Origin of the sequence: Demequina sp. (assembly GCF_047975725.1) — a bacterium.
GTDB lineage: Bacteria > Actinomycetota > Actinomycetes > Actinomycetales > Demequinaceae > Demequina.
Window position 1 is genome coordinate 1 of record NZ_JBKEED010000034.1, and the last position, 51,885, is coordinate 51,885.

Genomic DNA, 51,885 nt, shown 5'->3' on the forward strand with positions numbered 1-51,885 from the left:
ACGCGGCGTGGACGGCAACGAGCCCCCCAACAACTGGGAATCGGTCTTTGGCGGCCCGGCCTGGACCCGCCTGACCGACCGCGACGGCACGCCCGGCCAGTGGTACCTGCACCTGTTCGATTCCTCCCAGCCCGACCTGGACTGGACCAACGAAGAGGTCCGCACCGAGTTCGACCGGATCCTGCGGTTCTGGCTCGACCGCGGAGTCGACGGCTTCCGCGTCGACGTCGCCCACGGGCTCATCAAGGCCGATGGCCTGCCGGACTTCATCATCGCTGAGGACGCGGACTCCATGGGCGGCGGGGCCGGTCCCATGGCGCCCTGGTGGGGCCAGGACGGCGTGCACGAGATCTGGCGGCGCTGGCGCTCGGTGGTCGACGAGTACGACGGCCAGCGCATTCTCGCGGCCGAGGCCTGGGTTCACCCCCTGTCTCTCATGGCGGACTGGGTGCGCCCCGACGAGATGCACCAGGCGTTCAACTTCGCCTACCTCTCGACCGACTGGCACGCGGAAAGCCTGCGCGCCGTGATCGACGAGTCGCTCCACGAGTTCTCCGCCGTGGGCGCTCCGTCGACATGGGTGCTGTCCAACCACGACGTGGTGCGCCACGCGAGCCGCATGGCATTGTCGGCCGAGAATCCCCAGGGCCACGGGATCGGCCCCAAGTCCGTTGGATTGCCCGACGAGGTGGTGGGCCTGCGCCGGGGACGCGCAGCCACCATGCTGATGCTCGCCCTGCCCGGCTCGGCCTATCTTTACCAAGGTGAGGAGCTCGGCCTGCCCGAGGCCATCCACATTCCCGACGAGGCGCGCCAAGACCCGACGTGGCACCGCACGGCCGGCGAGCGGTACGGCCGCGACGGCTGCCGGGTACCCCTTCCCTGGGAGGCCGATGCGCCCGCCTTCGGCTTCTCGCCCACCGGCGACGCGTGGCTCCCGCAACCTGCGCAGTGGGCCTCGCTCGCACGCGACACTCAGGTGAGCGACCCCTCGTCGACCCTCGCCATGTACACCCGCGCGCTCAAGGCGCGGCGTACGTGGGGCCTCGCGACAGCGGACCTCACCTGGCTGGAGACGCCTCCCGGCGTCCTGGGCCTGCAGGTGGGTGCGCTGACCGTCTACGCCAACGTTGACGGCGAGCCCTATGTGCTTCCTGACGGCGAGGTCGTCGAGTCCTCTGCCCCGGTGGGCGCTAGCATTCCCGCAGACACCTGCGTCTGGATGGTGCGCTAACCACCGACGCACGAGGAGGCGCTCATGGCCAAGATCCAGAAGGTGGCGGAGCTCGCAGGAGTGTCCACCGCCACCGTCTCGCGCGCGCTGTCGGGCAAGTCCTCGGTGTCCCCCGCCACTCGCGCACGAGTGGAGAAGGCCGCCAAGGAACTCGGCTATGTCGTCTCCGCCAACGCCTCAAGCCTCGCCTCGGGACGCACCCGCAACGTGGGCGTCGTCACGCCGTTCCTGACCTCGTGGTTCTACATGCAGGTGCTCCAAGGCATCCAGCACGCACTGTCCGACGGCGGCTACGACCTCACCCTCTATCACTTGGACCCGCGGACCGGCGGCGGCCACGAACCGGGGGGCGATGAGCGTCGCCGACGCCTGTTCGCGGAGTTCTTGCGCCGCAAGCGCGTGGATGGGCTCATCGCCGTCAGCCTCGAGTTGGACGACGACGAGCTCGCCACCATACGAGGGCTCGGCAAGCCCGTGGTGGGCATCGGCGGCCCACTGCAGGGAGTGCCGACGCTGTCGATTGACGACGAGGCGATCGCACGGCTCGCGACCGACCACCTGATCGCGCTCGGGCACCGCCAGATCGCGCATATCGCGGGCCACCCAGACTTCGAGCTCGATTTCCGCCTGCCGGCCGCCAGGCGCGGAGGCTACGAGCAGGGCCTGCAGGCTGCGGGTATCGCGGCCGATCCGCTACTGGTCAGGACCGCGGACTTCACGATCGCGGGCGGCTACGACGCGACCTTGCAACTGCTCGGCGACCCACGAGTTCAACCGACCGCAGTGTTCGCGGCGTCCGACGAGATGGCCGTGGGCGCCATCCTCGCGGCACGGCACCTGGGCAAGGAGGTCCCCGGAGACCTCTCCGTCGTGGGCATTGACGGACACGATCTCGCCTCGTTCTTTAGCCTGACCACCGTTGACCAGTTCCCGCAGACTCAGGGCCGCCTGGCAGTGGAGAGACTCCTACACGTTCTCGACGGCACCCCCACCGAGCCCGCTCACACTGCATTGCCCTTTGACCTCGTGGTCCGCGGCTCGACGTCGCGACCGCGTGCGGCAGGCAACTCCTCGCGCTAGGTCTCCTGCGAGGGACCCTCGTGCCCCAGCGCGGGAAGGATCTTGGTCTCCAGCAGGGGCGCAAGGTCGTCGGGTAGCGCCGTCCCGTCGAGCACGAGCCACCGCAACTCAGCGATCTCGGCCGCAGCGCTCACGCGCGGGGGCGCCGGGTGGGAGTACACGTGCGCCTGCACCTGCCAGCCCGGCTCGTTCGCTGCAGGCGCGCTGAACTCGCCGACAACGCTCAGCGCCTCGGGGGCCACGACAAAGCCGATCTCCTCGGCACACTCGCGGGCGGCCGCCGCACGCGGACCCTCGCCAGGCTCAGGCTTGCCACCGGGGAGCATGAAGCGTTGCGTTCCGCGTTTGCGCACCGTGAGAATGGCCCCGCGCTCGTCACGGAGTACCACGGCGCTGACGTGGATGACTCCTGTCATGCGACGGCACCTTCGACCGGATCCGCGGTCTGATCCGCAGCCCCCTGCGATGGTCTTGTTCGCTCGCTGTCCGCCTGCCCAGGCAGGAACCGCAGGGCGAGCCAGAACACCCCGGCAAGCACCAAGGCAACCAACCCGAGCCGCATGAGCACATCCACGATGGGCTGTAGCGCAGTCGTGGCCACCACGTCTTCGACCAGGATGCCCGCCCCACCGTCACGGCCACCGGGCATGAACGATGCGAGGGTGCGGGGACCGATGGACCCCAATGCAAAAGAGATGGCCACGCCCAGCGTGCCCGCTCCGATGAGCGCGCGCGGCAGGAACCGCCGCCACCGAGGAGCGAGAGCGATCCCGCCTGCGATGGACACCAAGCCCAACCACACGAACCAGGTGGCCGCAAACTTGAGAGCGGAGAACCCGGTGCGGACGTCCTCAAACGTCTGCGCATCGATCACGTCCGCGGAGAACACAGGGATATCCAACTCCGGCACCAGTGCGCCAACGACGGGGATCTCATCGAGACGGCTGTTGATCCTCTGACCGACATCGATCGACAGGGTGAAGGGCGCCATCTCCCTGTCAGGGTCCGAGACCTCGTCGAGCAAACGGTTCTGCACCCGGTTGGCTCCGCTGAGAGCCGCCTCAGTGACAAAGTCCGAGCCCACCACGTCGACGATCAGGCCGTGAATCTGCGCGTCGAGGAGCACGAGCGCGAGGTTTCCCACCCGCCCCTCGACCTGTTCCACGAGCGCGGCCTGTACTTGATCGGCGATCAAGTTGGCCGTCTCCGGTGCCTCAAGTACCCGCGTCGCCAGCTGATCGGCGGCCGTGCCGTCCTCAATGCTGTGGACCGTCTTCACACTCAGTGCCCACACGACCATGAGCATCGAGCCCAACAGCACCAAGAAGGCGGAACCTATGACTCTCAGGGCCCTCATCACGCTCTCCCCCTCATGCCTCAATCAACGGCGCCTGCCACCCAGAATCGAACCCACAAGCGTGACGACGATGGCGGCCACAAAGGCGACGCCCGCGGTCCACAGCGCGCGTTCCATCACCAGCGGCGCAGCCTCTTCCGTCAGGACATCACGCCATAGCGTCGCCCCCGGACCGTCACTACCGCCCGGGATAAAGGTGACGATGGTCTCCGGGCCCAACAAGCCGATCATTCCGCCGAACAACAGGCAGATCACAGCCACAGCGAAAAACACCTTGGCAAGGAACCAGCGCTTGCGCTGGGACACGAGGATGCCGACGACGAGCAGCGCGAGGCCAGCCCAGAGGCCCCACTGCTGGGCCCACTCGACCTCGCCGTAGGCATCTCTGGTGGTCTCGAACTTGTCAGCACTCATGACCTCGACGTCGACGGCAGGCACGGTGACGTCCGGGATTGCGGAACCCACCGCACCGACCTCGTCGATCCGAGCGTTGACCGCGTCAGAGACGTCGACGCTCAAGACCAGTGGAGCGGGCGCACGAAGCGAGTCGGTCAGCGCCGCCGCGAACTGCTCGTGCGCGTCGTCGACCTCCGCGAGCACCGCGGTCCGGAACACCTCGGTCCCGATGGCGGCCTCGAGGGACGACTCGATCGCGCTACGCACCAGTTGCTGGTCGATGTCGATGCCCTGGTCAGCGAGCGCTGCAAGCGTCTGGTCCGTGATCTGCGTCGCCATCACCGAGCGCACCGCAGGGTTGTCCAGCGCCCGCTCGGCCATGCCCCGCACGGCTGTGCCATCCTCGACGGCACCAACGATCACCGAACTGACCGCCCACGCGGCGATCAACACGGCACCGCCGACGATGCACAACGCCGAGATCAGCGTCCTCAGCACACTCACGCGCCACTCTCCCATCCAAAGAACACTCGCTCCGTGACAGCACGGGCATGACGCGTGGTCCTGCCGTGCCTGTCGAGGAGTTCCGCGCCAGTGTCCCGAACATTCATGATCCCTGCCAGAACCCGCAGTTCCCGCGTGTCGGCCGGCAACACATCGGGAGTGCGCGAACGGCCTCTCAGCGCGAGCGCACCGCGCAGTTCAGTGGCGAGCACCCACGCGTCCTCCAGGAGCTGCGCGTCAGAGCGCGACAGCAAATCGAGGTCGACCGCGGCATGCAGCGCCTCAAGCGTGCGTGTGGTTCTGAGACTCTCGTGCCGGTGAGCATGCTGAAGCTGCAACAACTGGACCGTCCACTCGACGTCGGCCAGCCCGCCAGGACCGAGCTTGAGGTGGCGACGAGGCTCCACCCCTCGCGGCAGCCGCTCCGATTCCATGCGCGCCTTGAGGGTGCGCATCTGCTTGAGCGCAGAACCTGGCAATTCCGTCGGGTAGCGCACCTGATCGATCATCCCGGTGAAGCGCTCGAGCAGGTCGGGATCGCCGGCACAGGGTCGCGCGCGCAGCAACGCCTGCGCCTCCCACGGGTCTGACCAACGCCCGTAGTACTCGGTGCACGAGGCAAGCGACCTCGCGAGCGGACCATTGCGACCCTCGGGCCTGAGGTCAGCGTCGATCTCCAACACGGGCTGCGGCCCAGGGGTCTTGAGCAATCGCTGCACCGTCTGTGCGACCTTGACGGCCAGCGCCGAGGCGCGCGGCCCCTCGCCGTCGTACACAAACTGCACGTCTGCGTCAGAGGTGTAGGACATTTCTGAGCCGCCGTAACGACCCATCGCCACCACGATCATCGTCAGGGGAAGCTCCTCGAGCCCCTCGTCCGCCGCGACAACCTTGGTGGCAATCTGGAGCGCACTGGACATGAGTACATCGGCCGCGATGCTCACCGAGTCGGCGGCCTGCACCGAGTCGATGAGGCCCAGCACGTCTGCGGCAGCAGCCCGCGCAAGCTCCCGCCGCCGCAGCCCCCTCAGCGCGACAATGCACTGCTCGGGATCGGCCGCGCGGCTCAGAATTGCCGCCGCTTCGCGCTCCAGTCGCTCGCGACTGCGCGGAGCGAGCTCGGCTGGATCGGCGAGCCAGGTGACGTCCTCTGCGGAAGCCAAGAGCGCATCGGTCACGTAAACGGAAGTCGACAGCAGGCGCGCGAGGCTCTCGGCCGCAAACCCTGAGTCACGCAGAAGCTTGAGGTACCACTGGGCGTCCTTCAACTGCTCGGACAAACGTCGGAACGCGAGCAGGCCGGCGTCGGGATCCGCCCCCTGGGCGAACCATCCGATCATCGCTGGCAGGAGTTGACGCTGAATGGCGGCGCGGCGCGAGACGCCCTCCGTGAGCGCGATGATGTGCCTGAGCGCGGCCTGCGAGTCATCAAAGCCGACCGCTGCCAAGCGCGCGTGTGCCGCGGCATCGTCGAGCCTGGCCTCGTCAGCGCTGAGCGAGGCCACTACCGGCAAGATGGGCCGGTAGAACATCTCCAGGTGCATCGCACGGACATCGCGCCTGGTGTCGTGCCACACCTCGTCCATGTACTCGACAGTGGCGAAGCCCGAGGCCCGCGCGAGCACGCGCCTGGCGCCCTCTTCCTTGGGCATCAGGTGAGTGCGTTGAAGCTTGCGCAACTGGAGGCGGTGCTCCCACACCCGCAACTGACGGTACGAGCGGTCCATCTTGGCCGCATCGGGCCTGCCCACGTAGCCGCCCCGCCGCAGTGCCGCGAGGGCATCGAGCGTGGTGCGCGAGCGCAACGACTCGTCGTGCCTGCCGTGAACGAGCTGGAGCAACTGAATGGTGAACTCGACGTCCCGCAGGCCTCCGGGCCCGAGTTTGATCTGGCGATCCGCCTCCGCCGCCGGCACGTGCTCCTCGACCCTGCGGCGCATCGCCTGGGCACTCTCAACGAACCCGTCGCGCTCCACGGCCTTCCACACCAGCGGCCCCATCGCCGCGATGTAGGCCTGCCCCACCTCGGGATCACCCGCGATCGGGCGCGCCTTTAGCAAGGCCTGGAACTCCCAGGTCTGCGCCCACCGGTCGTAGTAGGCCCGATGCGAGGCCACGCCGCGTACGAGGGCCCCGTCCTTGCCCTCGGGACGCAGGTTGGCGTCCACCTGCCACAGCCCCGGCTCGGCTCCGGCCTTGTCGCACGCCCGTGAGGCGGCGTTGGCCAGGCGGGTCGCGATCTTGAGCGAGGCCGTGTCGTCGGCGCCCTCGGCAGGCTCCGCGACAAAGATGACGTCGACGTCGGAGACGTAATTCAGTTCCCGTCCGCCGCACTTGCCCATGCCGATGATGGCAAGCCTGGTCAGGGCGTGGTCAGGCTCTCCCGCGCGCGCGATCGCGAGGCCCGCCTCGAGGGCCGCCCCCGCGAGGTCAGCGAGTGCTGCCGCCACCTCTGGCAGAAGCGCGACCGGCTGGGCGGCGAACAGGTCCTCTGCCGCAACGCGCATGAGTTGGCGGCGGTAGGCGATCCGCATCGCGGCAATGCCTTCGTCTCCACGCAGGGAGGCCACAGGCGCGCTCGCGTGGGGGTCTGCCCCCACGGCCTCGAGCAGCGCGCGACGATGGTCCACCTGAGTGAACGACTCCGACTCTGGCCAGGCCGCGAAGTCCGCCACCAACTGCGGATGACGCACCAGAAAGTCGCCGAGCGCCACCGACGCCCCCAGCAGCACGCCGAGCTTGGCACCCGCGCGCGAGTCCCTGAGCGCAATCAGGTCGTCGAGGCAGCCTGCATCCCGAGCCGCCTCGGCGACACGGAGCAACTGCAACAGCCCCATGTCGGGGTCGGCAAGGTACGACACCGCAGTAGCGGGATCGACCAGCGTCGCTCCGGTGACGTCGTACAGCCTGTCGATGAGCATCTCGGCACGCGAGACGTCCGCGACGCCCGCGCGCCTGAGTTGAGTGGCGAACGAGACCTCGCGAGAGCTCACGGCGTTTAGAGAACGGGCAGGTACTGCTCGAGTTCGAAGGGGGTGACCTGTGCTCGGTAGGCCTCCCACTCGGCACGCTTGTTGCGCAGCACAAAGTTGAACACCCGCTCGCCAAGAGTCTCGGCCACGAGTTCGGAGCGCTCCATCACCGCGACGGCCTCGGCAAGAGACGACGGCAGCGCCTGGTACCCCATGGCCTTGCGCTCGGCGGCGCTGAGTTCCCAGACGTCGTCCTCTGCACCCTCGGGCAACACCAGCCCCTCCTCGATGCCCTTGAGACCGGCCGCGAGCAGCACGGAGAAGGCGAGGTACGGGTTCACGGCCGAGTCGAGCGCGCGGTACTCGATGCGGGTGGACTGCCCCTTGCCCGGCTTGTGCACGGGAATGCGCACCAACGCAGAGCGGTTGTTCGAGCCCCAGCACACGTACGACGGCGCCTCGGCGCCACCCCACAGCCGCTTGTACGAGTTGACGTACTGGTTGGTGATGGCGGAGATCTCCGGTGCGTACTTCAGAAGACCAGCGATGAACTGGCGGGCCACCTGCGACAGCCCATAGTCCGCGCCCGCCTCGTAGAAGGCGTTGCGGTCGCCTTCGAACAGGCTCATGTGGGTGTGCATGCCGGAACCCGGGCCGTTCGCAAGAGGCTTGGGCATGAAGGAGGCGAACACGCCCTGCTCGAGGGCGACCTCCTTGATGACCGTACGGAACGTCATGATGTTGTCGGCCATGGTCAGCGCATCGGCGTACCGCAGGTCGATTTCGTTCTGGCCCGGCCCAGCCTCGTGGTGCGAGAACTCGACCGAGATGCCCATGGACTCGAGCATCGTGATGGCTTCGCGGCGGAAGTTGTGGGCGGTGCCACGCGGGACATTGTCGAAGTAGCCTGCCTGGTCGACGGGCTTGGGTAGCTGTCCCGGCTCGGGCTTCTCGAACAGGTAGAACTCGATCTCGGGGTGCGTGTAGAACGCGAAACCCAGTTCAGAGGCCTTGTCGAGCGTGCGCTTGAGCACCTGGCGGGGGTCAGACAACGCGGGCTCGCCGTCAGGCGTGGAGATGTCGCAGAACATGCGCGCGACACCCTGGCTCGCACCGCGCCACGGCAGGATCTGGAAGGTCGACGGGTCGGGCTTGGCCAGCATGTCGGCTTCGTAGACGCGCGTGAGGCCTTCCACCGCCGACCCGTCAAAGCCGATTCCCTCGGAAAACGCGTTCTCGAGTTCCGCCGGCGCGATGGCTACCGACTTGAGTACGCCCAGCACGTCCGTGAACCACAGACGGATGAACCGAATGTCCCGCTCCTCGACGCTGCGAAGCACGTATTCCTGCTGCTTGTCCATGCGCCCATCCTGCCCTATGTGTGTGACAACCACGTAACACTTGGACCGTGCGACACGCCCGATAGGCTGACCGAATGCCCGCCCTCCGCATTGCGCTTGCCCAAGTCAACCCCTGCGTGGGCGACATCGCTGGTAACGCCGCTCTTGTTCGCGACCACGCACATGCCGCCGCAGCCGCTGGCGCCGCGCTCGTGGTGTTCCCCGAGATGGTCATCACCGGCTACCCCATTGAGGACCTTGCCCTGCGGGCCAGCTTCCAGCGCGCCGCTGCCCGCGCGGTGGACACGCTCGCGAGCGACCTGGAGGCCGATGGCCTGGGCGACCTCACCGTCATGGTCGGCACGCTCGGTGTCGCGCAGTCCGGGCGCCCCTTCAATCAGGCCGCGGCGCTGCGCGGCGGCCAGGTCATCGCCCACTACAACAAGCACCACCTGCCCAACTACGGCGTCTTCGACGAGCGTCGCATCTTTGCCTCAGGCGAGGACCCGTGCGTGGTCGAGGTCGGCGGCAGGCGCATCGGCGTCGTGATCTGCGAGGACATCTGGGTCGACGGCGGCCCTGTTGAGCAGGTCGCCTCGGCCAATCTCGACCTGCTCGCCGTGCTCAACGGCTCGCCCTTCGAGGAAGGCAAGGGCCGCGTGCGCACCGACCTCGCGCGCCGCCGTGCCTCCGAGGTGGGCGCTCCCCTGGCCTACGTCAACCTGTGGGGCGGCCAGGACGATCTGGTTTTCGACGGCCACTCCTTCATCGTGGGGGCCGACGGCGCCTGGCTCGCCAACGCTCCTGGCTTCGACGACGCCCTCCTCGTGTGGGATCTGCCCGAGGCCGATGCGCCCGCCACCCAGGGTGAGGTGGTCGACTTCGCCTCCGATGACCAGCAGGTCTACCTCGCATGCGTCACGGGCCTGCGCGACTACGTCCTCAAGAACGGCTTCTCGTCCGTCATCTTGGGGCTCTCGGGCGGCATCGACTCGGCCCTGACCGCTGCCATCGCGGCCGATGCTCTCGGTGGCGCCAACGTCGTCGGCGTCTCGATGCCCTCCTCCTTCTCTTCCGAGCATTCCAAGGACGATGCCGCGGATCTCGCCAAGCGCATCGGCGCCGACTACCGGGTCGAGCCCATCGCTGCCATCGTGGACGCTTTCCAGGGTCAGCTCGCGCTTGAGGGTGTCGCGGAGGAGAACCTTCAGGCCCGTGTGCGCGGGGTGATCCTCATGGGCATCTCCAACCGCGAGGGCCACCTGGTGATCGCGCCGGGCAACAAGTCCGAGCTCGCGACCGGCTACGCGACCATCTACGACGCGGGCTCCATTGGGGGCTACGCACCCCTCAAGGACCTCGACAAGACCCGTGTGTGGGACCTGGCGCGCTGGCGCAACGCCTACGCCACGACCCACGGCGAGGTCGAGCCCATCCCCGTGAACTCGATCGAGAAGCCCCCGAGCGCGGAACTGCGACCCGGCCAGGTCGACCAGGACTCGCTACCGCCGTACGACCTCCTCGACGAGGTGCTCGACGCCTACGTCGAGCACGCCGAGGGCAGGGCCGAGCTCCTCGCGCGCGGCTTCGACGAGGCCGTCGTGGATCGCGTGCTGCAACTCGTGGACCGCGCCGAGTGGAAACGTCGCCAGTACCCGCCGGGCCCCAAGGTCACCGCGCTGGCCTTTGGCCGCGACCGCCGCCTGCCCATCACGAGCCGGTGGCGAGAGCTCTCCTGAGCCGGCAACCGCATCGGCCCTCCCCCTCTTCACGAGTCAAATGGATCCATTTGGCGGGAAAGAGGCGCGGGGAGACGATGAAAATGGATCCATTTGATGGGAAGGGGGCGGGGGGAGCGACGGCCGCGCGCCTACAGTGGTGGTCATGAAGAAGGTTCGCATCCACCACTTTGCCGAGATGAAGGCGCGTGGCGAGAAGATCACCATGCTCACCGCCTACGACTACCCCACCGCGAGGGCGTTCGACGCCGCAGGCGTGGACATGCTGCTCGTGGGCGACTCGATGGGCGACAACATGCTCGGCATGGACTCCACCGTCCCGCTCGAACTCGACGAGATGATCCCCTTCGCCCGCGCCGTCGCACGCGGCGCCGAGCGCGCCTTCGTGGTCGCCGACCTGCCCTTTGGAGCGTACGAAATCTCGGCTGAGCAGGCCGTGGCCTCCTCGATTCGCATGATGAAGCTGTCCGGCGCGCAGGCGATCAAGTTCGAGGGCGGGCGCCGGATCGCGGCCCAGGTCAAGGCCGTGACCGATGCGGGTATCCCGTTCTGCGGCCACCTTGGCTTCACGCCCCAGTCCGAGAACGCCCTGGGAGGGCGCCGCATCCAGGGCCGCGGCGATGGCGCCTACGACGAGATGCTGGCCGATGCGCTGGCGCTCCAGGAGGCGGGAGCCTTCGCCGTCGTGCTCGAGATGGTCATCGCCCCGGTTGCGGAGAAGATCACGGCCGCGCTCGACATCCCCACCATCGGTATTGGCGCGGGGTCGCGCACTGATGGCCAGGTCCTCGTGTGGCTCGACGCGATGGGCGTGGGCGACTGGCACCCGTCCTTCTCACGTCAGTTCGCCGCAGTGGGCCAGGCGATGACCGACGGCGCGGCTGCCTACGTCAAGGCCGTGAAGGATGTCGAGTTCCCCGCCGCTCAGCACACGTTTGACGAGTAGGACTGGCACACGAGGCTAGGAGTCGCCCCTCCACTGCGCGTCTTCCTCGTCCCAGTCCTCGGTGCGCTGCTGGGCCTTCTCGAGGGCCTCGGTGGCTTCCTGCGCTGTCGCGTACGGGCCCATCAGGTGCTCCCACGAGCTCTGACGCCCCTTCTCGACCATGCGCGTACGGGTGTTGAACCAGAACTCGGCCTCGGCGGGCGTCTCGGATGCCATGCCAACTAGACTGCCAGGCATGAGCCCGGTCCGCGAGAGCATCACCAAGGGCGTCGTCTCACCTTGGCGTGATGTGCCGTCCTCCATCGTCCGTCCCGACTACGTAGGCCGCAAGCGTGCCGCCAGGTGGGAAGGCGGCGACGTCCACACCCCCGAGGTCGTCGAACGCATTCGCGTCTCCGCACGCATTGCCGCGCAGGCCCTCGCGGAGGTGGGGCGTCACGTGCAGCCGGGCGTCACAACGGACGAACTCGACCGCATAGGCCACGAGTTTGTCCTCGACCACGGCGCCTATCCGTCGACCCTGGGTTACCCGGGTGCCGCAGGCCGCCCGCCCTTTCCCAAGGCCATGTGCACCTCCGTCAATGAGGTCATCTGCCACGGCATCCCCGACTCGACCGTGATCGAAGAGGGCGACATCGTGAAGGTGGACATCACCGCCTACAAGGATGGCGTCCACGGAGACAACTGCGGCTCGTTCATCGCGGGCGAGGGTTCTGATCGTGCCAAGCAACTGGTCGAGGTCACTCACGAGGCGATGATGCGCGGCATCAAGGCAGCGCGCCCCGGACGCGAGGTCAACGTCATTGGCCGCGTGATCGAGAAGTACGCCGCGCGCCACGGCTTCGAGTCCGTCCGCAGTTACACCGGGCATGGCGTGGGCCCCGCCTTCCACACCGGGCTCGTCATCCCCCACTACGACGCCGCGCCGCACCACTCCGACATCATCGAGCCTGGCATGGTCTTCACCGTCGAGCCGATGCTATGCATGGGTTCCGAGGACAACCACGAGTGGGACGACGGCTGGACCGTTGTCACCAGCGACGGTTCGTGGGTGGCCCAGTTTGAGCACACGATCCTCATCACCGACGATGCCGCGGAGGTTCTGACACTGCCATGAGCAAGCACATCGCGATCGGCGTCGACATTGGCGGCACGGGCATCAAGGCCGCGCCCGTCAATCTGAAATCCGGCAAGTTCACCGAGGACCGATACCGGATCCCCACTCCGGATCCCTCGACGCCCGATGCGGTGGCGCGCACCGTCGCCAAGTGCATCTCTCGCTTCTGTCCCCAAGCCGACACGCCTATCGGCGTGGCGTTCCCCGGTGTGGTGCAGCACGGTGTGGTCAAGACCGCCGCGAACGTCGACGACGCCTGGATCGGTGCGGACCTGCGCCAGATCATCCGGGACCAAGCCGGGCACGACGTCCATGTCATGAACGATGCGGACGCGGCTGGCTACGGCGAGTACAAGCACGGCGCCGCACACGGACAGGACGGCGTCATCCTGATGACCACCCTGGGAACCGGGATTGGCACCGCGATGATCGTGGACGGCCAACTGGTCCCCAACCTTGAGATGGGCCACATCGAGATCGACGGCCAGGACGCGGAGACCTTCGCTGCCGAGTCCGCGCGGGACCGCCTTGGTTTGGACTGGGACGGCTGGATCGCCAACCTGCAGAAGTACTACTCCCGCATGGAGGACCTGCTGTGGCCCGACCTCATCATCGTGGGCGGCGGGGTCTCCAAGTCGCACCACATGTTCCTGCCTCACCTCAAGCTGCGCGCACCGATCATCCCTGCTGAGTTACGCAACGGCGCCGGGATCGTAGGCGCCGCCGGTTGGGCGCAGGCCGAGGCCAAGCGCGAGACCAAGCGTGGAGACAAGCAGCGCAAGGCCGACGACAAGAAGGCCCGCAAGGCCGCCGCGAAGGCGTAGCGCGCGCTAGACCTGCTGGAACTCGAGCCGGTTGCCGAACGCGTCGAAGGTGTGCAGGCGCCGGACCCCCGGTAACTCCCCATTGGCATAGGTGTAGGCGCAATCGAGGCTGTCCAGGCGCTCGGCCAGGGCATCAAGGTTCTCGACAACGAAGGCGGGGTGCGCCTTGCGTGCGGGGGCAAAGCCCTCTTCGACGCCCAGGTGGATCGCAATGTCCCCCGCCTCGAACCAGCAGCCGCCGCGCCCGCGTAGCGCTTCAGGCTTGGCGATCTCGATCATGCCGAGCACGCCCGTATAGAACTCGCGCGCGACGTCCTCCTCGCCCTTGGGCATGGCGAGTTGCACGTGATCGATGCGCACATACCCGGGTGCCCCCGCACGAGCGAACCGGGTTCGGGTGCCGTAATGCACCAGTTGCGGGTCGACGATGGTGAGCCTAAACACGGGCGGCCCAATGCAGAACAGCGCCACGAGTAGATACCAGCCGCCCTCGACGAGCAGGCGCGACTCCGTGAGCGCCTGCATGGCAAGCGCGACCGTCAGCAGCGCCCACCCCAGGGGGATGAACGTGTCTCCCCTGTCGGCGCGCTCGACCAGACGCCACGCGCTACCGAACAGCAGCACGACGATGCCGAACAGCAACACCACGCCGATGAGTCCCAGTTGGAGCCATGCGTCGAGGAAGGCGTTATGCGCGTGGGTGGGACGCACGTACTCCAGATCGGCACCGATCTCCGAGTAGGGGTAGTGCCAGATGGGCCAGTAGCCCACGTAGCCCCAGCCATCGGGGCGCTCCATGGCGTAGCGCACCACGTCCACCCAGATGTCGGCGCGGCTCGTGAAGTCGGAGCGCCGGTCGAGCATCGCGAAGATCTCGTCGCGGTACTTCAGTACCAAGACGGAGGCGATCGCGGCGCACGCGACGATGCTGAAGGACAGGACGCGCTTGGTGCGGGGCGAGACCCGACGGATCACCACGGCGCCGGCCGACAGGGCGAGCAACACGACCAGCGAGCCCGTGACCGTCGCGGACATGGTCAAGAAGTGGACGGCGACGGCGACGCCCACCGTGAACCAGCCATCGAGGCGTCGAATGCGGCCGTCGAGCACCAACACCACGGCGAGGATTCCAGCGAACAGCGCGATCGCCCCGAAGGGGTTGCGGTTGCCGACAAAGCCCTGAATGGGTCCGCCCTCGAGCAACGCGTTTTCCGACCACGCATTCTGGATGGGGTCCCCACCCTGGTTCGACGCGAGCGACTCGAGGTCGCGGACGAAAGGCTGCAGCGGCCCGTCGACCAGCAGCGCGACGAGGATCTCGAAGATCACGCCCAGGAACAGGCTGATCTGGAAGCCGCGATACAGGCGCACCATGAAGGCGGTGTTGCGCGTTCCCCGTGCCGTGATGATCGCGATCAACGTGGTCAGGACGAGCGCGGCCACGGCAAGCACCGTGACGACCTTCGTGACCGACCACAGGATCGACAGCGCGGCGAGGCCGACGAAGGCTCCGATGAGCAGCGGCGGCTTGAGCGATCGCAGCGTCGGGCGGAAGCTCACGATGACGAGCGCGACGCTCACCAGGCATAGCGCGATGTACCCGGGCGTGCCGATCATGTAGCGGAAGCCCTGACCGCACGTCAGGAGCACCACCACCCAGATGGTGACGATGCCTTGCGCCCTGACGGTCGCCGCAGCGTCGAGCGCGGTGTGGAGCGCAGTCTTGGTCATGTGCGGGCGTTCTCCTGGTGCTGGGCAAGGTGGTTCCGGCGTGCCGAAGCCCGTGGCTTCGACCGGATGCAGCACCGCGGGGCCGGCGCCGCGAGTCTATCGCGGGAGCGCACCCGTGACCTGTTTGCCTCGCAGGAAGCACAACACGCGCTGAAACCGACCGCCACGTCCTTCCAGGACGCTCAGACGGGCCGATGCGCGGGTGACGTGGCATTCGCCACTCCAGTTTGGCCCGCCCCGGCTCGCACCCGTACGGTGCCATTCTCAGAACTGAGGGGGGCACCGTGGCTGCGCGTCAGAGCAAGTGGACATCATGGCCTGCGATCATCGCGGGCCTCATCCTCGGCATCGTGCCGGGCATCATCCTGTTGTGGATGCGCGCGGGCACCAAGGCGTGGGTGAAGATGGTCGTCACGGTGGTGGCGCTCCCCGTTCTTGCTACCGCGTTCGCCAACAACGATCCTGCGGATGTCGACGATGCCCTCGCAGCCGCCAGCGTCACCCCGGCTGCTACGGCAGAGCCCAGTCCATCACCCACGCAGACGTCGGCCTCGCCAGTGCCCAGCGCATCACCATCCCCGACCATCGCGCCCAGCGCCCAGCCGAGCCCCACTCCGACGGCAAGCGCGACGGCAGAGCGCGTCGAGTACGGCACCGCCTACGCCGCGGCACTTGACCTCACCGTCAAGGGGCGCGCCGCCAAGACCGGGTACGACCGCGACCTGTTTGGCTCGGGATGGGTCGATGTGGACCGCAACGGCTGCGACACCCGCAACGACATGCTGAAGTTGCGCCTGACCAACCGCGACATGTCCGGCAGCTGCAAGGTTATGTCGGGAGACCTCGCCGACCCCTTCACGGGGACGTCGATCCACTTTGAACGCGGCGGGGCAAGCGAGGTCGACATCGACCACTTGGTCGCGCTGTCCGACGCGTGGCAAAAGGGCGCTGCATCGTGGGAGTTCGCCAAGCGCGTGGCCTTCGCGAACGACCCGCTCAACCTCGAGCCGGTGGACGCCGGTGCCAACCGTGCCAAGGGCGATTCGGACGCGGCGACCTGGCTGCCGTCGAACCGCTCCTACCGGTGCGAGTACGTGGCGCGCCAGGTCGCGGTGAAGGCCAAGTACTCGGTGTGGGTCACCCAGGCCGAACTCGACGCCATGCTCGACGTGCTCGACACGTGCCCCGAGCAGGCACTGCCCGCGCCCGGAGACCAGCCGATCATTGCGAGCAACGTGGGCAGCGCACCGAAGGAGACGACCAAGCCCGCCGAGACGTCCAAGCCTGCTGAGACGTCGAAGCCTGTAGAGACGTCCAAGCCTGCCACTGAGGCGGTCGACGAGCGCTACCCCTACTGCAAGGACCTGCCGTCAGGCCTGGGGCCGTACTACGAAGGCGTCGACCCCGAATACGACTGGTACCGCGACGGCGACGGCGACGGAGTGGTCTGCGAGTAAGCCACTCGGCCAGCGCGGTGATTACTCGACTCCGCCGACGCTCTCGCCAGGCTCGAAAGCACCGGCCTCAATGTCGTCCCAGAACTGGTCGATGAGGTCGGGGTCGAGCAACACGGTCGACCCCACTCCCTCCACGTCGTAGCCCATGTCGGCGATCGGAGGTGTGCCAGAGACGGCTTGGTCCCCCAGGCCCGAGCGCAGTGCAAGGGCCATCCTGGCCAGATCGAACGCGCCGGTGCCCTCCGAGAACGTGAAGGCGTCAAAGCCCGCGTTGGCTACGGCCGACGCCTTTCCGGGATTGAGCAGCGTCGAGGGCTTGAGGGCGTCCTGGGCCACAGCGGCCACCACCTGCCGCTGGCGCTCGGCGCGACCGATGTCGCCCTTGGGGTCGCTATAGCGCATGCGGGAGAAGGCGAGAGCGTCTTCGCCACCCACCACATGGCAGCCCGCCGTCCACTCCATGCGGCTACGCCAGTCGGACACGTCGGCGTCGTAGCAAAGCTCCACGCCGCCGAGGGCATCGACGATCCCACTCACACCGCCCAGGCCAATTTCCATGTAGCCGTCGATGGTGAGGCCAGACAGCCCTTCGACCGTCTCGACGAGCAAGGGCGCTCCGCCCCAGCTGAAGGCAGCGTTGATCTTGTTCTGACCGTGCCCGGGAATCGCGACATAGGAGTCACGAGGGATGGAAATCAGGGCCGTCGGGCCGGACTCGGGCTGGTGCAACACCATGATCGTGTCGGTGCGGTTGCCTTCGACGGAATCCGCCTCGGCCCACCCCTCTCGCGAGTCTGAGCCCACGATCAAGTAGGTGTTGCCTGGGGTGTTGGCGGCGCCGCTGAGCGCATCGACCGTCTGCAGGTTCGACTGCACCCACATGACCAGCGCAATGAGGACGGCCACGAACAACAACGCGATCACCAGCAGCGCTGTGAGGCAGCGGCGCCCGCGGCGACGCTTGCGGCGCCGCGGTGGGGCAACCGGCGCCTCGTCATACGAGTCTTCGGTAGGTGCGAAGGCGGGGCGGGCAGCCGTGCGCTGGGTCGGTGCTATCGAGCGCGGGCGGGAGGTGGCCTGCGCCGGCTGGTCCGAGCGCTGAGGCGCCGGCGGACGGGCCGATGCGGGGGCCGAGCCACTGGCTCGTGCTGGCGTCGAGCGCGGCTCGGCAGGCGGGACTACGCTGCGGCGCTGGGGAGCGCCGCTCGCCTCACGTGCACCGGAGCGCTGGTCGCGAGGAGCTGAGGGCCGCTGGCCGGGCTGAATGGACGGCGGCATCGGCCGCCGCGCGCCCGGGGTACCGGAGGAACCCTGCCCCGACCTGTCCTGACTGTCGCTCACCGTGCGAGGGTACCCCCGCATCGGCCCTGAGACGCGGAAGCGGCGCTCAGGCGCGCAACACCTTTTCCATGGCCTTGCCCTTGGCAAGCTCGTCGACAAGCTTGTCGAGGTAGCGCACCTTCTGCACCAGCGGGTCCTCGATATCTTCCACCCGGTAGCCGCAGATCACGCCCTTGATGAGGCCAGCGTTGGGGTGCAGCGTGGCCGCATCGAAGAACTCGGGGAAGGTGCTCTCGTCGTTCGCATAGGCATGGATCTGTGCGGTATCAAAGCCGGTGAGCCAGCCGATGACCTGATCCAGCTCCGCTTGAGTGCGACCCTTGCGCTCGACCTTGGTCACGTAGTGCGGGTAGACCGAAGAGAAGGTCATCGTGTACATGCGCTGGCTCATGCAGTCAGGGTAACCCCGCTTACGAGGCGGGCCCCTGGTCGAAGACGATGGTCCCCTGCTGCTGCTCGCCTGACGTCGTGATCCATGTCAGCTCGGCCGAGTCGCCGGGCTCGTAGCCGCCGATGAGGTCCGTCAGTTCGCTCGCGCTGCTCACCGAGGCGCCGTCGAGAGCCGTGATGGTGTCGCCTGCCACCAGACCGACCTCCTCGGCCGGGGTGCCCTCGTAGACGTACTGCACCTGCGCACCGGCGGTGGTGGTCGCATCGGACCAGCCGCTGGGCAGTCCGGTCGTGTCGGCCCCCACGGCGATACCCAGCATCGCCTTGTAGCCAATGCTCACCGTGCCCGACTCGTCGCCGGCGTTGATCTGTTGCGCAATCACCATGGCGTCCTCGATGGGGACCGCGAAAGCGATCGTCGTCGACAGCCCCGTCGAGGCGGCGGTCGTCATGCCGATGACCTCGCCCTCGTCGTCCATGAGCGCACCACCCGAGTCGCCAGAGACGACGTCTGCGGAGAACTGGATCATGCCGCCGAGCGTCTCCCCGCTCGCCGTCAGCTCGTCGGAGGTGGTCACGGACGAGTCGAGTTCGGTCACGGTACCTTCGGCCGCCATGAGTACCCCGCCGCCCTCGGCGTTGCCCACCGCGGTGATCTCGTCGCCCACCGCGACGCCGTCGTCGTCGAGCGTGACCGTCGTGAGGCCCGATGCGCCCTCGAGCTGAAGCAGCGCGACGTCATTGGTCGAGTCGGTGCCAAGGACCTCGGCGGTGTAGGTCTCGCCAGTGGTGCCGATGGTCACAGTGATCTCGGTCGCGCCCTCGATGACGTGGTTGTTGGTGAGGACGAGCCCGTCGCTCGTGAGCACCATGCCGCTGCCAGCGGCTTCGCCGCTTTCATAGGCCAGGACGGTGTCGATGAGGACGATGCCCGTGGACTGCTCGGTGCTCGCGATGGTGGCCTCGTCCTGGGTGGTGGAGGTCTGGCCGTCGCCGAACATCGACGAGCCGTCGGGCAGGGTCAGTCCCTCGAGTCCCGAACCCGAACCAGACGAGCCGCGCCCGGGCAGCTGAATGCCGCCGTCGCTGTTGCCGGGCACCTGCGGCATCTGCTGCTGCGTGGTGGTGTCATCGGTGCTCGGAAGCGTGGACTCCACGGATGCCGTGGAATCCACCGCGGCATCCGCGCGGTCATAGAAGGTCAGCCCTGTCGCGATCGAGGTCAAAGCGAGGGCGGTCACGCCGGTGACCACGGTGGCGCGGCGCCAGCGCGAAGGCCGGTGCGGCCGGGCGGGCGTCACAGTCTCGTCGGTGAGATGGGTGTCGTAGCTCATCGTGTCCTCCTGGTGTCGTCATGTACCAGTGGACTACTCGCACCAGGGAGCCACCCTGGAGAGTCCTGAGAGGTTGCTGGGAACGCGACCTACTCGATGCCCTCCGCGCGCAGCGAATCGACCAGCAGTCCCACGAGCGCCTCGACCTGCACATCCGCGGACGTGTCGACGCCCTCGGTCACCTCTCCGTCGAGCGCCCGCGCCGCGAGCCCCGACTTCGAGTCGATGAGCTCGGCAATGCGCGAGTCGATGGTCTGCGCCGCGATGATGCGCCACGCGGTCACCGGCTCCGACTGGCCGATGCGGTGGATGCGATCGATCGCCTGCGTCTGTTCCGCATCGGTCCAGGACAGTTCGGCGAGCACCAGGTTGGAGGCCACCTGCAGGTTGACGCCCACACCCGCGGACAGCAGCGAACACACGATGACCGAGACCTCTGGGTCTTTGGTGAACGCGGCAATGTTGCGCTCGCGTACGGCCGCGCTCTGGTCGCCGCGCAGCGAGGCGTAGCGAATCCCCGCGTCCGCGAAGAATCGCTCCGCCTCGTCCATCACGTCGATGTGCTTGGCGAAGAACACCACCTTGCCTGCGGAGCGCACCAACTGAGCGGTGTAGTCCGCCGCGAGCGACGCCTTGGCCTGACCAATGCGCCGCACCATGGTGAAGACGTTCTCGCCCAACTTCTTGTCGCTCGAGTCCTTGAGTTCGGTGGCCGCGATGCGCCGCACCAGATCGAGGTCGATCCCGTCGTCCGGGTGGCGGTCGCCGCGGGCCGCGATGGCGCGACGGTAGGACTCGACCATGCGCGCGGCCAGCTTTGCCTCGGCGGCCCTGATCGAGCGCCCCTCGGGTCCATCGAGTTCCACCGCGAGGTCGGCGACCGTGCGGGCTGGGATGTCGGCGGCCACGTCGATCTTGCGTCGGCGCACAATGCCCTGGTCGACCACCGCAGCGCGGGCGGCAGAGTAGAACCCGCGATCCGACGGGACCAGCCCCGCCTCTTCGAGGGCGATCATGAGGGAGCCCACGGGCTTGTCGTCGTCGATCCATCCCAGGAACTCCCAGATGGCACGGAAGTCCTCGACGTCGTTGATCAGCGGCGTGCCGGTCAGCGCCATGAGCAGCGGCCGCGCGGTGCGATGGCGGATTCGCTCGGCCAGGCCCAGCACGTGCTTGGAGCGCTGAGAGCCCTTGTTCTTGATGAAGTGGGCCTCGTCCACGACCATGCCGCGGAATCCGTGCGTGCCAAACCACCCCACGTGACGGTCCAGCACTGCGTAGTTGACGATGATCACGTCCGCGAAGGCGTCGACCTCCTCGCCGTCGCCCTGGACGATCGAGACGGACCGATGCGGCGTCCACAGCCCTACCTCGCGCGCCCAGTTCATCTTGACGACGTTGGGCGCGACCACCAGCAGCGGGTAGGCATCGGCGGCTTCTGCGGCCAGCAGCGCCTGCGCGGTCTTGCCCAGGCCGGGCTCGTCGGCGAGCAGGAAGGTCCGGTGTCCTTGGGATGCGGCGGCCACCAGTTGCGCCTGGTGGGGCATCAGCGCGCGCCCTGCGGGAAGACGCACGTCCTGCGCTGACCAGGCACCCGCATCGGGAAGGTTCATGCACGCGCGAGCGCCGGGCTCGTCGCGGTCGAAGGCGTGGAACAGCGGCTCGAGCAGTTCCCAGCCGGCGAGCCGGCGCGGCTGGGCGGCGGCGCGCTCGCGCACGGCCGTGAAGTCGGGGGCGAGGAACGGGTTGGCCAGTTGCCGCGACAGCGCAGACTGGGGTGCGACCTGCTTGGGTGCCTCGGGGCTGGGCGCCGACGGCGGCTCCACCTCGGGCTCATCGGGCACCTCGCGGCCGGCGCGCTCAAGCACCGAAGCCTTGTACTCGCGGGCGGCCTCGCTGACCCGAGCATCGTCTGCGAGGAGCGCGAGCAGCGAGGTGTCGCGCGCGGCGATCTTGGCCAGGATGGTCCCCAGGCCGTCGAGCCGCTTAAGTTCTTCCTCGCGCTTGCCTGCCGTCAGAGAGGTATCCGCTTTCACGGCGGCCCTCTCCTCACGCACCAGCAAGGCGACCACCTGGTACTTGATGCGGTTGGCTCCACGCGTAGGCGGACGCTGCACCACGCGGTCAATGTCGCGAGTGATGCTCGCGAGCAGCGGGATCAGCCCTTGAGGGTTGCCCTGGGACTCGCGCGCACGACGATTGCCCGCCGTGGCGCGGGTACGCGAGGACTCGCGCTGGCCTGTACGCGACACGTCGCCTCCTGCTCTTGCCGCCTCAGCGTGCGGCCCTGCTGTGTAGTCCGGTGCGCGGGCCCGAGGGCTTGACGCGCTTGCAGCGAAGGCGGATGAGTTGGCCGAAGCTCCGGGACCTGCCGGGCAACGACACAGGGCCGCACTTCGAGCCACCATGCGCCAGTTGATGGCGCAGCTGCCTTCGATGATGGCCTAGGGAGTCACAGTTCGAGTCATTTCGACACTTCACCGGACACTCGGATACCGGCAACATTCCAGTCAGCCGACTCACCCGCAACCAATCTACCGCGTGTAGGCAACACGCTGCGTCACGACGCGGAGGTTGCGACGAGAACCCCCAAACGCGTCGCGACACGAGGGACCTCCACCGCTCTAGTCGGCGTCGCACCCATGAAAGCCCCATCGGGGCAACGCGCGCGCCACCGCCCGTCAGGATGTGGCCAACGGGCAAGCGACGTCCGCCATCAGCCGCAGCACTCTGCTCAGGCTTCGCCATCAAGAACCACGCACCATGGCGTACGTCGAACGCCGGAGGACGGCAATAGGGGCATCCACTCCGCGGGGCACTACTTGTTCCCGAGTCAATCATCCGAACGGGCGCGTCACTGTGGCACCAGACGGGGCTCGACGTCTCGTCGAACGCTACGCGCGAAAGGGCAATCGCCACTAGCGAAACGTCGCGGAATCCCGGGACGACAGCGCCGGGCGCAGGCGTGGTCTCTGCAGTCGAGTCGGCACGGGAGCCCGGTTGCACCGCCCAGAACTGCCCATGCGCATGGAGCACCCGTAGTTCACTTGCCTGGCCGAGGACGATTGCACCCCAGGGCTCTGCCGCCGCCAACACATCGGGAAGGCCGCTGCGCAAACTCGCTCGCGCATCCGCGACCACGACGGCCTGTGTCGAGCGCCAATGGTATGTCTGAGAACTCCGTGTCAAGGGTGTCGTAGCTTCCTTCGCGTGCGGGCGGCAGATACCAGAACGCCCAGTCAGGTCCGTGTTCGATCGTGACCTCAACATCCCGGCCGATGAGCTCACCGGCGGCGACGACGCCGCACGCCACAACAGACCCGAGACCGATCATCGGCGGACACCGACGTGGCGCTGTTCACTCCAGGTCCATTCGGCTCATTCCGAGACTGTGATGATGGTGCCGTCGCAGACCGTTCCGACTCACTACTGCTTGCGCGCCCACCGGCCGACACGGCGAGCGTGCGGGGCTCGTTGCACGACGAGTGGCATCCCGAAGCGCTCTGCGAACCACTCGAGATGGTCAGCCACGTCGTCGGGCCACACGTCAGCATTGACCAGCTCGACCGCGCGAGACTCGGCCGCCGGGCCCAGTTCGGCCGCCACAGCCACCGTCCAAGCCGCGGTCGCGTGATCTGCGCCCGCGACCCCGCGGTTCGGCGGAACCCGCTTCGCTAGCAGCGCCTCAAAGAGGTCGCGGGAATCCCTCCAAGCGACCACTTCCGGAAGCAACACCCGCTGGAAGTCATCGCAGAGGGCGTCCGGCCAACCCGGCGTCGATGGCCTGTAGCGCGCCACATCTCCATGGACGGCCTGCCACGTCGAGAGATAGACCAACGCTTGCTCACGTCGGGACGCGACGCCCACCGCTACCTCGATGTCAGCCTCGTCGGGCAAACTCTCGCTCGAAGGGCGATGCACGTAGACGTTGAGCCACAGGTCACCTGAATCTCGGCGGTAGCCGTCAAAGTCGTCTGCGACGAACCCGTGCGGGGTGACCGCCCTACCAAGGCACTGTCGCACACCGGCGTAGGGACCATCCCCAGCGCTCGAATACTCTGTCAAAGCGACCTCATTCGTACCTTGAAAACCTGATCCGACTGTACCAAGCCTTTCGATACGTCCAAAGTTCGCCTTTGCGGCCCGCGAGCACCTCATACCGAGTAGTGCCCCTTAGAGTGGTGTAGCGCCCGTCGGTGGCAAGCCTCCTCGTAAATGAGGAAGCGGCCACCGCGGGACCTTCGAGTATCACCTTGCACAGTTCTTCTCGAGTGGATCGCCACGATGACCGCATCCCATATTGTCAACCTTGCCCGCGGGACAAGGCAATCTCCTCACGGACGCGTCGCCGGACATGATGCGCTCGCTGTTGCAGACCATGATTAACGCGCTGCTCAGCGCCGACGCGGACGCCGTGGTCGGAGCCGAATGGGGCCAAGCCTCCGTCGACCGCGTCGCGCAGCGCAATGGCTACTGCCACCGGCCCCTGGACACCAGGGCTGGCACGATTCGCAAGTCGCCGTCCCGAAGCTGCGCTCGGGCACGTACTTCCCCGAGTGGCTGCTCGAGCGCAGGAAGCGCGCAGAGTCGGCGCTGATCACCGTCATCGCGGACTGCTACCTCGCCGGCGTCAGCACTCGACGGATGGACAAGCTCGTGAAGACCCTCGGCATCGATGGGCTGTCGAAGTCGCAGGTGTCGCGCATGGCCCAAGATCTCGACGAGGCCGTCGCGGCGTTCCGCCACCGGCCGCTGTCGGAGTCCGGTCCGTTCACGTTCGTCGCCGCCGATGCACTGACGATGAAGGTCCGCGAGGGCGGCCGCGTGATCAACGCCGTGTGTCTCGTCGCCACCGGTGTCAACGGCGACGGCCACCGCGAAGTGCTCGGCCTCCAGGTCGCCACCGGTGAGACGGGGCAGCATGGAGCACTTTCTTCGCAGACCTCGTCGCCCGCGGTCTGGCAGGCGTGCGCCTGGTCACCTCCGACGCTCACGCCGGCCTCGTGGAGGCCATCGCGGCGAACCTGCCAGGAGCGGTGTGGCAACGCTGCCGCACCCACTACGCCGCCAACCTCATGAGCGCCACGCCCAAGACAGCATGGCCGGCCGTCAAGGCGATGCTGCACTCGGTCTATGACCAGCCCGACGCGAAGTCCGTCCACGCCCAGTTCGACCGGCTCCTGGACTACGTCGAGGACAAGCTGCCCGACGTCTTCGCGCACCTAGAGAGCGCCCGCGACGACCTGCTCGCGTTCACGACCTTTCCGAAGGATGTGTGGACTTGAGAATCTGGTCCAACAACCCCGCCGAACGATTGAACAAGGAGATCCGGCGGCGTACCGATGCCGTGGGGATCTTCCCCAATCGGGACGCGATCATCCGACTCGTCGGTGCAGTCCTGGCCGAGCAGACCGACGAATGGGTCGAGACCAAGCGCTACATCGGACTCGAAACCCTCGCCCGCTGCCGCCTCACCGCCGTGCCCAACACGGGCATCGAGGAGGTGACCGAAACCCTCGCACTCACCGCCTAACGAAGGAAACCGCTACACCACTCCACGGGACTTGACCAGCATCGCCGCGAGATCGTCAACCGTGAGCAGTTCCGCCATGTCTTGACTCCTTCGTTCTGAACTACTTGAGCGGCATGCTCTGCAACTATTCGGCCCTTACAATCGGCCGACATCCTGGACCTGTTAGGAGTTTGCTGACGATTTGTCAGCGTTCTCGTGGTTTCATGCCGGATAGGCCCGGATGGCTATGACCGACGCGCAGCTCCAAACTCGAGCCGCCGCCGTCAGAACGTGGCACGGCGTGGTGCGCGGGCGGTGGACGGTTGCATCAACCGCAGCTCGCCGTCGTCGCCATTCCGCCGCCTCCGCCACCACACAAGGACTAGACCCTGGTGCCGTGCCGCGGTTCGGCGATGAGCACGGCCCGCGGCACCGACTAAGAAAGTGGGCAGCATATAGGGGACGGCGCAAGCCGGCCGGGAGCCCTATTTTGGGGCAACTCCCGCACAAAACGCGCCGATTCGTGACACAACGAATTGGCTCTGCTCTCGCGACGCTCATACCCGACGGTCGGCCGAGTTCACGCGGCCGTCTTTGAGTACGCGGGCGAGGTCAATGGTTCGTGCTGAAGGCCGACTATCACTTGTCCATTTGGGCGGAGACGGAGACGCTCGGGCTTCTGGAAGTTGGCTACAGTCGCCCGCGGCGACCTCCCGGGTCATGACGCGATGTGCGACCGCAGCGGGCCAAGGGCACCTATCTGCAGTTGGCCTCGGTCAGTTGGAACGAGTCGCCCTGACTGAAGATGTCCTCGAAGAAGCCAGACGCTGAGCCGTACTGTGGGATCGCTGAGAACGTCTCATTGGTCCAATCGACCTGGGTGCCGTCTCTCATGATCGCAGCCTCGAGGTACAGGCCTCCGGGGCATCCGTCGTGAGCAATCACGCTGAAGGCGATGCAGTCGTAGCGCCCGCATGAGTACTCATCTCGTTCTGCCCAACGGAAGTACACGTTGTTGCCGATGTGGTCGAAGCCGTCGGCAGCGAAGTTGGCGTCGCGCGTTTCCTGCATGATCCGCTCAGCTTCCGCCTCCGCTGCGCGCTGCTGGGCTTCGCGCTGGGCAGTTGCCTCGGCTTCGAGACGTTCGTCGTGATCTGCCTGCGCTCGAGCACGCTCAGCTCGGGTCTGCTCAAGGCCTTGGGTAGCCGTTGCGTAGGAGTCGTTCGCGCTCTCGCCGGCGGCGTAAGTCCAGTACGCAAACGCGCCTGCACCAGATGCCACGAGGAGCCCGACTGCGACGACCGCGACAGCGCGCCGCGTCGACCAACGCTTAGCGGGCGTTGAGGTCATCAATCTCTCCCTCAAGGACGTCGATCTGCTCTACGAGATCAGCCGTGCGCTCGCCAGTTCGCTCCGCGACAGAGAGGTTCCATATGCCGATAGCAGCGGCTCCAGCAGCGAGCAACAAGCACAGCGCCAGAACGCCGAGCGGCACGGAACGTCGCACGCCTTGGCTTGCTCGCCCGGTTCGCTTGCGGGGCTTGTCGGTTGAAGTCGACGCCACCTGGTCAGTCCACTCCTCGCCATCCCAGAAACGAAGTGATGACGTGCTTCGGGTCTGCTGCACCGTTAGGTGACATCTGATCTGGCTTGCCCGACCGGGTAGGCCTGGAAGGATGTTGCCGTGCCTAAGCCCTACCCCGAAGAGTTTCGTGACGACGTTGTCCGCGTCGCCCGCGCCCGCGAGGCCGGTGTCACGATCGAGCAGATCGCCCGTGACTTCGGCGTCCACCCGATGACGCTGCAGAAGTGGATGCGCCGGGCGGACATCGACGAGGGCGTCAAGCCCGGCGTGACCCGCACCGAAGCCGCCGAGACCCGTGAGTTGAAGAAGCGGATCCGGCTGCTGGAGCAGGAGAACGAGGTCTTGCGCCGTGCGGCCGCCTACCTGTCCCAGGCGCATCTGCCGGGAAAAGGCTCTACCCGCTCGTGAAAGAGCTCGCCGCTGACGGGATCCCCGTCGCGGTGACGTGCCGGGTACTCAAGCTCGCTCGCCAGCCCTACTACCGGTGGCTGGACAGCCCTGTCACCGATGCTGAACTCGTTGCCGCGCATCGCGCCAACGCCCTGCACGACGCCCACCTCGACGACCCTGAGTTCGGCTACCGGTTCCTCGTCGACGAGGCCCGCGACGCAGGCCAGTCGATGGCTGAGCGCACCGCCTGGGCGATCTGCCGCGACAATGGCTGGTGGTCCACCTTCGGCAAGCGCAGCCGCGGCAAGCACAAGAAGGCCGGCCCCGCCGTGCACGACGATCTCGTGCAGCGCATCTTCGCCACCGCGCCGAACCAGGTGTGGCTTACCGACATCACCGAGCACTGGACCGGTGAGGGCAAGGTCTACCTGTGCGCGGTCAAGGACCTGTACTCCAACCGCATCGTGGGCTACTCGATCGACTCGCGCATGAAGTCCCGCCTGGCCGTCAACGCGCTGAACAATGCGGTCGCACGCAGGGGAAACGTCGCCGGATGCATCGTGCATTCAGACAGAGGATCTCAATTCGGTTCGAAGAAATTCACGGCCGCGCTGAGTCATCACCGCATGGTCGGCTCGATGGGTCGCGTCGGCGCGGCCGGGGATAACGCCGCCATGGAATCGTTCTTCTCGCTGCTGCAGAACAACGTCCTCGACCGCCGTACCTGGGACACCCGCGAGCAGCTGCGCATCGCGATCGTGGCGTGGATCGAGCGGACCTATCACCGACGCCGACGCCAGGCCCGTTTGGGCCGTTTGACGCCCATCGAGTTCGAGACCATCATGACCACCAACGTGGCACTCGCCGCGTGACTAACCCCTGTCACCTAACGGTGCAGCAGACCCGTACGAGGCTGAAGTCGCTCGACGACGCGAAACTGCGGCCCATGAGGTACGAACCAACGGCGGAATCGACGCTGTCGAGCGGTTGGCGACTCAAGTGGATGCCCCGTACCTCGTCGGTAATGCGCTTGCGAAGGAGCCGCCAGAGCTGGATCGCGAACTCCTTGCCTGGATGAGCGACGAGGCTGGCCCTCGCCGCGCCGTCGCGGAAGGCTACTTCGTGCGCCGCCTGAGCGGCGGCGACCTGGAGCTGCGCAATGAACTGATCGATCTGACCCCCGATCCGCGGGGAAAGGCGCGGGTACTTCTGTATGCGCGCTAGCCTGAGCAAGCCTGGCCTGCATTGACCGATCTTGGCCCCGAAGTCGAGGCCATCTATTGGAGCGAGTTCAACTACCTCGGTTTGGGCAAAGACTTCGCTGGCGTCGAGGAGGCCACCCGAAAGCTGATTACTGCGGGCCGGGCTGCTGCGGCGTTGGACATGATCGGGCTGTACTCGGACCCCGGAGAATCGAGCAGGGCGGTCGCTGAACTCGTCGCCTCGGGTCTCGAAGCGTTGCTTGAAGAGTCTCAGGGTAAGGAAAGGTTCGGTCGCCTCGACACCTACCACTTCCAGCGGCTATTCGCCATCCTGGCGAACCGTCGAGGAGACTTGGGCGAAGCGCGCGTCGTGGGGCTCGAGTTTCAGTACTTCCCGGCGCTTGGATTCGAAGCCGACGCCCCGTCGCTACACCGGGCGATGCTCGAGGATCCAGGCTTCTTCGTCGAGTTGGTGACGCTTGCATATCGCGAGGACGATGAGGCAGGCTCCCGCGATTGCCCTGCGGATGGGGAAGACTCCGAGCGTCAACGTTCCATCGCGACTCGCGCCTACGAAGTGCTGCACTCCCTCCGGCAATGCCCAGGCGGGTCGCCTGAAGGCGATCTCGACGGTGAGGTTCTTGGCGAATGGATTCGTGATGCCCGTGAACAGCTCGTTGCTGTGGGGCGCAGCAGGATCGGCGAGAGTCAGATCGGCCAGGTGCTTGCCCAAGCCCCAGCGGAGACAGACAGTTCACCAATCCACCCTGTCGTTCTTCAGATCATCGAGGACCTGGACTCAGACGCCGTCGAGCATGGGTTTGAGGTGGGCTTCTACAACAAGCGCGGGATGTCCACACGGGCGATTCTCGAGGGCGGGACACGGGAGCGGGAGGCCGCTGAGGTGCTCCGGAAGCAGGCGGTGCAGACGGGAGCCTCGCCACGCGCAAGGAACATGCTCAACCGCCTTGCCGACTCCTACGAGTCTGAGGCGCGACGTGAGGACCGGTCGGCTGAGCGACGTCACCAGGGCCTTGATTGGTAGTTTCGGGCCAGCACAGGATCGCGAACGCCGACAGCGAGGTGTGCGAGGCGCCTTTGGTGTGTACGTAGCGACCGGACAACGGAGTTGCTGACTTTGACTCGCCTAGACCTCGAGGATCGCCAATGCTGCCGCCGGCGGCTTGCCGCGCAAGGCCTCGTGGCGAACACGGGCGAGCGCAGCGAGCTCGAGCGCCGACTGGCCGCCGGTGAGTGCGACGTGGACAATTCGGTCCATTCCCGCCGCGACCAGCGGAGCGACCCGTTCAAGAGTTGGATTGATGGCTACGCCTGAGGTACCACCCGCGTGTGAGAGCAGGTTGCGTTGGCGGTAGAGCGCGCGCATGGCAGGCTGGAGCGCGGCGCGCACGGACTCAACGTAGCGATACGGGTCGCCGATGGCGACTCTCGCACGTAGCAGTGCGTGGCGGTCGTCTGACCTGAGGAGACTGAGGTCTCCTCCGCCAACCAGGTGCCCGAAAGCAAACTCCGCACGTTCCTGGTTTGTGCGCGCACCTTCGATCGCCGTAGCGAGGGCGTCCGTTTCCGACGCGGTGTGCGCCCATGCGAGCGTGGTCATCTCCGCCCGGAGGTGCCCACTGGCGACCAATAGCGCGAGTCGGTCACCGGCGGTCTGCTTGTCGTCGTCTCCTGGGCCGACCAACAGGCTCTCGATCGCCGCCCACGCCCCGGTGACCGCCGCCGGGCTCGCGCCTCGTTCCAACGGAGCCATCAGTTCCATGGCGGCCTCAATATCGCCACGAACCCTATGTCTCCACAACACGTCTTGCCGCTCGAACGCATGGACCTCAACCCGCCGCTGGGCCGCTTCCGTTGGCTTCTGATCAGCGAGTCCGGCGATCCACATGTGACGATCTGGAACTATCTCGTGACGTCCCCCGACGCGCACGCGATCAAGGATGGTCGTCAGTCGGAGACGCGCTTTGTCTGCCGCAGAGTGTGGGTCGAGTGCCTCCACGCTCAGTAAGATGCCGCCGTACTGGCGAATTGGGGCGCCGCCAGGTATGTTCCTGGCGCGCCATTCGCGTACCTGTGGCGCTGTAAGCCAGCCGAGTGGAGTGGGCTGTGGGAGCGGTGGTTGTGCGCGAAGGGGAACCAGGATCTCGAACTCCACCGGCCCTCGCTCCAACTGCCCGTGGAGCTCGCGGCATATCGACTCGAGGGGGTGCGTGTCATCCGAGTACTTCACGCGGTACGTCAGCCACCGGTGGAGGTGGTCGCGGCCGAAGCCCTCATCGAGCAGGTGCGCGCCGATGAGACGGGCAGTCCGCTCCGCACTTGGGAGTGCAGTGTTGCGCTCAAGCGCAACGGCCCAGTTCTCAAGGTAGGTACTTCTGGCGGCGCTGACCCATGCGTTGACGACATGCCATGCATGTCCCGGCTTGACGAGCGCAGAAGGCGCGACGGAGATCATCTTCCGGACGGCGGTCCGGTCGGATGGCACGCACAAGCCCGGATCGACCGCAACCCGTTCTAGCAACTCGTCCTGTAGCGACTTGATGGCGCGTTCGCTCGCGCTCATAGCGGGATCGCCGGCCTCTACGAGCTCGCGTCCGATCAGCACCGATCCGCTCTGCCAAAGTCGACGCGACCATGTAGCACCGTCATCAAAGAACTCAAGCATCCGGAGCACAACGAGTTGGTTATAGGTACTTGCATCGAGAGCCATGTCGGCTAATATAGGTGCCGTAAACGGCGCGCGACGGACTTGCTAGTCAAGTCCCTCGCGCGCCGTTTTTTCTTGCCCGAGGCGTGGCCCCGCACCGGCGACGAACTGGTCCGGCATTGGCTCGCGCTCGGACTCAGGCCATCGCAACCAAGTGGGCACCTAAGGCTCCCCTAGACGTACTCCTCTTCCTCCTCGACGGCCATCATCATGTTGTAGTGCCCGACGTTGTCCGTCACCTCGAAGATCTTGCGAAACACTTCGAGGAAGACTCCGCTCCCGATGCCCACACTTACGAAGTCCGCCTCTTCCCAGGGAGCGTCGTGTGAACCATCGTTGGCCCACCCGAGCAGAGCACGGTAGGCGTCGAGCTCAGCCGGCTCAGGGAACTCGGTGTCAAGGTCATGGAAGTGCCTGTCCCCCACGTGCTTGAAGTACGTCTCGAGGATGCGCCTCATCGCATTTTGGAGACCCGACATGCCGCTATCGGTATCGACTGACTCCCTCACGGTCTCCCATAGCATCCGATACGCGGACGTCACCGGAGAGTCTCCGCGGTTCCTGATCTCACTTGGCCCGTTTGCTCTCTTCACCAGCAGGGCGTGCGAGACCTTCTCCTTGGCCGGAAACCACTTACTACCTTTGACTCGGCGTGAAGACGAGACCTCGCTGTAGAAGCGTGCGTTGTGCGTGAGCACGAACACTTGCTCGATATGGGAGTCTTCATCGCACGCCATTCCCATCAGCTTCCTCACCAACTGACTTACCATCCACATGATCCCGCTGTCTAGACTCGAGATCGGATCGTCGATCACGACCACGACGGGTGACGGGTCGTCATGAGCCGTATCAGATCCCCGGGCCCGGTAGTAGAAGTGCAGGAACGTGATGAATGTCTTTTCACCCTCGCTGAGCGACCTGCCATCCGGCGGCTCGCCCTCCCCGCGTGCAAGCCTGTAGTGGCCCTCAAGTTCAGCAGCCTCAAGAACGAAACTCGTGAACCCGACCGTTGCCAAGTACTTGTTAATCTCCTCAATCGTTGCCCGATCTGACTTCGTCCGCGCGTGCAGTTCGGAGGCCTCCCGCTCCAGCGCCTCAACGATTTTCGTTTGATCCTGAACCCGGCGCGTCAGCGCCGGCACCTGGCGACCGTCATGTTGCCGAACGGCGTCGTATACCGCGAGTTCCGCTTTGAGTGCTTCCCTGACGAAGTACTCCCACACTTGGTCCGCTAGTTCGGCCCTGGACTTGGTACGGTCTCGCAGCAGTTCGTTGTGTTCTTCGATCCGCGCGTTCGTTGCATCGACCAAGACCGCGACCGCCTTGAGTTCATCGACGCCTGAAGCGACGGTCACCACCGTAGAGGGATGATCTCGCTTGTCTCTAAGTGCACGCACGTTTGACTGAAGGACTTCGTCAAGACTCGCGCGTGCGGCCCTGAATTCGGCGGTGTCAAGGAAGCGCGCCTCGGCACCTTCGACTGCGTCAAGCGCTTCCGTGGCCAGCTCCACAAGTCGCTCGTAGTCATCGCACAGGTCCTTGAGGCGCTTCTTCTTTTCGGTGTAGTCGGCGTCGAATAGTGCCTTGAGATCGTGGGTAAGCGAGGAGGACACTGTGTTCTGGCAGAAGGGGCACCGACCCTCGCTCTTCTCGAGAAACGGACGGCCCTGATCGACCCAGTCGCGGTTGCCAAGCTTCTCAACGAGCGCCGAGAATGACACCTCGGTTGAGCCCTTGATTTCCTGCGCGAGAAGGTGCGCGTCGTTCATTGAGTTGGGATCGGGGTGCTCGACTGGACCGAGGAGCTTGACCTCAACCCCACCCTCTACGAGCACCGTCGCGGCCCTCTCCGTCAGCGTAGCCAGCGACGGACAGTCGTCCACTGAACCCTTCACCCTGTCAAAATGGGACTCAACGACCTCCAGTCGGCGTGTGTTGCGACGAGGAACCCCCGGCCACCCGAGTTTGTGGTCCGTGTCAAAGGACCCGGACGCTTCCCAGGCCGCTTTGAGGAGAGCCGTCTGTGCCGCTTCGACCTTGTCGGTGCAGTTTCGGAGCGCCCGCTGCCGGTTCTCTAGCTCTTCCTTCTGCCGTCGAATCTCTCCGGGCCCATCGTCGTCACCTTCGAGCTCTCCCAACCTATCTGCTGCCTCGACGTCGTTCTCCCCAAGAGTGAATACTCCGGGGATCTGTTGCGACTCCCTGATGGTCGCTTCAGCGACATCACGGTTGTAGACGAGGAGGCGTTGCGCATTGCCGTTGTCCCATTCGAGCCCGCGCGATCTCGGATCAGCAAGATGTCGGCTGATGGTGGTCTTGCCAGAGCCGTTGTCGCCGAACAAGAAGTTCAGCGACTTGAGATCACTCCACAGAGGCACAGAAGATACTGGAGTGCGGCCAACGACGCTAACCGACTTGATCATGATTCCCCCCTCGCGATGTGTCTCCACTGACACCATCGCGAACGTATCAGTCGTGGTTGACACGTGGCCAGAGCCGGACTGCTCGGATACCCTGCTGCGTCCTGTCGTTCTAGATCAACCGGCGGAGGCGCGCAGCCTCTTCGAGGTCGTCATGAAAGACGTCCAAAGGCGCAAGCGTGTACATGCCGTCGATTGCTCCGGTCTCCCGCAACCGATGGATGCGGCGCAGGTCGGCAACTCGTGACTTCCAGCCGATGCCATCCACAACGGCCATAACGTACTGCCGGGGCATTCGTACGTCAGCCATCTCTTGTATCTCGCGCACGGCATCAGTGAGCTTCGAACCTGTGCTGTCAAAGGCCTTCGCGGCGACAACAAGCATGGGATCGCCTGAACCGGGCACGACCAGGTCGCACGGGGCTGTCAACCCGTTTCGACCCGTGAAGCGGGTTCGGGTTTCATAGGGCAGACTGAACCGTCCCCGGCTTGATGCCGCTTCCTTTTCGGGCCTGGAAGGAAGATAGAGACCAGGCCGAAGAGGACCCCCGAGGAGAGCAAGCAGCGTGCCGTGCGGCTGGACCTGGACCATCTCGACGAGTGCCGACCCTCATCGTCGCGTGCCTAACCGTGGCGAGACGGCTTGGCTTCGGTGCCGAGCCAATGCGCCGCTGGGTGCGCGAGGCTCAAGTCCACGCCAGTGAGCGCCGGGGCCCGTCGACGCTGATCGTCGCGCTCATCGAGGAGAGGCGAACCAAGGGTCGTGCGGTCAAGTCGGTCTGCGCCGTCCTGCGAAGGTAGGGTTTCCAAATCGCCGGGCATCTCGAGACCTTGCGCCGCGCTCCCCGTACCCGCGACGGATCGACTCCTGAGGACGACGCTGCCGAGCGGAACCTTGCTGAGCGTGCCCGCGGTCCTGCTGACCAGGCCGACGCCGCCGAAAGGACTGGAGTCAACCGCTAGCTGTACTTCCCCGGCACTAGCGCTCAGCCCGCTCCGATTACCGCGGCGTCGACGATCGCGAACCACACGTCGAGGTCGACCTCGTCGCCGGTGACGATCTCGAAGACCGCGTCCCCGGCGGGCAGCCACGCGCCGACCGCTGGGTTATGCGTGAACACATCGATGTGACTGGCGACAAGTACGTTCCCGTCGACACCGGCGAGCTGGACCGTCTCGTGCTTTGCCGGCGGCCCCGTCCACTCCTGCCACTCGGTCCAAGTCGACCGGATCGACCACTCATCTCTGGCCTTCGCCTGGCACACATCTGTCGCATCGATACATGTGATTCAGGAGATGCGCAGTGCATCAAGGAAGTCATCATCTGCATGTTCGAGATACCAGCGCACGCGGTCCGCCGGGCCTGCATCAACTTGTGCCGGCCCGAAGTCGGCGCCCTTGCTGTCGTACTCCTGACTCATCTCATACCTGCCCGGAGCGCGCAGCGTCAGCTCGTCGAACGTGTCCAGCACTCCCCAGTCGACCGGGGGGAGCTCTGCGGCGTCGACACCGTACTTGGTGGACAGCATCGGCCGGCTGATCGGTTCAGGTTTCGGTTCGGGTTGCAGCTCGGCGGCGGCTGTCGGGGTCGCTGTGGCGCTCGCTGAAGTCTCTGGCGTCGCACTTGGTGTCGCGTCTGCTGCCGGAGTGGCGCTCGCCTCGTTCGCGCTGGGTGCGGGATCTTCCGACTCAGAGGCGCGCGGCTTGTCGGGAATGAACAGCGAAGCGACCGCGATTACAACAAGGGAACCGACGCAGAACGCGGCGCCGAAACCGAAGACGATCGCGACAACCTTGCTCGCGCGCACGCTCCCACCCCCTCAGCGTCCAACGAGTGTGCCGGACGACGTCGATCAATCTTCGCTCGTGTCATCCTCAATGAGCACCGGGGTGGGAGTGTCGCATCGCACGCACTCCATCACGCCGACAAGCGTTCCGTCCTCGGACTCGCCCACGTACTCGACTAAACCCGCTGCGTTGTGCGGATCGCCATCAGGTTGCCGCTCTAGCCACTCGGCAACTGTGTACGGCACGAGGCGCCGCGAGCCACAACGGTCACACGTCGTGGGCATCGTCGCACCCACGTACTCCTCGGGGATGTCCCGGCGCTCGTTCGGCAGGATAGCTTCCAAACCTTCGACTACGGCCTCGGCGACGAAGTCCTCACCAATCACTGAGGTCACCACTTCGAACGTGGCGCGGAACTCCTCCGGCAACGCTTCCCACGCGTCCTGATCGGCGCCCGGCGTACCGGTCGCGTCAACGGCGAGCACCCAATGCAGGTTCTTGGCCCCGCATCCGTCAACGACCGTACGCAAGATGTGGATGTCGGCCTCAGACAGCGGCGATTCAAGGCTGCGCGCCAAACCGAGCGGGTCGATGATCACGCCGTGCTGCGGACCTTCACCGGCATCGACGTCGTCCATCGCGTTCATGGCGGCGAACAGCGGAATGTCAGCCGTCGACTCACCAGGGTCGAGGTCCACGGCGATAGTGATGTCCAGAACATCGTCCTCCGCGACGTACTCCCGGACATATCGAGTGACCACCTCGGTAACGTAGGAGTGCACGAACGCCCGGCGCACGATTGCACCGGCGGTCGTAGCCTGCAACTCCTGCCCTTTCGGCGTCTCCACGCGGACCAGCAGGTGCTTTTTGTGCCCCATCGTGCTCCCCTCAAGCCGGCGGCGGTCGCCTGCCCATGGGCACTCTATCGGGGTGGACTGACGTCGGCCCGCGGCCCGTGACCGACACGGATCGCCTCGAACTCCATGCCTCGCGCGGTGGCCACTTCCGTGTCGTCACGAAGCGGCCTTCTTGCGACACCCGGCCATCCAGGCTCTAGCTTGCCGTCAAGCCGCCAAGCCCCTGCCGTCTGTGTCGGTCGCATGGAGGTACTCATCGCTTGCGGAACGCCTGTAGAGGACCTTGCGCCCGAAGTAACACCAGTGCGGCCCAAAACCCTTCTTCCGCCACGTGCGGAGGGTGCTCGGCGAACTCTTGGTCAAGAGCGCTACCTGGCCGTTGTCAGAAGCTCGTCTTCCACTTCGCGCAGTGCGTCCATCAGGTGATTCCCTCTCCAGACCAGGTCGTCCGTTAACGAGACACTACATCGCGCTTTGAGATACTCGCCTCAACCCAGTACGGCGTGTCTCAAACATGGATGAAGACCGGAGGTGCGGCATGACCACATACGAACCCGGGCTCGGGGACGCGCTTGCCGACAAAATAAGGATCGAGCGCACGGCGCGCGGCTGGAGCTATGGCGCGCTTTCAAGGGAACTCGGCCGCGTTCAGTGCAAGATCGCGGCAAGCTCTCTACATCGAATCGAGCGCGGCACTCCTCGCCGAACGATTAGCGCCGAGGAGCTTTTTGCGTTCGCCGAGGTGTTCGACCTCGATGTAGCGCGGCTGGCACAGCCAGCGTCAGAGCACTTCCGGGCGCGCGCCGCGACGCTGCTGGAGCGCCATGCGCTCAATGCGGAAGCCATGGTCGACCTCCGGAAGACCGACGCTGCGACGACCACGGAGATACTCGAAGCCTGCACCCACCTTTCGGACGACGCCCTCGAGACTGTGGTCGAGGATTGGATCGATCATGCGACCGCCGTACGAGGCAGCTTTGAAGACGACGAGTCCATAGCGTCGGCACTTGTTGCGTTCTTGAGGCAGAGCACGGGGGCATCCACGCCTTTCAGGGACGCCGTGAATGGAGCCACGTTACAGGTGCCCGGCTACCGCTATTGGTCCGATGCGACGCACACCGACGAGACCGGCGTCCGGATCCCGCGCGACCCCTCAGCATGCGATAAGTGACGAACACTCCATGGCAAGCATCACCAGGACCGAGCGCACGCAGTTCGTCAAAGACCACAACGGTCAAGTCGTACTCGACGAGAACGGCAAGATTGTGCGGACTGGGACGGGAACCTACTACTGGCTACTCACCTACCGCGAAACCAACGGAGCACGCAAGGAGGTCAAGAGGCGCTTCAAGACGAAGACCGAAGCCGAGAAGTTTCGAGACGCGACGGTTGTCAGCCAAGCGAACAACACCTATGTCAGCCCTGGTAGCGGGAACGTCAAGGTGCGCGACTTCGTCGACTCCGTCTAGCTCAAGGGACGAGCGCTCGAGCAACGAGCGCAGGCGACAGACGATCTCGTCAACCGCCATCTGCAAAATCACATTCTCCCCGCCTTTGGCGACCGGCGTCTCGATGAGGTCACCCCTCAGGACTGCGCAGCGTTCACTCACCGACTGACCGACTCGCTGGAGCCCTCAACAGCCAACATGATCCATGTGTACGCCAAATCGATCCTCACCATGGCAGCGAACGAGCGCCTGATCCCAAAGAGCCCGTTCGTGAAGATCAAGGCACCCGAGGTCCGCAAGAAGCCGCTGAACCTTCCGTCCACCAAGAAGGTGCTGGCGATGGCCGAAGCAATGCCCTCGCGGTATCGCGCGCTGATTCTCTGTGCGGCTACTACCGGCATGCGCCAAGGTGAACTCTTCGGCCTCACATGGGACCGCGTTATGCGGGATACAGACAAGGTGGACGTCAATCGGCAGTTGATCGGTGTCGTAGAAGGCATGCCCAGATTCGGGCCACTCAAGACCAAGGCGAGCTACCGCCAGATCCCGTTGGCCAAGGTCGCACTCGAAGCGCTTGACGACCACCGCTCGCGATTTGCGGAGGGACCCGAGGGACTTGTCTTCACGAACCAACACGGCGCTCCCCTGCGGCGACAAGCCCTCGAGTTCCCGTTCAACGCGGCGCTGCAGAAGATCGATGCGATGCCCAGCGCCAAGCCGAGTATGACGCGCAAGGTACCGAAGTCGATGACCTTCCACACGCTGCGCCACTACTACGCCAGCTTGCTAATTCACTCCGGCGAATCCGTGAAGTCAGTGCAAGAGATGCTCGGCCATCAAAGCGCCACGGAGACGCTCGACACCTACGGCCATCTCTGGCCCGGCGCGGACGACCGCGTTCGCGCTGCCATCGACAACGAGTTCGGCGATCAGGTCTGGCTCGAGCTGGCGCACCCGCTCGCGGGAGGCTCAGGAGCGCCCATGAGCGCTCTTAGGTGCCGGATGCGTTGCGCAGCATCTGCGAAGTTCTCGTTGCCCTCAGAACATAGAACCTGGTAACTCATGTAGTGCGGATGAGTTGGCCGATACGCCGGGTTCTGTCCCGGTGCGTGAAGCACCGGTGGCGACCATCCATCTAGGCCCCGGATTGCTCCGGGGCTCAAGCAACCTACCCGAGAGCTCGGGCGGGCAGCCCTCAAACGCTCTCTGTCTGGCCTTGCTCCAGGTGGGGTTTACCGTGCCGCTCCTGTCACCAGTCGCGCGGTGAGCTCTTACCTCACCCTTTCACCCTTACCTTCGTGAGTCCGAGGACACACGAAGGCGGTCTACTCTCTGTGGCACTGTCCCGCGGGTCACCCCGGGTGGCCGTTAGCCATCACCCTGCCCTGCGGAGCCCGGACGTTCCTCGGGGCCCTCCGAAGAGGACCACGCGGCCGCCTGGCCAACTCATCCGCGGTGACTACTTTACCTGGGCCTGACCGCCTGTGCGGTCCTAGATGGCGCGCGCTAGGTTGGTGCGCAGTGACGTGCCCGCCGGCACCGGGCTGTCCCCACCTCAGCCGACGGTCTAACAGAGAGCAGGCACAGTGTCTTCACCGTCCACCACCCGCGAGGCGTTGCCGTTCGCGGCGACTGGCGAGCAGGTCCTTGAGCAGCTGGGGACGAGCGCCGACGGGCTCAGTTCCGATGCGGCGGCCCAGCGTTTGCGCGAGCACGGTCCCAACGCACTTCCGGCTCCAGCCCGCCCGAGCGCGCTACGGCGCTTTATCGCGCAGTTCGACGACGTGCTCGTGTACATCCTGCTCACCGCCGCCGTGCTCAAGGCGTTCATGCAGGAGTGGATCGACTTCGCGGTCGTGCTCGCCGTCACGGTCATCAACGCCGCAGTGGGCTTCATCCAGGAGGGCCAGGCGGAAAAGGCGCTCGACGGCATCCGCACCATGTTGTCCCTCGACGCCCAGGCACTGCGTGACGGCGAGTGGGCCACAGTCCCCGCCGACGAACTCGTGCCCGGCGACGTGGTGCGCCTGCGCGGCGGAGACCGTGTGCCCGCGGACCTGCGTCTGCTCGAGGCCACCAATGTCCAGGTCGAAGAGGCAGCGCTCACCGGCGAGTCGATGCTCGCCTCCAAGGACACCGCCCCCGTCGGGGCCGATGCGGGGGTGGGCGACCGCTCCTCCATGCTGTTCTCGGGCACGATCGTCTCGACCGGCACGGCGATCGGCGTCGTGACCGCGACAGGGCTGGACACCGAGATCGGCCGCATCCAGCAACTGGTCTCTGAGGCGGAGGCGCTCGACACTCCCCTGGCCCGTCAGCTGGAGAGGTTCGGCAAGCAGCTCTCGCTCGGCATCCTCGTGATGGCTGGCGTGATGCTCGTGGTCGGCTCGGTCATCCACGACTTCGAGCTACCCGAGCTCGTCTCTGCTGCCATCGGTTTCGCGGTGGCGGCCATCCCCGAGGGCCTGCCTGCCTTGGTCACCATCACCCTCGCGTTGGGCGTGCGCCAGATGGCCTCCCGCAACGCGATCACCCGCAAGTTGCCGTCCGTCGAGACGCTCGGCGCGGTCACCACCATCTGCTCCGACAAGACCGGCACCCTCACGCAAAACGAGATGACGGCGCGCACCGTCGTGACCGCGAGCGCCGAATACGGCGTCGAGGGTCTGGGATACGCACCCGAGGGCGCAGTACTGCTCGATGGCAAGCCCATCGCTACCGCCGACTATTGCGACCTGCGAGCGCTGCTTGAGGCCGCATCGGCTTGCAATGATGCCCGGGTGGTCCAGGACGGTCAGCAGTGGCGCGTGGTGGGCCAGCCCACCGAGGGCGCCGTCGCGACACTTGCGCGCAAGGCCCAGGTGGACGTGAGCGGGATCGAGCGGCTCGCCTCCGTGCCGTTCGACTCTGCCCACAAGTTCATGGCGACACTCGACCGCATCGCCGAAGACGACGTGCGGGTGCGCTCCATGGGAGCCCCCGACCGACTGCTGGACCGATGCACGCACCAGCGGGGTGCCGACGGCCAGCTCGAGCCGCTCGACAGGGAGTTCTGGGATCGCCAGATCCTGCACCTGGGCTCCCAGGGCCTGCGCACCCTCGCGGCCGCCGAGCGCGCCGCCGCGGCCACCGACACCGATCTGGCGATCGATGACGTCGAGACGGACCTGGTCTTCTTGGGGTTGTTCGGCATCATCGACCCGCCTCGCCCCGAGGCCGTCGCCGCGATCGCCGCGTGCCACGCCGCAGGGATTCGCGTCAAGATGATCACGGGCGACCACGTGGGTACCGCAAGCGCGATCGCACGCGAACTGGGGATCGCCCCTCCCGAGGGCGAGATCGACGCCCTCACCGGCGCGGACCTCGAACGCATGAGCCAAGAGGAGCTGCGGGTCAAGGTCCAGCAGGTCGACGTGTTCGCGCGCACCAGCCCCGAACACAAGATCCGCATTGTCCGCGCGCTGCAATCGCACGGTGAGGTGGTCGCCATGACCGGCGACGGCGTCAATGACGCCCCCGCGCTCACCAGGGCCGATGTGGGTGTCGCCATGGGTATTAAGGGCACCGAGGCGACCAAGGAGGCCGCCGACATCGTCCTCGCCGACGACAACTTCGCGACCATCGAGCGCGCGGTCGAGGAGGGCCGGCGGATCTACGACAACATCCGCAAGTCCGTCATTTTCCTGCTGCCGGCCAACGGCGCCCAGTCGCTCGTGATTCTCATCGCTGTCATTGCGGGCTTCGCCCTCCCCCTGGATCCCCTGCAGATCCTGTGGGTCAACCTCGTGTGCGGCGTCACGCTGTCCCTCGCGCTCGCCTACGAGAAGGCCGAGCCTGGCCTGATGGACCGCCCTCCGCGTGGGTCCAGCGGCGCGGTGCTGTCCAAGAGTTCACTCCTGCACGTGATTGTCGCCTCGCTGATCATCGGCGGGGCCACGCTGCTGGTGTTCTTCATTGCCACGTCCAATGGCATGGAGCACGCACAGGCACAGACCACCGCCGTCACCATGCTGGTGCTGGGCCAAATCGCCTACCTGTTCAACTGCCGATTCCTCAACTCGACCGCGCTGACTCGCGCAGTGTTCACCGGCAACCATGTGATCTGGATCTCGGTGGGCTCGCTCATGGCATGCCAACTGGTGTTCACTTACGTGCCGGGAATGCACGCCCTGTTCGGTTCGGCGGCTATTGGCATCAGGGAGTGGGCATTCGCCGCGCTCTTCTCGCTGGGAGTGTTCCTCGCGATGGAGGGCTACAAGATGTGGGCACGATCAAGGGAGACCGCGCGATGAGCGACAGCAGAGACCTATTCCCCGGCAAGCACTTTGTTTCCACGGTGCTGGACTCGCTCGAGAAGAAGTCCTCGATGTCGGGCGACCTTGCTCGCGTCTACCTCATGCGTGCAGGCATGGCTGGCGCGATCATCGGCCTCATGTACATCACTGAGTTCGCTACCTTCGCGGCCTTTGGCCACGGCGAACTGTCGGGGATTGGGCACATGGTGGGCGCGGCCGTGTTCGGCTTCGCGCTGGTGTTCATCTACTTCTCGAAGTCCGAGCTGCTCACGTCCAACATGATGATCGTCTCGGTGGGGCGCTACTACCGGGCGATCACCGCCCTGCGCGGCCTGCGCCTGTTGGGGCTGTGTTACCTGGGCAACTTCCTCGGCGGCCTGGTGGTCGCCCTCGTGGTGTGGGGCTCGAGCCTGGGCGCGGGTGAGGTGGGCGGCTACATCACCGACACCGTCGACACCAAGCTCGCCTACCTCACTGAAGGTGCCGCGGGGTGGTCCGACCTGTTCATGCGCGCGATCCTGTGCAACCTGATGATCAACCTCGGCATGCTCATGGTGTACAACGGCATGATCCAGAACGACCTCATGAAGGCCGTCGCCATGATCTCGACGGTGTTCGTCTTCGCCTTTGTGGGCTTTGAGCACTCCGTGGCGAACACCGTGCTGTTCACCATCGCCGCGTTCGAGGGCGGGCTCGACTGGGGACTGGCGGCCCTCAATCTGATCATCGTCCTCATCGGCAATCTCATTGGCGGCGGGTTGCTGATTGGCTGGTACTACGCCTACGCCAACGACGACCGCCGCCACCTATCCAAGCGCGCTCGCGGCGTGGTCGAGGACTAGGCGTCGCCACTGGCAACACGCGAATGCGCGGCGCTGGGGTCGACTCTCGTCGAGCCCGTGCGCCGCGCACAGGCGCTGGTCAGTCCTCGGCGAGCAGCCGGTACATGTCCTTGCGTGCGCTCGCGAGAATCTCGGTAGCGCGGGCGGCGACGTCGTCTGAGCGCGAGGTCCGCAGCACGTGGGTGACGGCGTCAGCGAGGCCGCGCAACTCCCCCATCGCCTCGCGATGCCCCGTGCGTCCACGGCCCGCAGTGAACAGGGCCTCCGCATCGGGGGCGTGCTCGTCCACCCAGGCCCGGCCAGTGTCGGTCAGCGACGCGGTGCGCCTGCCGTCCACCTCCTCGACGACGATGAGTCCCTCGTCTTGGAGCACCTGCAGGGTCGGATAGATCGACCCTGGGCTCGGCGCCCACGCGCCCTCGCTACGCTCCTCGATCGCACGGATCAGGTCGTAGCCGTGCCGTGGCTGCTCCGCGAGCAACACGAGGATTGCCGCGCGCACGTCTCCGCGACCGCGGCCTCCCCTGCCGCGACCACCACGGCCACCCGGACCGCCCGGGCCGCCATGCCCACGCCCACCGCCAGGACCGCCGGACCCGTGACCGGGGCCACCGTGGCCTCCGCGGTGATGGCGCGCAGCCTCGTGGGGATCCTCGGCCCAGCCAAATCCATAGTTCTCGTTTCGCATGTCGAACTCCCTTCGATATGTTCCGACAGATTGACGATATATCGCGATATGAGTCGTGTCAACATGGCCGTACCCTGGTCGGCGTGTTGATCCTGCTCCCACCGTCCGAGGGCAAGACGCCCGCCACCACCGGCCCTGCCGTCGCCCTCGAAACGCTGTCCCATCCCGAATTGAGCAGTGCGCGCCGCGAGGTAGCCGATGCGCTCGCTAAAGTCAGCAACAGCCCTGATGCCTGTGCCGCGCTGGGAGCCGGCGCGTCCCTCGCGCGCGAAGTAGAGCGCAACCGCACGCTGTGGACCGAGCCGACCGCGCCCGCAGCCCAGGTCTACACGGGCGTGCTCTACGAGGCGGCAGACGCCGCCCATTGGGACGCTCCCCGCCTCGCTCGCGCCGCCGAGCGCGTGCGGATCGTCTCCGCCCTGTGGGGTGCCGTAAGCCCCGCGGACTGGATCCCCGCCTACCGGCTGTCCATGTCGACAAGCCTCGACCGCATCGGCCCGTTGGCGGCGTATTGGCGCACCCACCTGGGAACCGAACTGGGAGCCCTCGCCGACGGCAAGATCATCGTGGACTGCCGCAGTGCCGCCTATGTCGCGGCGTGGAGGCCCGCTGGCCACACGCACCTGTCGGTGCGCGTCGAGCGCGACCTGAACGGCACACGCACCGTGGTGAGCCACATGGCCAAGCACACACGCGGCTTGCTCACCGGAGCGCTCGTGGACTCCGCCAGGACGCCCGAGTCTCCCGCCGACCTGGCCGATGTCGCACGCGGCCTGCCCGGAGTCATCGACGTCGCGATCGCGGACCGCGAACTGACCATCGTGCTCGCGGGCTGAAAGCGCTCCACCGGGAACAAGACGAGCCCCGTACACGTCACTCCATCGAGGCGTTATTGCGCCCACCTTCGCCGACGACAGGACGTTCATGACCGAGCAGACCACCGCCGACCCCATTGGTGCGATGTCGACGATGGCCACCGCCGGGCCAGGCCACCTCACGCCCGACCGCATTCGCGAGGCCCGCAAGGACGTCCAGCGCTTTTTGCTGCACTACGAGTTTGGCCTGCGCGAGATCGGCACCAAGATCGAGATCCTGCGCGACGAGTTCCTGGAACTGCACGACTACAACCCGATCGAGCACGTCACGAGCCGAGTGAAGTCCCCCGAGAGCCTGCTCGACAAGGTCGCGCGCAAGGGCATCGGTCGCGACCTCGACTCGATCCGCGAGGCCGTCACCGACATTGCTGGGGTCCGCGTGACCTGCTCGTTCACCTCCGACGTATACCGGCTGTTCAACCTGCTGACCCAGCAGGACGACATCGCCGTGCGCTCGGTCAAGGACTACATTGCGAACCCCAAGCCCAACGGCTACACGAGCCTGCACGCCGTGGTCGAGGTGCCCGTGTTCCTGTCATCCGGCCCCGTCTCTGTGCCCGTCGAGGTGCAGTTCCGCACCATCGCGATGGACTTCTGGGCAAGCCTCGAGCACAAGATCCACTACAAGTACGCGGGCGACGTACCCGAGCGGCTCACGGAAGAGCTGCGCTCGGCCGCCGATACCGCTGCGGCGCTCGACAGCCAGATGGCCCGCCTCCACCGCGAGATTCACGGCGACCCCGCCTCCTGACGTGCCACATGCCTGCTAGTGCGTGGGCGCGCCCAGGCACAGCAGGTGACGCTCGGCGATCTCGCCGTCCGAGCGCACGCGCAACTGGAGCAAGGTCACGGATGCTGGCGAGGGCCAGATCGATCCCCAGTGGCTCACATCCATGCCCATCGAGACACCGACCGCTGACTTGATCGCGACGGCATGCGAAGCCACCGCCCACGCGCGCGGCTCGTCGGCGCCGTCAGTGCACAGCTGGGCGTGCTCGCGAGCGACCTCGCGCAGGAACTCGTCGAAGCGCGCGCCGACGTCCGGAATCGACTCTCCGCCGGGAGCCGCGAGTGACCCAAAGCGCCAGTCATGGATGTCATTGCCAAAGCGCTCAGCGATCTGGTCGCTCGTGAGCCCCTCCCAGGTGCCAAAGTGCACCTCGCGCACGCGCGGCTCGGTCTCGACATGAGCGCCGATGCGCCGGCCAATGGCCGCACCCGTCTCCTGGGTACGGTTCATGGGTGAGGCGAAAACTCGGCTCACGTGCGGCACGCGGTCCCAGGTGCGACGCCCGATGCTGTAGACCGCATCGGCCGCTTTGGCGGCTTGGATTCGTCCCTGGGCGTTGAGCGGCGGGCCAGCGGTGCCCGAGCCCGACAGTTCGTGGGTGATCGTCATGTCGGTGACGCCGTGGCGCACCAGCACCATGGTGAGCGGGCTCACGAGGTCGCCGTCGGCGATGGCAAAGAGCGACCGGCCCCGCGTCGCGATGGTCTCGACGGGAGCATCGTGGCCGCTGTGCGCGGCGACCGAGTCGTCGTACTCGGGACCCGCGTCGGGCCCCGTGTCGTGCTCGTGCGTACTCACGCGGTGTCCGTACGCACCAGGATGCGCCCACACTCCTCGCAACGCAGCACCTGGTCGAAGGGCGCGGCCTCGATGGCGCGCAGGTCCGCGGGATTGAGCTTCATGTGGCAGCCCAGGCACGTGGTGCCCTCGAGCGCCGCGGCACCCACTCCCCCGTGCTGGTCGCGCAGGCGCTCGTAGAGGGCCACCAAGCCGGCGTCGAGCCCCGTCACTGCGACCTTGCGGTCATCCCTGGCCGCCTCGATCTCCTCATCGATCGCGCGGCCCTCGACGTCGCGAGCGTGCTCCAGTTCGCGCGTGCGCTTGGCAATCTCCTCGCGGCGCGCGCCCACCTCGGCGAGAGCGGCCTGGGCCACCTCGAGCCGCTCCATCACCTCGAGCTCGACGTCCTCGAGGTCGCCCAAGCGGCGGGTGAGAATCTGCAGTTCCGCCTGCAGCGCTTGCAGGTCCTTCGCGTTGGTGCCACCCGTCGCCAGGCGCTGCTCGTCGCGCTCCTTGCGGGCGCGCACCGACTGCACGTCATCTTCGGCCTTCGTGACTTCGCGCTGGAGATCCGAGACCTCCGTGGCACGCGCCACATCCTCGCCTTCAAGGCTTGCGTCTTCGTCGGCTAGCGCCTTCAACTGCGCGAGCACGGGCAGGGTCGCACGCTTGTGCTCGGCCTGCTGGATGCGCAGGTCAGCATCCTGGACGTCGAGAAGCCGGATCTGGTCAGCGGCGGGGGCGGTGGGCACAGGTGTCCTCCGTAACGGGAAGGGTTAGGCGCTAAAGCGCGCGGTCCAAGGGTCAGTCGAAAGGGTCGAGACTACGGTGTCCACGCCTGCGGCATCTGCCACATGCTCCGCAGCGTCGTCGAGCCACAGCCATTCAGAGGCGTAGTGGGAGACGTCGACTAGGTAGGGACGGCCATCGCCGAGCTCGGCGAGCTCGCGCGCTTCGGTGGCCGGGTGGTGGCGAAGATCGGCAGTGACGTAGACGTCGGCGCCGCTCGAGCGCACGGCATCGAAGAAGCCGTCGCCTGCGCCGCCCACGACCGCGACGGTGGTCACGAGGCCCTCGAGTTCGCCGGCGACGCGCACGCCGTGCTCCGTGGGAGGTAGCGCCTTGGCCACGGCCTGCGCAAACTCACCAAGGGTGAGCGGACCAGCAAGCATGCCGATGCGCCCGGTACCTTCCGCGTCGGATCCCGGCGCGGGCAACAGGGGCGTCGAGGTCGCGAGGCCGACCGCGGTCGCGAGGGCGTCGCAGACACCCCCGGCAGCCGCATCGGCGTTCGTGTGGGCGTTGTACAGCGCGATGCCGTTGCTAATGAGCCGATGCACGACGGCACCCTTGGACGTCGTGGCCGCGACGGTGGTCACTCCACGCAGCAAGAGCGGGTGGTGCGTGACGATGAGGTTGGCGCCCAACTCGATCGCCTCGTCCACGACCGCGAGCGAGGGATCGACCGCGAAAAGTACCTTGTCGACCTGAGCCGCAGGGTCCCCCACGGTCAGTCCGTTGACGTCCCAGGATTCTGCGAGTTCTGGACGGAAGCGGGATTCGAGGATCTCCGCGATGTCAGCGACCGTGGCCATGCGCTAACGCTACTGCGGTTTGTGAGGCTTGGACTGCGTGAGCGAGTCGAGCTTGGCCTCGAGGCTCGCGATGCGCTCGACGAGTTCGTCGTGACGCACCGTCGCGCGCTCCTCGTCGTCCAGTTCGTCGCCCTGCGACGTGAGCCGCACGAATGCCGCCGCAACGGACGCGGTGACCACACCGATGAGTGCGATACCGACGAGCATCATCAGCACCGCGATGACGCGCCCCTCGACGCTGATGGGGGCGAAGTCGCCGTATCCGACGGTGGTGACCGTCACGATTGCCCACCACAACGCATCGCCAAACGTGTTGATCGCCGAATCCGCGACGGGTCGCTCCGCAGCTAGGACGGCGACCGATCCGATCCACAGCAGCAGCACCACGGACATCCCGACGGCCTGCATGGTTTGGAGCCTGCCCTTGCTGGTGGCGAAGGCGGCCGACTGGGTAAAGGTCGTGAGGATCTTGAGCGGACGCGCCGCAGGGATGACGACTGCCACTACGTCGATGGGGTGCGTCCACAGGTAGCGCCACGACTTCTTGGAGATCACCGTGCGCACGATGATGTCCACCAGGAACACAATCCAGATCCACGTTTGGACTACCAGCAGGGTGTTGCGGATCCCACCGGGTAGCGACGCAAAGAAGATGATGCGCGTGGACCAGGTGACGAGGAAGACGAAGGCGAGCACGGCCATCCAGTGATCGGTGCGCTTGGCGTAGGCGTCGTACTTGTCGCCCATCGGCTCGGCCACGGCTGGTCCTCCTCCGGTTCACTGCGAGGGCACCAGGATAGGGGCACGAGCGGCGCCAGCGCCGCCCCGTGCTCCTGTGGTTGACTCGCTGCATGCCCACGTCAGTCAGCGCGAAGGCCACCCTCGTCGACCGTCGGCTCTCACTTGCCGCAGCGTTCCTCTTTGGCGCCGTCGTGATGGCGATCGTGTCGGGAGTGCTCGCGCTGTCGGACTACCCCGGTGCGCTCGACGAGCCTGGCGACCCCGTGGGCCTCGCTGCGGCCCGTGGGGCCCTACGTGCAGTGGGCGGGCTCATGACGTTCGGGCTCGGCGCGCTCGCATGGCAGACCTTCACCGGCCGTGACGCACGCACGGTGCGCGCCACGGCGCTGGTCGTCCTCGGAGCCGCGAGTGCCGCGCTCTTGGCCGCGGGGCTGATGATCTCGGCTGCGGTGGTCGCCGGCGTGGCGGCCTGCGTCGCCATCGCCACCCGGCGCCTGAAGCGCGCTACTCGGGATCTCCATGCCTGATGAGGTGGGCCCTGCCGGACTCGAACCGACGACACCTGCGGTGTAAACGCAGTGCTCTAACCAACTGAGCTAAGGGCCCGCGGCCACCTGCGTGGCGCATCGGCCGTTGCGGGTGTGAGGCGAGACTTCCGCCGCAGCAACCCGCTACGTGCACTGCATGAGCATACTGGCGATGGAGCTGCTGCGCGGTCAGGCGACGGACACGAAGCCAAGCCGTGCGTACAACTGCCGCGCCGCGATTGCCGAGTCGTCCACACGAAGGCCAACAGGCGCATCGGCGGTCTGCAGGACCCGGCGCACGAGCGCCCGCAGGGGTGCGGCAACGAGGACCGCGCTGCCCACCGATCAGTCGAGCTCGGCGATAGCTTCGCGGTAGTCGTCGATCTCTCGCGCCTGGCCCGTGGGGTTCACGACCGACCAGGCGAGGTCACCCTGGGCGTCGATGAGGAAGGTGCCACGCGTCGCGAGGCCCTTCTGCTCACTGAAGACGCCGTAGGCGATCGACGCCTCGCCGTGCGGCCAGAAGTCGCTGAGTAGTTGGCCGCCGTAGCCGTGGGTGTCCGCCCACGCCTTGAGCGTGTAGATCGAGTCGCACGACACCACGATGACCTCGAGCGCACGGTCCTTGGTCAGGTCAGGCGCGTCACGCAGCTCAATGAGTTCGTTGGTGCAGGTGTCGGAGAATGCAAAAGGAACGAACACCAACAGCACCGCCGATCCGCGGAAGTCGCTCAACGCCACCCGCCGACCGTGCTGATCCGTCAGGGTGAAATCGGGAGCCGGTGTCCCCACCTCAGGCACGGTCACTTGCTACGGCCCTTTTCGACCAACTGGGTGCAGGACCAGCCTTCACCCACCACGAAAGTGGAGGTCGCGTGCAAGCCCGCAAGGGAGGATGACTCTTCCACCTCGCCAGGCAGCACGTGGCCAGTGGTGCCTGCCTTGGGCGTCAGCAGCCACACGCCGCCGCCGTCGTCGAGCAAGGACTGCACGTCCATGAGCAAGTCTGCGAGGTCGTCGTCGCCGTCGCGGAACCACACGATCGCCGCATCGGTGACGTCGCCGTACTCCTCGTCCGCGAGCTCCTCGCCGGTGAGATCGGCGATCGCCGTGCGAAGGCGTTCGTCCGCGTCGTCGTCGTATCCGAATTCCTGGATGACCATTCCACGCTCGAAACCGAACCGGTCAAGGATTCCTGCGTCTACGGTGCGGGCACCGTCTTCAGTCGCCACGGTGGCGATGCTCCCTTCGTTGGCGATGCGCGCAGGGCGCGCGGGCATGTCTCACAGTAGAGGGACTGGCCGGGGCGTGGCAACGGCACGGAGCACGCACAGCAGACGGATAGGCTGGGGTGACAATCTCGCCAGAAGTGTCCACAATGGCGAGAGCGGCGGCTGATCCGCCCCCACCCACACGTTTGCACGGCGCACCACCCCTGCGCCCAAAAGAAAGGTCACCGGTGGCACAACACGGCGAGGTTGACAAGGACCCGAACGAGACCGGCGAGTGGCTTGAATCGCTGGATGGCCTGATCGACAGCAGTGGCGAGTCCCGCGCCGAATATGTGCTTGACCGGCTCATCGACCACGCCGCGACCAAGCAGTTGTCGGTTCCGCTGAGCCTGAACACCCCTTACGTCAACACGATCCACGCTGACGACGAGCCCGCCTTCCCTGGCGACGAAGAGATGGAGCGCCGCTACCGCGGTTGGATCCGTTGGAACGCCGCCGTCATGGTGACGCGCGCGCAGGCAGGCGGCAAGGGCGTGGGCGGTCACATCTCGTCCTACGCCTCCGTCGCCACGCTGTACGAAGTGGGCCTGAACCACTTCTTCCGCGGCAAGGATCACCCCGGCGGCGGCGACCAGGTGTACTTCCAGGGCCACGCGGCCCCCGGTGTGTACGCCCGCGGCTTCGTCGAGGGACGCTTCAACGAACAGGACCTCGACTCGTTCCGCCAGGAGAAGTCCGGCGCCGGTCGCGGCCTGTCCTCCTACCCCCACCCGCGTCTGATGGACGACGTGTGGGAGTTCCCCACCGTGTCCATGGGTCTTGGCCCCGCATCGGCCATCTACCAGGCCTGGACCAACCGCTACCTGCAGATGCGCGGCATCAAGGACACCTCGCAGCAGCACGTGTGGGCGTTCCTTGGCGATGGCGAGATGGACGAGCCCGAGAGCCGCGGCATGCTGCAGCTCGCCGCCAACCAGAACCTCGACAACCTCACCTTCGTCGTCAACTGCAACCTGCAGCGCCTGGACGGCCCGGTGCGAGGCAACGGCAAGATCATCCAGGAGCTCGAGGCGTACTTCCGCGGCGCCGGCTGGAACGTCATCAAGGTCATCTGGGGACGTAGCTGGGACCCGCTGCTCGAGCGTGACGAGGATGGCGCCCTCGTCAACCTCATGAACACCGTCCCTGACGGCGACTTCCAGACCTTCCGCGCCGAGTCCGGCGCCTTCATCCGTGACCAGTTCTTTGGCGGCGACCCGCGCGCCAAGGAGCTCGTCAAGGACATGACCGACGACGAGATCTGGGCGCTCAAGCGCGGTGGCCACGACTACCGCAAGCTCTACGCCGCGTACCTCAAGGCCACCACGCAGGCCAACGGCAAGCCCACCGTGATCCTCGCCAAGACCATCAAGGGTTACGGCCTGGGCTCGAACTTCGCCGCCCGCAACGCCACGCACGGCATGAAGAAGCTGGCCGCCGCCGACCTCAAGGTCCTGCGCGACACCTTCGACATCCCGTTCACGGACGAGCAGCTCGAGGCCGACCCGTACCACCCGCCGTACTACCACCCCGGTTTCGACGACCCCGCGGTCAAGTACATGCTCGACCGCCGCAAGGACCTGGGCGGTTTCGTGCCCGAGCGCCGTGACCCCAACAAGCAGATCGCGCTGCCTGAAGACAAGGCATACGAGCTGCTCAAGAAGGGTTCCGGAAAGCAGGAGGTCGCCACCACAATGGCGTTCGTCCGGCTGTTCAAGGACTTGGTGAAGGACAAGGAGTTCGGCAAGCGGATCGTGCCGATCATCCCGGACGAGGCCCGCACGTTCGG

Annotated in this window: 46 protein-coding genes, 1 tRNA gene, 1 other RNA gene and 3 pseudogenes; 21 read left to right on the plus strand and 30 right to left on the minus strand. The window is 66.2% G+C overall.

Going from position 1 to position 51,885, the window contains the following annotated elements:
* On the plus strand, positions 1–1,234 hold a 1,234-nt coding region (locus tag ACK5NO_RS12470), incomplete at its 5' end, for an alpha-amylase family glycosyl hydrolase (RefSeq protein ID WP_416813008.1).
* Between the two features lie 24 nt (positions 1,235–1,258).
* On the plus strand, positions 1,259–2,314 hold the full coding sequence (locus ACK5NO_RS12475; protein ID WP_416813009.1) for a LacI family DNA-binding transcriptional regulator: 1,056 nt from the start codon (positions 1,259–1,261) through the stop codon (positions 2,312–2,314).
* Here ACK5NO_RS12475 and ACK5NO_RS12480 read toward each other — a convergent pair.
* From ACK5NO_RS12480 to ACK5NO_RS12500, 5 genes are read right to left on the minus strand one after another with little or no spacing between them, the layout of a single operon-like run.
* Positions 2,311–2,730 (minus strand): NUDIX hydrolase, encoded by a 420-nt coding sequence (locus ACK5NO_RS12480; RefSeq protein WP_416813010.1) that lies wholly within the window; start codon positions 2,728–2,730, stop codon positions 2,311–2,313. The genes ACK5NO_RS12475 and ACK5NO_RS12480 overlap by 4 nt on opposite strands.
* Positions 2,727–3,671 carry a hypothetical protein gene (locus ACK5NO_RS12485; protein ID WP_416813011.1) on the minus strand — a complete coding sequence of 315 codons (945 nt, stop codon included), beginning with the start codon at positions 3,669–3,671 and terminating at the stop codon, positions 2,727–2,729. Before ACK5NO_RS12485 ends, ACK5NO_RS12480 begins: the two co-directional genes overlap by 4 nt.
* A 24-nt stretch (positions 3,672–3,695) precedes the next feature.
* Complete coding sequence (locus tag ACK5NO_RS12490) at positions 3,696–4,571, minus strand: hypothetical protein (protein ID WP_416813012.1); 876 nt, start codon at positions 4,569–4,571, stop codon at positions 3,696–3,698.
* Positions 4,568–7,564, minus strand: a complete 2,997-nt coding sequence (locus ACK5NO_RS12495; protein ID WP_416813013.1) for a bifunctional [glutamine synthetase] adenylyltransferase/[glutamine synthetase]-adenylyl-L-tyrosine phosphorylase — start codon at positions 7,562–7,564, stop codon at positions 4,568–4,570. The genes ACK5NO_RS12490 and ACK5NO_RS12495 overlap by 4 nt, the downstream gene beginning before the upstream one ends.
* A gap of 5 nt (positions 7,565–7,569) precedes the next feature.
* Positions 7,570–8,904: a glutamine synthetase family protein gene (locus tag ACK5NO_RS12500; protein ID WP_416813014.1), complete on the minus strand. Its 1,335-nt coding sequence runs from the start codon at positions 8,902–8,904 to the stop codon at positions 7,570–7,572.
* Positions 8,905–8,978: 74 nt separating this feature from the next.
* On the opposite strand from ACK5NO_RS12500, the gene ACK5NO_RS12505 reads away from it, so the two are divergent.
* Together ACK5NO_RS12505 and panB are read left to right on the plus strand one after the other, a co-directional pair.
* On the plus strand, positions 8,979–10,622 hold the full coding sequence (locus ACK5NO_RS12505; RefSeq protein WP_416813015.1) for an NAD+ synthase: 1,644 nt from the start codon (positions 8,979–8,981) through the stop codon (positions 10,620–10,622).
* A 145-nt stretch (positions 10,623–10,767) separates the two neighbouring features.
* The gene (panB, locus tag ACK5NO_RS12510; protein WP_416813016.1) at positions 10,768–11,568 is read left to right on the plus strand and encodes a 3-methyl-2-oxobutanoate hydroxymethyltransferase; all 801 of its coding nucleotides are present in this window, start codon (positions 10,768–10,770) and stop codon (positions 11,566–11,568) included.
* Positions 11,569–11,583: 15 nt separating this feature from the next.
* Here panB and ACK5NO_RS12515 read toward each other — a convergent pair whose 3' ends face one another.
* Positions 11,584–11,784: a hypothetical protein gene (locus ACK5NO_RS12515; RefSeq protein ID WP_416813017.1), complete on the minus strand. Its 201-nt coding sequence runs from the start codon at positions 11,782–11,784 to the stop codon at positions 11,584–11,586.
* 19 nt (positions 11,785–11,803) lie between these two features.
* On the opposite strand from ACK5NO_RS12515, the gene map reads away from it, so the two are divergent.
* Positions 11,804–12,685: a type I methionyl aminopeptidase gene (map, locus tag ACK5NO_RS12520; protein WP_416813018.1), complete on the plus strand. Its 882-nt coding sequence runs from the start codon at positions 11,804–11,806 to the stop codon at positions 12,683–12,685.
* The gene (gene ppgK / locus ACK5NO_RS12525) at positions 12,682–13,509 is read left to right on the plus strand and encodes a polyphosphate--glucose phosphotransferase (RefSeq protein WP_416813019.1); all 828 of its coding nucleotides are present in this window, start codon (positions 12,682–12,684) and stop codon (positions 13,507–13,509) included. Before map ends, ppgK begins: the two co-directional genes overlap by 4 nt.
* 6 nt (positions 13,510–13,515) lie before the next feature.
* On the opposite strand, the gene ACK5NO_RS12530 is transcribed toward ppgK, so the two are convergent.
* On the minus strand, positions 13,516–15,240 hold the full coding sequence (locus ACK5NO_RS12530) for an O-antigen ligase family protein (protein ID WP_416813020.1): 1,725 nt from the start codon (positions 15,238–15,240) through the stop codon (positions 13,516–13,518).
* Between the two features lie 284 nt (positions 15,241–15,524).
* Here ACK5NO_RS12530 and ACK5NO_RS12535 point away from each other — a divergent pair, with 284 nt between their 5' ends.
* The gene (locus ACK5NO_RS12535; RefSeq protein ID WP_416813021.1) at positions 15,525–16,697 is read left to right on the plus strand and encodes a GmrSD restriction endonuclease domain-containing protein; all 1,173 of its coding nucleotides are present in this window, start codon (positions 15,525–15,527) and stop codon (positions 16,695–16,697) included.
* Positions 16,698–16,718: 21 nt separating this feature from the next.
* Here the strand turns inward: ACK5NO_RS12535 and ACK5NO_RS12540 are convergent, their stop codons facing one another.
* The 5 genes from ACK5NO_RS12540 to ACK5NO_RS12560 form a co-directional block, all read right to left on the minus strand.
* Positions 16,719–18,038, minus strand: coding sequence for an LCP family protein (locus tag ACK5NO_RS12540; protein WP_416813022.1), 1,320 nt, complete (start codon positions 18,036–18,038; stop codon positions 16,719–16,721).
* Positions 18,039–18,084: 46 nt separating this feature from the next.
* Positions 18,085–18,429, minus strand: coding sequence for a DUF2200 domain-containing protein (locus tag ACK5NO_RS12545; protein WP_416813023.1), 345 nt, complete (start codon positions 18,427–18,429; stop codon positions 18,085–18,087).
* A gap of 19 nt (positions 18,430–18,448) precedes the next feature.
* Positions 18,449–19,762 (minus strand): S1C family serine protease, encoded by a 1,314-nt coding sequence (locus ACK5NO_RS12550; RefSeq protein WP_416813024.1) that lies wholly within the window; start codon positions 19,760–19,762, stop codon positions 18,449–18,451.
* A gap of 89 nt (positions 19,763–19,851) precedes the next feature.
* Positions 19,852–22,014 carry a DEAD/DEAH box helicase gene (locus ACK5NO_RS12555; protein ID WP_416813025.1) on the minus strand — a complete coding sequence of 721 codons (2,163 nt, stop codon included), beginning with the start codon at positions 22,012–22,014 and terminating at the stop codon, positions 19,852–19,854.
* A 1,174-nt stretch (positions 22,015–23,188) separates the two neighbouring features.
* Positions 23,189–23,827, minus strand: coding sequence for a hypothetical protein (locus tag ACK5NO_RS12560; protein WP_416813026.1), 639 nt, complete (start codon positions 23,825–23,827; stop codon positions 23,189–23,191).
* A 219-nt stretch (positions 23,828–24,046) separates the two neighbouring features.
* On the opposite strand from ACK5NO_RS12560, the pseudogene ACK5NO_RS12565 reads away from it, so the two are divergent.
* Positions 24,047–25,295, plus strand: a pseudogene (locus ACK5NO_RS12565) (IS256 family transposase).
* 735 nt (positions 25,296–26,030) lie between these two features.
* Here the strand turns inward: ACK5NO_RS12565 and ACK5NO_RS12570 are convergent.
* Positions 26,031–26,624 carry a hypothetical protein gene (locus ACK5NO_RS12570; RefSeq protein ID WP_416813027.1) on the minus strand — a complete coding sequence of 198 codons (594 nt, stop codon included), beginning with the start codon at positions 26,622–26,624 and terminating at the stop codon, positions 26,031–26,033.
* Positions 26,605–26,838, minus strand: a complete 234-nt coding sequence (locus tag ACK5NO_RS12575) for a hypothetical protein (protein WP_416813028.1) — start codon at positions 26,836–26,838, stop codon at positions 26,605–26,607. The genes ACK5NO_RS12570 and ACK5NO_RS12575 overlap by 20 nt, the downstream gene beginning before the upstream one ends.
* Before the next feature lie 120 nt (positions 26,839–26,958).
* Between ACK5NO_RS12575 and ACK5NO_RS12580 the strand changes: the two genes are divergently transcribed.
* The 3 genes from ACK5NO_RS12580 to ACK5NO_RS12590 all read left to right on the plus strand — a co-directional run bounded on the left by ACK5NO_RS12580 (position 26,959) and on the right by ACK5NO_RS12590 (position 29,496).
* A protein-coding gene (locus tag ACK5NO_RS12580; protein WP_416813029.1) for an IS3 family transposase occupies positions 26,959–28,121 on the plus strand; the annotation gives its coding sequence in 2 pieces (ribosomal slippage) (positions 26,959–27,243 and positions 27,246–28,121; 1,161 coding nt in all).
* Positions 28,122–28,248: 127 nt separating this feature from the next.
* Complete coding sequence (locus ACK5NO_RS12585) at positions 28,249–28,473, plus strand: hypothetical protein (RefSeq protein ID WP_416813030.1); 225 nt, start codon at positions 28,249–28,251, stop codon at positions 28,471–28,473.
* A 21-nt stretch (positions 28,474–28,494) separates the two neighbouring features.
* Positions 28,495–29,496: a hypothetical protein gene (locus ACK5NO_RS12590; protein WP_416813031.1), complete on the plus strand. Its 1,002-nt coding sequence runs from the start codon at positions 28,495–28,497 to the stop codon at positions 29,494–29,496.
* Positions 29,497–29,598: 102 nt separating this feature from the next.
* Here ACK5NO_RS12590 and ACK5NO_RS12595 read toward each other — a convergent pair whose 3' ends face one another.
* The 6 genes from ACK5NO_RS12595 to ACK5NO_RS12620 all read right to left on the minus strand — a co-directional run bounded on the left by ACK5NO_RS12595 (position 29,599) and on the right by ACK5NO_RS12620 (position 36,148).
* Positions 29,599–31,182, minus strand: coding sequence for a hypothetical protein (locus ACK5NO_RS12595; protein WP_416813032.1), 1,584 nt, complete (start codon positions 31,180–31,182; stop codon positions 29,599–29,601).
* A gap of 170 nt (positions 31,183–31,352) precedes the next feature.
* On the minus strand, positions 31,353–33,602 hold the full coding sequence (locus ACK5NO_RS12600; protein WP_416813033.1) for an AAA family ATPase: 2,250 nt from the start codon (positions 33,600–33,602) through the stop codon (positions 31,353–31,355).
* Positions 33,603–33,711: 109 nt separating this feature from the next.
* Positions 33,712–33,984, minus strand: coding sequence for a hypothetical protein (locus ACK5NO_RS12605; protein ID WP_416813034.1), 273 nt, complete (start codon positions 33,982–33,984; stop codon positions 33,712–33,714).
* Between the two features lie 601 nt (positions 33,985–34,585).
* A complete protein-coding gene (locus ACK5NO_RS12610; RefSeq protein ID WP_416813035.1) occupies positions 34,586–34,720 on the minus strand; it encodes a hypothetical protein in 135 nt (44 codons plus the stop codon).
* 168 nt (positions 34,721–34,888) lie between these two features.
* Entirely contained in the window at positions 34,889–35,407 is a 519-nt protein-coding gene (locus tag ACK5NO_RS12615; RefSeq protein WP_416813036.1) for a hypothetical protein, read from the minus strand.
* A 45-nt stretch (positions 35,408–35,452) separates the two neighbouring features.
* Positions 35,453–36,148, minus strand: a complete 696-nt coding sequence (locus ACK5NO_RS12620; protein WP_416813037.1) for a hypothetical protein — start codon at positions 36,146–36,148, stop codon at positions 35,453–35,455.
* 634 nt (positions 36,149–36,782) lie between these two features.
* On the opposite strand from ACK5NO_RS12620, the gene ACK5NO_RS12625 reads away from it, so the two are divergent.
* The 4 genes and pseudogenes from ACK5NO_RS12625 (at position 36,783) to ACK5NO_RS12640 (ending at position 38,751) form a co-directional block, all read left to right on the plus strand.
* On the plus strand, positions 36,783–37,415 hold the full coding sequence (locus ACK5NO_RS12625) for a helix-turn-helix domain-containing protein (RefSeq protein WP_416813038.1): 633 nt from the start codon (positions 36,783–36,785) through the stop codon (positions 37,413–37,415).
* Positions 37,416–37,425: 10 nt separating this feature from the next.
* Entirely contained in the window at positions 37,426–37,713 is a 288-nt protein-coding gene (locus tag ACK5NO_RS12630; RefSeq protein WP_416813039.1) for a hypothetical protein, read from the plus strand.
* 60 nt (positions 37,714–37,773) lie between these two features.
* A pseudogene (locus tag ACK5NO_RS12635) lies at positions 37,774–37,848 on the plus strand (hypothetical protein); the annotation flags it as partial.
* Positions 37,849–37,890: 42 nt separating this feature from the next.
* On the plus strand, positions 37,891–38,751 hold the full coding sequence (locus ACK5NO_RS12640) for a tyrosine-type recombinase/integrase (protein WP_416813040.1): 861 nt from the start codon (positions 37,891–37,893) through the stop codon (positions 38,749–38,751).
* Positions 38,752–38,762: 11 nt separating this feature from the next.
* Here the strand turns inward: ACK5NO_RS12640 and rnpB are convergent.
* Positions 38,763–39,141: RNase P RNA component class A (rnpB, locus tag ACK5NO_RS12645), an RNA gene on the minus strand.
* Positions 39,142–39,278: 137 nt separating this feature from the next.
* Between rnpB and ACK5NO_RS12650 the strand changes: the two genes are divergently transcribed.
* Both ACK5NO_RS12650 and ACK5NO_RS12655 read left to right on the plus strand, forming a co-directional pair.
* Positions 39,279–41,984 (plus strand): cation-translocating P-type ATPase, encoded by a 2,706-nt coding sequence (locus tag ACK5NO_RS12650; protein ID WP_416813041.1) that lies wholly within the window; start codon positions 39,279–39,281, stop codon positions 41,982–41,984.
* On the plus strand, positions 41,981–42,829 hold the full coding sequence (locus ACK5NO_RS12655; RefSeq protein WP_416813042.1) for a formate/nitrite transporter family protein: 849 nt from the start codon (positions 41,981–41,983) through the stop codon (positions 42,827–42,829). Before ACK5NO_RS12650 ends, ACK5NO_RS12655 begins: the two co-directional genes overlap by 4 nt.
* 79 nt (positions 42,830–42,908) lie before the next feature.
* On the opposite strand, the gene ACK5NO_RS12660 is transcribed toward ACK5NO_RS12655, so the two are convergent.
* Positions 42,909–43,517, minus strand: a complete 609-nt coding sequence (locus ACK5NO_RS12660; protein WP_416813043.1) for a PadR family transcriptional regulator — start codon at positions 43,515–43,517, stop codon at positions 42,909–42,911.
* Positions 43,518–43,600: 83 nt separating this feature from the next.
* Here ACK5NO_RS12660 and ACK5NO_RS12665 point away from each other — a divergent pair, with 83 nt between their 5' ends.
* Positions 43,601–44,353 carry a YaaA family protein gene (locus ACK5NO_RS12665; protein ID WP_416813044.1) on the plus strand — a complete coding sequence of 251 codons (753 nt, stop codon included), beginning with the start codon at positions 43,601–43,603 and terminating at the stop codon, positions 44,351–44,353.
* Positions 44,354–44,486: 133 nt separating this feature from the next.
* The gene (locus ACK5NO_RS12670; protein WP_416813053.1) at positions 44,487–45,143 is read left to right on the plus strand and encodes a GTP pyrophosphokinase; all 657 of its coding nucleotides are present in this window, start codon (positions 44,487–44,489) and stop codon (positions 45,141–45,143) included.
* A gap of 15 nt (positions 45,144–45,158) precedes the next feature.
* On the opposite strand, the gene ACK5NO_RS12675 is transcribed toward ACK5NO_RS12670, so the two are convergent.
* Genes ACK5NO_RS12675 through ACK5NO_RS12690 form a run of 4 tightly spaced genes read right to left on the minus strand, consistent with a single transcriptional unit; the run spans position 45,159 to position 48,316 of the window.
* Complete coding sequence (locus ACK5NO_RS12675; RefSeq protein WP_416813045.1) at positions 45,159–45,980, minus strand: histidine phosphatase family protein; 822 nt, start codon at positions 45,978–45,980, stop codon at positions 45,159–45,161.
* Positions 45,977–46,714, minus strand: a complete 738-nt coding sequence (locus ACK5NO_RS12680) for a zinc ribbon domain-containing protein (protein ID WP_416813046.1) — start codon at positions 46,712–46,714, stop codon at positions 45,977–45,979. The genes ACK5NO_RS12675 and ACK5NO_RS12680 overlap by 4 nt, the downstream gene beginning before the upstream one ends.
* A 24-nt stretch (positions 46,715–46,738) precedes the next feature.
* Positions 46,739–47,557 (minus strand): Nif3-like dinuclear metal center hexameric protein, encoded by an 819-nt coding sequence (locus ACK5NO_RS12685; RefSeq protein WP_416813047.1) that lies wholly within the window; start codon positions 47,555–47,557, stop codon positions 46,739–46,741.
* Between the two features lie 9 nt (positions 47,558–47,566).
* Positions 47,567–48,316 carry a potassium channel family protein gene (locus tag ACK5NO_RS12690; RefSeq protein WP_416813048.1) on the minus strand — a complete coding sequence of 250 codons (750 nt, stop codon included), beginning with the start codon at positions 48,314–48,316 and terminating at the stop codon, positions 47,567–47,569.
* 92 nt (positions 48,317–48,408) lie between these two features.
* Here ACK5NO_RS12690 and ACK5NO_RS12695 point away from each other — a divergent pair, with 92 nt between their 5' ends.
* On the plus strand, positions 48,409–48,825 hold the full coding sequence (locus ACK5NO_RS12695; RefSeq protein ID WP_416813049.1) for a hypothetical protein: 417 nt from the start codon (positions 48,409–48,411) through the stop codon (positions 48,823–48,825).
* 5 nt (positions 48,826–48,830) lie between these two features.
* On the opposite strand, the gene ACK5NO_RS12700 is transcribed toward ACK5NO_RS12695, so the two are convergent.
* The 4 genes from ACK5NO_RS12700 to ACK5NO_RS12715 all read right to left on the minus strand — a co-directional run bounded on the left by ACK5NO_RS12700 (position 48,831) and on the right by ACK5NO_RS12715 (position 50,105).
* Positions 48,831–48,904, minus strand: a tRNA-Val gene (locus ACK5NO_RS12700).
* Between the two features lie 110 nt (positions 48,905–49,014).
* Entirely contained in the window at positions 49,015–49,167 is a 153-nt protein-coding gene (locus ACK5NO_RS12705; protein WP_416813050.1) for a hypothetical protein, read from the minus strand.
* Between the two features lie 3 nt (positions 49,168–49,170).
* Positions 49,171–49,626 carry a peroxiredoxin gene (locus ACK5NO_RS12710; protein ID WP_416813051.1) on the minus strand — a complete coding sequence of 152 codons (456 nt, stop codon included), beginning with the start codon at positions 49,624–49,626 and terminating at the stop codon, positions 49,171–49,173.
* A 2-nt stretch (positions 49,627–49,628) separates the two neighbouring features.
* The gene (locus ACK5NO_RS12715) at positions 49,629–50,105 is read right to left on the minus strand and encodes a DUF3052 domain-containing protein (protein ID WP_416813052.1); all 477 of its coding nucleotides are present in this window, start codon (positions 50,103–50,105) and stop codon (positions 49,629–49,631) included.
* 179 nt (positions 50,106–50,284) lie between these two features.
* Between ACK5NO_RS12715 and ACK5NO_RS12720 the strand changes: the two are divergent.
* Positions 50,285–51,885 (plus strand): annotated as a pseudogene (locus ACK5NO_RS12720) (pyruvate dehydrogenase (acetyl-transferring), homodimeric type); the annotation flags it as partial.

Coding starts and splice junctions, on each gene's coding strand:
- ACK5NO_RS12545 (WP_416813023.1), bottom strand. CDS start 18,429: ATGAGCCAGCGCATGTACACGATGACCTTCTCTTCGGTCTACCCGCAC.
- ACK5NO_RS12600 (WP_416813033.1), bottom strand. CDS start 33,602: ATGATCAAGTCGGTTAGCGTCGTTGGCCGCACTCCAGTATCTTCTGTG.
- ACK5NO_RS12625 (WP_416813038.1), top strand. CDS start 36,783: ATGACCACATACGAACCCGGGCTCGGGGACGCGCTTGCCGACAAAATA.
- ACK5NO_RS12655 (WP_416813042.1), top strand. CDS start 41,981: ATGAGCGACAGCAGAGACCTATTCCCCGGCAAGCACTTTGTTTCCACG.
- ACK5NO_RS12640 (WP_416813040.1), top strand. CDS start 37,891: ATGATCCATGTGTACGCCAAATCGATCCTCACCATGGCAGCGAACGAG.
- ppgK (WP_416813019.1), top strand. CDS start 12,682: ATGAGCAAGCACATCGCGATCGGCGTCGACATTGGCGGCACGGGCATC.
- ACK5NO_RS12660 (WP_416813043.1), bottom strand. CDS start 43,517: ATGCGAAACGAGAACTATGGATTTGGCTGGGCCGAGGATCCCCACGAG.
- ACK5NO_RS12570 (WP_416813027.1), bottom strand. CDS start 26,624: ATGACCTCAACGCCCGCTAAGCGTTGGTCGACGCGGCGCGCTGTCGCG.
- ACK5NO_RS12685 (WP_416813047.1), bottom strand. CDS start 47,557: ATGGCCACGGTCGCTGACATCGCGGAGATCCTCGAATCCCGCTTCCGT.
- ACK5NO_RS12505 (WP_416813015.1), top strand. CDS start 8,979: ATGCCCGCCCTCCGCATTGCGCTTGCCCAAGTCAACCCCTGCGTGGGC.
- ACK5NO_RS12695 (WP_416813049.1), top strand. CDS start 48,409: ATGCCCACGTCAGTCAGCGCGAAGGCCACCCTCGTCGACCGTCGGCTC.
- ACK5NO_RS12595 (WP_416813032.1), bottom strand. CDS start 31,182: ATGGCTCTCGATGCAAGTACCTATAACCAACTCGTTGTGCTCCGGATG.
- panB (WP_416813016.1), top strand. CDS start 10,768: ATGAAGAAGGTTCGCATCCACCACTTTGCCGAGATGAAGGCGCGTGGC.
- ACK5NO_RS12605 (WP_416813034.1), bottom strand. CDS start 33,984: ATGCTTGTTGTCGCCGCGAAGGCCTTTGACAGCACAGGTTCGAAGCTC.
- ACK5NO_RS12630 (WP_416813039.1), top strand. CDS start 37,426: ATGGCAAGCATCACCAGGACCGAGCGCACGCAGTTCGTCAAAGACCAC.
- ACK5NO_RS12715 (WP_416813052.1), bottom strand. CDS start 50,105: ATGCCCGCGCGCCCTGCGCGCATCGCCAACGAAGGGAGCATCGCCACC.
- ACK5NO_RS12670 (WP_416813053.1), top strand. CDS start 44,487: ATGGCCACCGCCGGGCCAGGCCACCTCACGCCCGACCGCATTCGCGAG.
- ACK5NO_RS12515 (WP_416813017.1), bottom strand. CDS start 11,784: ATGGCATCCGAGACGCCCGCCGAGGCCGAGTTCTGGTTCAACACCCGT.
- ACK5NO_RS12475 (WP_416813009.1), top strand. CDS start 1,259: ATGGCCAAGATCCAGAAGGTGGCGGAGCTCGCAGGAGTGTCCACCGCC.
- map (WP_416813018.1), top strand. CDS start 11,804: ATGAGCCCGGTCCGCGAGAGCATCACCAAGGGCGTCGTCTCACCTTGG.
- ACK5NO_RS12530 (WP_416813020.1), bottom strand. CDS start 15,240: ATGACCAAGACTGCGCTCCACACCGCGCTCGACGCTGCGGCGACCGTC.
- ACK5NO_RS12550 (WP_416813024.1), bottom strand. CDS start 19,762: ATGAGCTACGACACCCATCTCACCGACGAGACTGTGACGCCCGCCCGG.
- ACK5NO_RS12500 (WP_416813014.1), bottom strand. CDS start 8,904: ATGGACAAGCAGCAGGAATACGTGCTTCGCAGCGTCGAGGAGCGGGAC.
- ACK5NO_RS12485 (WP_416813011.1), bottom strand. CDS start 3,671: ATGAGGGCCCTGAGAGTCATAGGTTCCGCCTTCTTGGTGCTGTTGGGC.
- ACK5NO_RS12480 (WP_416813010.1), bottom strand. CDS start 2,730: ATGACAGGAGTCATCCACGTCAGCGCCGTGGTACTCCGTGACGAGCGC.